Origin of the sequence: Paenibacillus sp. y28, assembly GCF_037137075.1 — a bacterium.
Lineage (GTDB): Bacteria > Bacillota > Bacilli > Paenibacillales > NBRC-103111 > JBBBNV01.
Genome location: NZ_JBBBNV010000018.1, coordinates 57672 through 100635, shown reverse-complemented (window position 1 = coordinate 100635; position 42964 = coordinate 57672). Strand labels below are relative to the sequence as shown.

Here is a 42964-nt window from a genome sequence, read left to right as displayed (position 1 = left end):
GCACGCCGCCAGCGTTCGTCCTGAGCCAGGATCAAACTCTCCAATAAAGTGCCCTTCACAGGGCTTATTGTTAAGCTAGATTAGCTCATTCATTTCAAAACTTGTTTGCGAGATAACTCTCGCTCAAGCACGCTCGTTGTTCAGTTTTCAAGGAACAAGTGTTTCTGTTTTGTGTCGTTCACCTCTCAGCGGCGACCTCTTTAATATAACACATTCGCCTACTCGATTGCAAGTACTTTTTTTAATTTCTTTTTTCGAACCGAAGCTCGAAGCAGCTCTTGCAGCTTTTGTCGATGTGTGCCGTTTTAGCGGCGAGAATTAATATACCATAGACTTCAATTATAATGCAACCCCTAAATGAAAAAAGATTTCTAGTCAGCTTCAAGAATGATAGATAAGCATGGAATACACGCCACTATCGCCGTCCAAACCATGCCCACCCCAAAGCTGAATTAGCCAGCTTCTTTCCGCACCGCCCGTAGTTCCCGGCGCAGTGTTTCGCTGCATGACGGCAGTCAGTCGACCACAATGCCAACGATGTTCTCTACCAGCATCATAGCTCCAATCTCAAAACAAAAAAGACCGCCAAGTCTGCGCGAGCCGCACAAATCTTGACGGTACATTGCTATATCTTCTTTGTAAGCACAAAACTTAGCAGTCTTGAAGGTCCATGCTCCGAAACCCGTTCTCTACAAGTCACCCTCGCCGCAGTATACGAGCAAAGCGCGCAGGTCTTTCGTTCATAATCCCGCAAAACCACAGGAACCCGCCGATTATGCAACAGCTAAGGCATCAGCAGACTGATAGTGCAGAATACATAATTCATGCCGGTTGTCGCTGACACCGCCGCTGTTCATTTTATGGAAGAAGCCCTGCGCCTGGCAATTACTCTCCTCCAATAAATAGGTATCTGGCCAAAACAAGAACAAACAAAATCCACATCAGCCAGTGAACCTTATATTTATTCCCGCCGCCTACGGTTGCCAAAATTACATACGCGATAATCCCCATAGAAATACCGTTCGCGATATTATAAGTAAAAGGCATAAACACAATGGTTAGAAAAGCCGGGATGCCCTGAACCAAATCCTGAAACTCGATTTCTTTGACAGACTGCATCATCAGGACGCCAACTACTATAAGAGCGGCAGAAGCGGCGGACCCTGGGATCAGTGCTGCAATCGGCGCCAGGAACAGCGCCAGCAGGAAGCACGCCCCTGTCGTCACGGAAGTCAAGCCGGTACGGCCCCCTTCAGCTACACCTGCCGAGCTTTCCACAAAAGCCGTAACTGTACTTGTCCCAACCAATGCCCCTGCGCTAACGCCGACTGCATCCACCATCATTGCTTTGCCGACACGCTTATTTCCTTCCTGACGGTTCTTCATAAAGCCTGCGCGATTGGCCGTCCCGACTAAGGTTCCGAACGTATCGAACAGTTCAACAAAGGTAAACGTCGCGATAATACTAATGATGCCCACATTAAATACGCCGGCAAAGTCAAACTGGGCAAACTCCAGCTTGCTGAAATCAGGGAGCCAGGTTGCTTTTCCAAGCGAAGCCAGGTCAACCAGTCCCATAAAGTAACCGATTATCGTCGTCCCGAGAATGCCGAACAAAATAGCGCCTTTAATGCGCAGCACCAACAAAATCCCAATCAGTAAAATACCGATAATCGCCAATTGAACATTCGGGTCATGGAAGCTGCCCATCGTAAGCACGGTTTCGGCCCCCAGCGCAGGCCGACCCGAATGTGCAGGAACATCCGTGAACGGTTCCAGCACAATAGTCATCAATCCGCTGTTTTTCAAGCCCACTACAGTAATAAATAGTCCGATCCCGACCGTAATCGCGTGCTTTAAAGTATCCGGAACGGCAACTAACAGCAATTGACGAACCTTGGTAACCGTCAAAATGATAAAAATAATCCCCGACATGAATACCGCAGTCAATGCCATCTGCCAGCTAATCGCCCCGTTGGAGGATACGACAACAGCGGCGAAATATGCATTGAGGCCCATTCCCGGCGCCAAGGCTACCGGAAAGTTCACAAACAATCCCATCGCGACGGTCATGACACCGGCGGCAATGGCTGTAGCCAAAAAGATCGACATCCAGTCCATTCCTGCAGCGCCAAGTATCAGCGGGTTAACTGCCAATATGTAGGCCATTGTCATGAAGGTTGTCAAGCCGGCCATCATCTCGACGCGTACAGACGTCCCATTTTCCTTCAGCTTAAAAAAACGATCCAAACGCCAACTCCCCTTTTTTTCTATAAGATTACCAACCTTTTGTTTTACTATTCATTTTTATGATAGCGCTTCCAAATCCGGTTGGCTAAAATTATTTCTTAATTCTAAGATCGCCCCTTAACCTTGTCAACATAAATCCAACCTGTCTAAAACATGGCTATAATAGATATCTGGACAGTCAAAAGTTCTTATTAAAAAATCGTAACATAGAAAAATAACCCAATCAGGCAATGGTCTGGTATCCTTAATTAGATATATAGATATAAAAATTTCCGCACATTCTATCCAAGTGCTTGTGACTGAATGTTGAACGTCTTTTTATTTTTTAGAATTATTATAAATTAGTATTGACTTTAATTATCAGACTTGGTATTCTAGTAACCAGAAGCAATCACCTAACCACTATTACCTATTCCAAGGAGGAATTTCACATGGCAGAGCGTTTCGTAGGCAAGCAAGCACCAGACTTCACAATGGACACCGTTTTGAGAGACGGTCAAAATTTCGGCAAGGTATCCCTTTCTGATTATCGCGGTAAATGGCTGGTCTTCTTCTTTTATCCACTCGACTTCACTTTTGTATGCCCGACTGAAATCGTTGCGCTTAGCGATGCGGTTGAGCAATTCGCCGATTTGGACACTGAAGTGCTTGGCGTAAGCGTGGACAGCGTGCACTCCCACCGCGCCTGGATTAACACAAGCAAGGATGCCGGCGGTCTGGGCAAGATCGAATTCCCGCTCGCTTCCGACATCACCAAGAAGGTCAGCAGCGACTATGGTGTTCTCCTTGAAGATGAAGGCGTCGCTCTCCGCGGGCTGTTCATTATCGATCCGGAAGGCGTTGTAAAATATCAGGTTGTAAACCATAACGATGTAGGCCGCAGCGTGGATGAAACTCTTCGCATCCTGCAAGCACTTCAAGCCGGCGGACTGTGCGCGGCGAACTGGAAACCGGGCGACAAGCTTTTGCAGGCCTAATATCATTACTTGAACAAGGGGGAGTAGCTATGTCGAGCAGCGTAATTGTGTACACGAGCAGCGGATGTCCGCACTGCCATAAAGTTAAGGAGCAGCTTCAGGAGTGGGGCCTCGCCTACGAAGAGCGCAACGTGTCGGAGGTGAAGGAATACTTCGAAGAACTCCAAGCTAAACGTATCTTCGGCACCCCGGCTACTTACATCGGCGGCAAGCCGGTGCTCGGGTTCCAGCCTGAGAAAATGAAGCAGCGCCTGGAGGCAGCCGGTATTGCGATTGGCGGCGGCTCGGCGGCCGAAGGCGGTGCTGCCGCTCAAGGCGCCGCTGATCACAGCGACGCGGCAGGACAACCCCTTACCGCATCAGGCGCTGAAGCTTCCCAAGGCAGCGGCTCGGATTCTGGCAATACACTGTTCGGCTCAGTTACCGCCGACGTGCTCGACCGGGTGTACGACCTCGTCGTCATTGGCGCCGGACCGGCCGGTGCTTCAGCGGCTGTGTATTCTGCGCGCGGCCGGCTCAGCACGCTTGTAATCGATAAAGCCCCTGCAGCAGGGACACTGGCGACGACTCACAAAATCGCTAACTATCCCGGCGTCCGCAAGGAAGTAACCGGCCTTGAGCTGGTTACCGAAATGCAGCAGCATGCACATGACTTCGGCGCTTCCTTTGTGCGCAGCCAAGTGCTCTCCGTAGATTTCTCGAATCCTGAACTGAAGCTGCTCCAGCTTCCGGAAGGCACCATCCGCGCGAAAAGTGTTTTCATTGCCGTAGGCGCCAAAGCCCCGGGCAGTAAAATCAAAGGGGAAGAAGAATTTACTGGCCGCGGCGTAAGCTACTGCTCCACTTGCGACGCCGCCTTCTACCAGGATCGTGTGGTCGTGGTGGTTGGCGATAATGAAGAAGCGATTCACGAAGCTACCGCGCTGGCCAAGTTCGGCCGCGAGGTGCGGCTGCTTGTACCCGGCAGCACCGTGAAGGTTCCGGAGGAAGATCTGGACGAATTCGCAAAGCTGCCGAACGTGCAGATTTATTACAAGCACCGCGTAAAAGAAATTGCGGGCGACGAGTCCGTTGACCGGGTCATCGTCAATACACCGGAAGCCGGTGAGCAGGCGTGGGACGTTGACGGCGTATTCTTGTATTTGGCCGGCATGAAGCCCGGCACCTCGTTCCTCGGCAATGCCGTAGAGCTGGAGGAAGACGGCTACGTTAAGGTTGATGAGCTGCTCCGCACGAGTGTAGACGGTGTTTTTGCCGGCGGGGACGCTCGGCGCACGCCGATTAAACAAGCGGTTGTTTCCGCAGCCGACGGGTGCATCGCAGCACTCGGGGCAGATCAGTTCATCAACGGCCGGACAAAGCTGCGGCCGCAATATGCTTAAATAAATGGCAAGCCAGCTATGCCGTCAGCACCATTCGCTTGGCTGAGGATAACACCAGATATCCAGGTAAAGGCAAGCTGCGCTGAATGGCCATGCAAAGTCACCGGACTCGAACGTCCTTACGCAGTAACGTTGTTCTCAGAAGCGATACGTAGCGATATGCGTACAGGCAAACGTATTCACGGTCTCCCGTTCTACTGCCAAAACAACATCCCGCAGCCGTGATGGCCCGGGATGTTGTTTTTTTACACTCCAGTTCAGAGCGGCAGCCTGGATAAACCGTCATCCGATTGCTTTCTAAGCCAAGCAGCAGGTTTTCACGGTTTTCACTTCCTGCCACAACCATTGTGCATGTAGCTCCATGAATCCGACTACCTATTCACTACATGATGCATGCTCCAAATATACCTCTCCTTTTCTCGCATGGCAATCTGTTTAAACACGCAGAAAAGCCAACGCTGCGGATAACGGCAAAAAGCCCCGCAGGCCGCGGGGCTTCGAGCATAGAGCACGGCTACCGCCGCTTGTGCAGGCGCCATACTCTTGACATCCGTACTATACAACGTATTAAAAAATCATCTCCCGCTCCCGCATCGTCAGCCGCCGGGCAGCGACATCCACTGCAATCCTCCCGCCGGAAAGCCCCCAGATCCGGGTAGCAAACCGCTCGGCCCATTCCAGGTTGTGGAGCGTGCAAATGACCGTCTTCTTCTCTTGGACGCAGATGGACCTCAGGTCCTGCAGCACTCGTTCTGCCGCCTCCGGCTGAAGTCCGGTAACCGGCTCATCGGCAAAAATCACCTCTGCCCCCTGCACCAGCGCCCTCGCCAGCGCCACACGCTGCTTCTCGCCGCCGCTCAGCTTCTCGGCCTTTTCCTCCGCCTTATCGAGCAGGCCGACCTTCTCCAAGTAGTCCATCGCCAGAACATGCTCATCCACCGCTACACTGCGGGTCAGCTTGCGCCATAGCGGTGTCTGGTAAAAACGCCCGCCCAGCACATTGCGGTGTGCCGATGCCTTGAGGTCCATATCCGGCTTTTCTTCCAGATAGGCCCAATCCCGGCGCAGTTGAAACTTCTGCATCAGCCCCGAGGTCGTTACATCACTGCCTTTATAAATGTATTGACCCGAGGTCCACGCTTCCTTCAGGAATAAACAGCGAAGCAGGGTGCTCTTCCCGCTGCCGCTCGCCCCGACCACGGCAATAAATTCGCCGGGGTCCGCCTGAAAGCTCACACCGGACAGCACCTGCTGGCCCGGCGGGAATGTTTTGACCAAATTGCGCACGATTATCATCGGTGGTTCTCCTTTGTGAACGGGCTGTCATCACTATTCCCTTCATTATAGCACACGTACAACGGCGGCTGCACAGCCGGCGTAGTGTCTGTCCGCCGCCACAGGACACCGAAACGCGCACGTGAAGTTCGCACGCGTCGGGAAAGCATACGCGCGCGAGGCCAGAGCCGCCTTGCCCTTATAGCTCAAACCGGTCCCGGAGCTGTACATACAAAGCCACCGCCAGTTCGGCCGGGCTTGCAAGATAAGGCTGCACCGCTTCCTCCATACCCAGCTTCGTAGTCAGCTGCTGAACAACCTCCGAGCCGAGCTGAAGCCGATTTTCAACCGTTAAATGCGGCAGCCGTTCAATATAAACCGCCAGCAGTCGCCAATCGTCAAATTCAAGCCGGTTGGCCTGCCAGTCCTCTACCGTTACGAGCGGCAGCTGCTGCCACTTCTGCAGCGTCTTGTTGACACGGCGGCGGACCGAATTGCGCTCGCTGCCTGTCTCGTACACCACGATCGTCCCGGCCACCAGGTCCCCCAGACGTTTGTCCTGCGGATGCAGAAAGCTGGTCACAGCCGCCGCCATATAGGCGTAAGGCAGCATATCAAAGATACGGAACAAATTACGGATTGCAGCTGATAAAAATGTAAGCGGCTGGCCGTTGTCCTGAAGCACGCGAAGATGCAGCATTTTTTTGCCTATCGTTCTTCCATGCCAAACGTATTCCAATACCATATAATAGCCGAAATTAATCAGAAACATAAACGCAATGGCCAGCGCAATCGCATAGCCTTCGAGCTCCCCAATCTGATTAAACGAGCCCCAGCCGATAGCGGTCAAGGCCGCTATCATGATGAGCAGGTTAACCAGACCAAGCACGAGCGAATCGATGATTTGAGCCGCCGCCCTGCTGCCTAGCCCGGCGCTTTCAAAGCGAAGCCTGACCTGCTCGGGCGTCACAATCATCATTTCCCGCTGTGCTCCTTGATTTATCATAAAATTCACTCCTCACTTTTGCAAAAATATGGTAGCATAGCAATAGCCCTTATCTTTAGCCGGAGGTCTATACACATGGAATTATCCCGTTTTATTCGACAGAACAAACCGGTATGGACAGAGCTGGAGCAGCTTCTGGAGCAGCTTCGTGGCCGCAAAGCCCCGATCCGGGCCGAGCACATCGATCGGCTCGCCGATCTGTACCGCCATGCCTCCACGCATTTGGCCTATATGCAGACCTATTTCCCGCAGGAGGATGCGACCAGACAGGTGAATCACCTCGTCTCCCGGGCACACCATACCGTTTATCAGGAGCAATTTAAAAGCAAGCATCAAATCGCCCGCTTCTTCGGAACGGTGTTCCCATCCTTGCTGGCGGCCCGCTTCCGGTTCGTTGTCTTTGCCGCGCTGCTGTTCCTAATCGGTGCAGTATCGGGCTATGCTTCCGTATGGAGCAACCCGCTCAATCTGCACATCCTTCTTCCTCCGTCCATCGCCAACAACGTGGACCCTTCCCGCCTGGGAGAAGGCCATGATACAATCAACAACGCCCTCATGTCCACCTCGATCATGACGAACAACATGAAGGTGGCGATGCTCGCTTTTATTAGCGGCATTACATTCGGGCTGTACACCGCTTATCTGCTGCTGTTTAACGGTCTGCTTGTCGGCGCGCTCGCCGCCTTGTTCGCACAGGCCGGAAAAACATATGATTTCTGGGCTTACATTTTGCCGCACGGCATTATCGAGCTCAGCATCATCTTCATAGCCGGGGGAGCCGGGCTGTTTATGGGCTACCGCATGTTCGTGCCCGGCCAGCAGCCATGGAAGCTCCAGCTGCTGCGCTCCGCCAAGGAATCCGTTCAGCTTCTGCTCGGCACACTGCCGCTGTTTGCAGTCGCCGGCATTATTGAAGGATACGTAACGCCTTCCGCGCTGTCACTGGAAGCCAAGTACATTTTCGCGTTAAGTACGCTAATCATTGTCATCTTATATTTACTATACAGTGTGAAGAAGCATCAGCAGCTGACAGCCAATCAAAGCATCCAAGGAGCCGGGAGCTAAGTATCCCGGCTTTTCCTTGCTCTTCGGGCGCTATAACGCCTCCCGCGCCTTCACATCCAAATAAAAATTAACCGCCGCCAGCGGCAGCTCGCCCGCCGCCACATCCAGCACATGAATCCCGAAGCCGGCCATGCGGCGCACGTAAGAACGGCGATCCAGCACCTGCTTTTGAGCTACACTTTTGGCGTAAAAATCATGCCGGTCCTCGGCTTCACACCTTGCCCAGCCGTGCAGAACCGGATCCTGAAGCGCCAGCAGCACGATCAAATGGTTCCTCCGCAGCCGCAATAAATACGGCACCAGCCGCTCCTCCAGCAAATAATTATCCATGTCCGACAGCAGCACAAGCAGGCTGCGCTTTTTCTGAAGCCGGGCCAAATATTCCAGCGCCCGGCTGTAATCCGACTCTACGAAGTCACTCTTCAAATCAAACACAGTATCCACAATCGTCTGCAGATGCCCCATGCCTTTGCCAGGCGGCACATAGCACTTGATTTCATTCGAAAAAGCCAGCACAGCGACCTGGTCGCCCTGCTTCAAAGCAACCGCGGCCAGCGTCAATCCGGCCTCGAGCGTCCGGTCCAGCTTCACGCGATTGTCCAGCTCAACCCCCATCATCCGTCCGCAGTCGATGAGGATCGTCACGAATTTGCCGCGCTCCGGCTGATAAATATTAGTCATCAGCGTCCCGGTCCGGGCGGAAGCGGCCCAATTCATATACCGGGGATCATCGCCCTGGACGTATTCGCGTATGTTCTGGAATTCCGTGCCCGAGGTGGAGCGGCGGATGACCTTTCTGCCGTCAAGCAGCAGCATCTGCGCGGTTGAAGCCAGCACCCCTCGCACGCCGGACAAGTCCGGGTAAATGCGCAGCTCCTGCTCTGCAGGAAGAAGCACCTGCTTTTGCCACAGCCCGATGAGCCCCGAATACCTCAAATAAACCTGCCGAAATGTATACCGGCCCCGTTCCAGCGCGGATGTCGTATAGTCCGCCTGCGTCCCCCTGCTGTCCATAACTGCGGTCAATCTTCCCGGCTGCTCGAACTGTACAGGCACATCGTCGGTCATCTCCAGCCGCAGCGCCTGATTGCTGTCGGCCTCAAGGTAAAGCTCGACCCGGATTGGCTGGCCGATATCAGCCCGCTCCGGCATCCGCCGTTCGACGCGAATTTGGCTGCGCTTTGGCAGCAGCAGCAAATCAACGGCGCTCGCAGCGATAAGCAGCGCGTTATAGCACCAAAATACATACAAATCCAAACCCAGCCATACGCCAAGGGCCGCAAACGGCGCGCCTGCCAGACAGAACCACAGCAGGCGTCGGGTCGGCACAATAAAATGCCGGGCAAACGTCTTAACGAGGAACCTCCACAGATGCCAGCGTTTCCTGGATGAACTGATCGCTGGTCCCTCCCTCCAAAGCAAGTTGCGGCGACACCGCAATACGGTGACGCAGCACCGGCCGGGCCACCAGTTTAATGTCATCCGGCGTCACGAAATCGCGTCCTTCCAGCAGGGCCCACGCTTTGCTGGCTGCCAGCAGAGCCAGACCTCCCCGGGGACTGGCGCCAATCAGCACCTTTTTGCTGTCCCGGGTGCGCCGGATAATCGCCGTAATATAGTGGATTAACGAATCCTCCACAACAATCGAGTCCAGCCTGGATCTTGCCTCCAGGAGATCCCCCAGCGCAAGCACAGGCTCAAGCTGCTGTTCCGCAATGCCCCTGGCCTGCACCGCCTGCGCTCTGTAAATCTCGGCCTCTTGATCCGCCTCCGGATAATCCAGAATCAGCTTAAACAAGAAGCGGTCCAGCTGGGCTTCCGGCAAAGGATACGTGCCCTCATACTCGACCGGATTTTGCGTAGCTACGACAAAAAACGGCTCCGGCAGCTTGTAGGTCGTGCCCTGAATTGTAACCTGGGCCTCCTCCATTGCTTCCAGCAGCGCCGCCTGTGTTTTGGGCGGTGTGCGGTTAATTTCATCCGCCAAGAGCAGATTCGTAAATACAGGCCCTTTTATCGTATAGAAATCATTTTCTTTCATATGGTAAACGACGTTGCCCGTAATGTCGCTCGGCATCATGTCCGGCGTAAACTGGATGCGGCGGTAATCGCCATCCAGCAGGCGGGCAAGTGTCCGCACCATCTTCGTCTTGCCTAGTCCGGGAACCCCTTCCAGGAGCACGTGTCCCCCGGCCAGCAGCGCCGTGACCAGCAGCCGGACATTCAGTTGCTGCCCGACAATAATTCCATTCATGGATTGAAGCAATTTCTCCATCCTGCGCCTTACCCCTCTTTCTCCAGCTTACGGTTCATCTGTTCCATTCGGGTGCTGTCTTCAATCGCTTGCTTCATCGAATAGGGCTGACGGGCTGACGGATTATCCTGCAGCTGCTCGACCCACATCAGACGGGCCAGCAAATCCCTCAGCTGCTCGACCTGGGCAGCACTCCAGCGTGCGGAGGCCGCTTCCAGCACATGCTCGGCCGGGGCGGCTAGCGGTACTCCCCAACGATCCTGTATCAGCTGACGCAGGTACCGCTTCTGGTACATCAGCGCTTCGCCCATAAGGCGCTTGCGCTGATACCAGCCCGAGACCGCGAGCAAACTCTCATCCCCCCGGCGCACAATCCACGCCCTGGGCGTGAGCACGGGGCCGAGACGCTTGCCCTTCAGCCACAGCCAGAGCCACAGGGCCAGGCCAGCCTGTACGCAAGCCAGAATCAGCCAGCGCGGATAGACAGCCATGAGTCCGGGATCCTCTTGAATGCCGTGATGCACTTCGTCCATCCAGACAGCATTCCAGCGCCGCTCGGCGAACTTCGGCCAAATAAAATCAAAGTGATCGTATTGTAATATTTGGGAATTAGTCAGCCAGTGCGGTGTCAAATACACCGTCAGCCTGCCGTCCCCAATCTCATACTCTGCTGCGAGCACACCCCGGTCGTCACTCAGCAGTACCCGATCGGCATCCTCCTCTGCCAGCCGGTATCGGGCTTCGACCAAGCCCTGCTTGCCTGTATCCTGAGCAGCCCCTTCCTCCCAAATGGAGGTCAGACCGCGCTTCTCGCTTTCAAGCGGCTTCGTCTCCACCAGATTCAGCCCGGTTGGACCGCTGTCGAACCACAGCACTTCATTGCCCTGCTCCATCCACTCCAGCAGCGCTTCTTCCTCTTTTTCATGAACAGACCAGGGCTGAATAACGACCAAAAGCTGGCCTGATCCCTTGGGGAGAAACCGCCAAGGCTGCTTCCATGTTCCCAGCGGCTGCTGCTCGGACGCAATCAGCTCCGTCAGTGCCTTCACCCCTTCTTTGCCCGGAGAAAAAGACACATACGGCGGATATTCCACCGGCTTGGGCCTAACCAGTATAGACCCGATTCCAAAAAAGAGGATGAGGCAAACCGCAAGGGATATAAGCCGTTTACGTTCCTGCAGCATTGTCCTTCCCCTTCCCGAGCAGCAAGCCGATCATGTCGATATATGCCATGAGCTCTTCCTTTTGTACCTCCGCCTTGCCATACCAGGCCCGTTCAAAGGCGACAGCAGCACCAGCAAAGGACGAGCCTAGCTCAGGAGCGCGAAAGCCCAGCTCCAGCCGGTACTCCCAATTCGTCTTCCACTTCTCTACTTTGATGAAGGACCGATGCTGCAAATAGAGCAATAACGCCAGAAACGCACTGCGCATCCCTTCACGATACGCGCCCCGGTGCGCCAGCTCCAGCGCACGTTCAAGGTAATACGGATACGGACGATCCAGCTCCTCAGCTTCAATCGCAACCCGCCGGCGGTACAGGCGCTGCTGCCACAGCTGACGAACCAGCCACACAATGAGACCGGCAATGATAAGCAGAGATATGGCGATGACGATGATCGCCGCCGTCGAAGAGGAGCCCTCCGGCATGGATACGTTAAAATGCTCCTCCAGCCATCTCATCAAGCGATCCAGCACCCACGTCAGCCAATTGGAGCTTTCGGGCTCCTGCCGGATTTGGTACTCCTCCTGGGCCAATATATCCTTCAGCCGCTCTTTTTCCTGTGTCCAATCATGATTCATGCGCCGCTACCTGTTCTTCGCGCTGCTGCAGCATACGACGGAGGTCATAGCCTTCATTGCGGATTTTCAGATCAAAGTAACTGACTACATACCATGTCATCAAAATAGGCAGCAGCACCATATTCAGCACCATGCCCAGCAGCGTTGTGATTACGGAGCCCCCTATTACCCACATCAGGCCCACTAAAAGAGACACCACATAATAAATCGTTCCAAGGACGAAGGAGCCGCCGAGAATCCGCCAAAAATGACCCCTGGTCAGGTGCCAGCTGGCCTTAAGCCCGAGCCCTCGATCCTCCAGCAAGGCATGGGGCAAATAAAAGCCGAAGCGGATAATGGAAAAGCCGAACCCGGCGATGACGACAGCCAAAAACAGAACAAAGAGCACCGCCATGCCGATAATGCCAAGCACCGTCATGGACGTATTGTTCTCCATCAGCGCCGTCATGCCGCCAAAGCCCAAGCCAAAAATAAAAATAAGCACAACAAAAACGACAACGGTAACGATATACAAGCCGTACATCGCCATCATAAACACAATCGTGCTTCCGAGCAGCCTGCCCCAGCGCCTCCAAGCCTGACGCAGCGCCGTGCGCAGAGTAACCTCTTCCCCCTGCATGCTCCCACGAACAATTACTGTAACGGCTCCTGTAGAAACCGGCAGCAGCAAGCAAATGTAAACCGGAAGCACAATAAGTATGTAAACAAAAAGAAGCGCGACATTGGACTCATCCCATTGGGGGTTGGCAATCGAGTTCTCAGCGAATTCTTCCCAAGACCATTCTTTCGGCACAGACGGCAGCACCGGCATCGAAAGGCCTCCCTGTTGAAAAAGCGCCTGCAGCAGTCCGAACGGGGCATAAAACATCAGCATCAGTAAAAAAAACTTGCTAAAATGATTGCGGTACAATTGAAAGCTGCGGTCCAGCAGCCGGCCGATACCAAGCGGCTTCAAGAAATCTGACGGCATGTTTTGTTAGTTCAACTCCTTTTTGCTAGATCAGAATGGATTTCGCCTTCACTCAAAACGACTCAAAACAAGCTTCTGCTCAAGTCCAATGAAACGGGTATGAACCTTCAATCTTGGACGGTAGGCCGTTTACCGAGGCGGCGAAAATTGATGCTGATCCACTATATTTCTACACAGCTTGTCTAAAAACCTTCCAATTACAGGAATTATTTTGACAAATTGTCCGGAATTTCTGGTTCAACGGACTGCCTGCTTGCTGTCTGTAACTAATACGTGCCGCCGCCGGCGTTCGTTGCGATGCGTCGTTGGACGATACAGTAAAAAACGCCTCCCCCTGGCCGATTCCGGCACAAGAGAAGGCGTATTGTTATTTTAGATAATCCAGCAGCAGAAACGATTATTCCCACTCAATCGTCGCCGGCGGCTTGGACGTAATATCGTACACGACGCGGTTGACGTTGTCGACTTCGTTGACGATACGAACGGAGATTTTCTCCAGCACGTCCCATGGAATGCGCGCCCAGTCGGCGGTCATGCCGTCGATGGAGGTGACGGCGCGGATGCCGACGGTGTAGGAGTAGGTACGGCCGTCACCCATGACGCCTACGCTCTTCATACCCGGCAGGGCGGTGAAGTACTGCCAAATTTCGCGGTCGAGGCCCGCCTTGGCAATTTCCTCCCGAAGAATTGCATCGGACTCGCGAACGATATGAAGCTTGTCCTCCGTTACTTCGCCAAGCACGCGGATGGCCAGACCCGGACCCGGGAACGGCTGACGCCACACGATTGCCGCCGGCAGGCCGCATTCTTCGCCGACCTTGCGGACCTCGTCCTTAAACAGCTCCTTCAACGGCTCGACAAGCTTGAACTTGATGTCCTTCGGCAGTCCGCCCACGTTGTGGTGAGACTTGATTGTTTGAGCTGTTGCGGTGCCGCTCTCGACGATGTCGGTGTACAAGGTGCCTTGGGCCAGGAACTCGAAGTCGTCAAACTTGGCCGACTCCTCCTGGAACACATAAATAAACTCGTTACCGATGATTTTACGCTTTTGCTCCGGATCCGACACGCCCGCCAGCTTGGACATAAAACGATCTCGGGCGTCGATTTTGACTACTTTCATGTCGAATTTCCCGACGAATGTCTCCATAACGCTCTCGGCTTCGCCCTTACGCAGCAGACCGTGATCGATGAACATGCAAGTAAGCTGATCGCCAATCGCTTTGTGCAGCAGAATCGCCACAACGGAGGAATCTACACCGCCGCTAAGTGCGCAAAGCACCTTGCTGCTGCCGACCTGAGTGCGGATTTCCTGGATGGTGTCTTCAATAAAGCTCTCCATCGTCCAGTTGCCTTCACAGCCGCACACATTGTATAAGAAATTGTGAATCATTTCGTTTCCATATACCGAATGACGCACTTCCGGATGGAATTGAACCGCGAACAGCTTGCGTTCCGGATGACTCATTGCCGCGATTGGCGCATGCTCGGTGCTGGCATCGACAACAAAGCCTTCCGGCAGCTTCGCAACCATATCGCCATGGCTCATCCAAACCGTTTGCTTCGCTTCCAGCCCTTGAATCAAGCCGCTGGTCGTATTAAATTCAACATCGGCTTTGCCGTACTCGCGTTTGCCGGCTTTTTGCACATTCCCGTTCAGTTGGTGGGCCATCATCTGCATTCCGTAGCAAATGCCGAAAATAGGCAAGCCCAGATCATACACACCCGGATCCACAAGCGGCGCATTCTCCCCGTAAACGCTCGACGGCCCCCCGGAGAATACGATCCCTTTTGGCTGCATCGCCTTAATTTTTTCGGCCGGCGTATTATAAGGAAGCAGCTCGCTGTATACCCCAAGATCCCTGATTCTGCGGGCGATCAGTTGGTTATACTGCCCCCCGAAATCCAATACGACAACGATTTCATTATGTTTGCTCATTATGACCCTCCTAAAAGCTTCATAACCTCCATTGTACCACAACTTGTCAAATCATATGAGCGGTTTTGAAAAAAGGTTAATAAATGCTCACATTAGCATTGGGAAAAACTGACACGCTTCAATTGTGATTGCACGTTTTTGTTTTTGGGCTATCATTAAAATTGTATTGCAGATACAACTATACGCTTTGCCGGGTTTGCTGCAGCCGTAGGTTCCCTGCAGAAGCCTCGGGCACGGCGACGTTAGGAGCGTACTCATGTATTTTACCGTGTTCTTGATTTGCTCTATTCTGGAGAGCATCGGAATGTTCAGCACCATGCTGGCAACCTTCCGTCTGCGGCTACGCGACTATTGGCAGCCGTTCATGGTCATCGCCGTCCTGGCCTCCTCGACTTCCTTTCTGCTTCGGGATGTGCTGATGATACAGGATATTGCACCGCTGGTGCTGCTGGTTCAATTCGTGATTCTGATTCGCGTGCTGCTGCGGACGAACTGGCTGTATGCCGGAATCATGGCGGTCACGGGGCTGGTGCAGCTGGTGCTGCTGCAAGGGATTATTTATCTTGTGCTGGATTTTGCCGGACTGTACCCGGCCGAGCACATCAAAAATCATATCCCGTGGGTCATGCACGGCTTTCAGGTCGGCTCCTTCATTGTAATGGTCGCTCTCGCTCGCTGGATGTATGCCCGGAAGCTCGGCTTTACGTTTATCAGCTTTGGCGAGAAAGCCCGGATTAATTTCAAGCATAACGTCAACATTACACTGTCCGTGCTTGTGTATGTGTCCATTATCGGAGCAGGCTGCCTCTATATTTATCTCAACTTGACAGCCATGCTTATTTTCTGTGCCATTGCCGCTGCCATCCTGATCTCCATCATCCGCCAGTGCATTGAAAAGGAGAAGATGCAGATTCAGCGGACCGATTGGGAGTGACAGCGGCAGGCCGGAGCTTCACCAGGTAAATCATTTGCCTGATCAATGATGAACCGCCTTCATGCTTACCGGAGAAAAATAAAAAAGGAAGCGAAGCGTTCCCCAGAAGCTCAGCAAAAACCATGCCGGTCTCGTCCGTGAACGAGCGGCATGGTTTTTTTGTTCAATTCATTAACCGTCCGGCCTGCGGGTAATGCATCTCCAGTATTCCCACAGCTGCTTGCGTTCGGGCGCAGTTAACGGCTGGCCGCTGTACCGCAAGGTCTCATACTGCTCCACGAGCGCGGCAAGCGCAGCCTGCTGCTCCGGGGCGAGCGCTTCCTGGGCCCGGGCGAACTCGCGCAGGGTCTGCCCCTTGGGCTTGCCGCCAAGCCGTGCGAACAGCCGCCGCCAGAAGCGGTCAAACCGTCTCAGCTCGCGTCTGGCGGCGGCGGAGCACCGCTGTTCCGGGCCGGATGCGAATGCAGGGCTCAGGAAGCGCCCTATGACCAGCCTGCGCTGTACAGTCCGCGCCAAAGCAGCGCTGCCCAGGAGCAGCATCAGCGCAAGGGTGGCGGCAAGCGCAGCGCGAATCGGCGAGTCCGCCGCAGGCCACAGCAAGGCTGCTGCCCGGGTGACGGCTGCTTGAGCGGCACTGTAGACTGCAGGCAGCGCTTCACCCAAGCCGCGTGAATAGAGAGCCGCTGCTTGGGGCGCGGGAGCAGCGCCCTGACCGGCCGACGAAGAAAGCGGCTGGGCTGGCGAGAAGGCCGCTGAAGCCGGAACGGCTTCGATATCGCTTCCGCTTGACGCCCCGTTTGCCGCAGTGTGCAGCGAGGTGCCTGTATAGCCCGGCGTCGGCTCAAAGCCAACCCAGCCCGCACCGGGGATAAACGCCTCAACCCAGGAATGGGCGTCCGAGTTGCGGATCGTCACGGTTTGCACCGCTTGGCCGCCGTCCTGCTCCCCGCCGAATACCGCCGCCTCCTGCCCATAGCCAAGCATCCAGGACGATTCCTGCTGTACCTCCCCCGGCGCAAAGCCCTTCACCCAGCGGGCGGGAATGCCCGCCGCCCGAAGCAGTACCGTCATAGCAGTAGAGAAATGATCACAATAGCCGACCTGCTGCTCAAACAAAAAGTAATCTGCAAAATCCCCATTCCCCGGCGGATAACCCGGCTCGTCCAGGCTGTAGCGGTAATGCGCCCGCAAGTATCGGCTAATGGCAAACGCCTGATCCAGCTCGCCGTCCGCTCCGCCGGTAATCTCCGAGGCCAGCTGTCTTACCCGCTCCGGCAGGCCTGCCGGAAGCTGCAGGTGCACTTCCCGTTCCTGAACGGACAACTGCTTCGGGCTGTAGCCCGTCATCGCCGCTGCCGTCGCCGTTCCCCGGCTTTCCTGTACATCCGGGCTGCCGAGCACCACAACGGGATTAACCAGCAGACGATAGTAGGAAGCCGGTTCCCCAAAACGGGAAAGATCATATTTGTGACCGTCCGGGAGCAGACGAACGGCTTCTACGCCCGCAACAGCCCCCTGTTCTCCAATCAGAGCCTGAATGTCACGAATGGTCCCGCCAGCGAACAACAGACCGCCGAGGGAACGGTTCTGAACCAGCACTTCCTGCTCAATCACAGCCGGCGCCGGTGCATTAGTGCTTCCGCGCAGCTGCTCGCCGTCCCCTCCCAATCCAAGGGACACCGGAACAGAGCCGGCACCGGACGGCGCCGTATATTCTGAATTCGGCATGACGTTCTCCGGCGTGAATGTCTGCGGGGGCTGCCGTTCAGCCTGCACCCAGCCTTTGCCGTCATACACGTTCCTTGATTCTCCCCGCCAATACGTTTGTACGGGTGTCCGGGCCAGGAAGGCGACGGTAGAATCCAGCTGCAGTGGGCCGCCAAGCCTTGAATCGCTGCCTCCGTATCCGGATCTGGCCTTCCCGAAGGAAGCATCCCCGGTAGTGGCAGAAGAACGTAGAGGAAAAGCAATTTGCTCCGCTTTGCGCGCCAGCTGCTCCCAGCCGCTCCAATTCCAGCCCAGCCGCTCCAGCACCGCCGTGCCCTGCGCTTGAAGCCGCGAAGCGCCCTGCTGATCCATCACTGCAGAAACGAACATTCCTGAACAAAACAAGGCCGACGTCGCACCTATGGTTGCGGCCAGCCACGGCCAAGGCCAGCCGCGGGCGGTATGCACAGAATCAAGACCTGCCTCCTGCCCGCCGCGCCCGCTGAACGTCAATACCGAAGAAAACCGGGAAAGTCCCAGCAGCAGCAAGCCAAGGGCCGCTGAACGCGCCAGCCCGCCGGACGTATCCATTCCCGGAACTAGCTGCAGCACGCCCAGGTAAACCAGGGTTGCCCCGACCAGCCACAGCACGGATTGCCGCTGGGACAGCATCGTCTGGATCACATACAGCAGCAGCATCCAGCCCAGCAGGAACAGCAGTGTCCGTCCGGCCCCGCTAACAAGCTCCACGTTCCCTGCCGCAGCCGAAGCTGCGTCCTGTCCTACAGCCTCGACCAGCTGGACAAGCCAATTGCCAGCAGGAAAAGAAGCTTTGAAAAAAAGGGAGCCGACGAGCCCGAGACAAACCGACAGCCGCAGCAGCCAGCACACAAGGCCAGGCAGAGGCAGCAGGCCGATAAGCAAGAAGCCGCCCATTCCAATCAGAAAAGGGGCTGTCATGTGCACATCCGTCTGCTCCGACATCGCCGCCAGGGGCAGAATCCACTCCCGGACAAGCAGAAAGAGAAGCACAGCATAAACCGCCTGCCGAGGGAAGGATTCTGCAGTTTCCGAAGCCGAGGACTGTGCAGTGTAATGGACTGCATCCGGCGAATGGCCTGGCTGGCGAATAGACGTCCGTTCGCGCGGGGCGTTATCTCCCTTAGCCCCTGCTTCCTTATTAGGCAGTGACATCGACCGCCACTCCTTTCCCTTGGTTCGCTGCGGGAATGCCCACAGGGCACACACGGATGAAGCAGCCCATACGCGCCAGCTGCTCCAGCAGTTGACGTGCCAATGCATCCGTTTCCTTCCTGTCGGTCACCCACACAAGGGCTGCCGGGCGTCCTGCCGCCCGCAGCCGGCCCAGCGTCTCTGCCAGCGCCGAATCCAGCGCCGGTGTGACGCATACGGCCAACACCTGAGCAGGCAGCGCCGCCATCACCTCCGACACTTCAGCGGCAAACGGCAGACGCCCATCCGGCCTCACATCCGCCAGCAGCTCATACCCCCTTCGCAAATCCACCTTGGAGGCCAGTCCCAGCTCTTGGCTTGCCGGACAACCGCAGCGGAGTCCCGCCGGAATGTCCTGGGCCTGGGCCTCGCGCAGCAGACCGGCGGCAGCGGCGACACAGGACTCAAACAACGCGTAGGCACGAGGGGTTGAATAGGAAGAACCGCTTGCGTCAAGAAATACCAGCCAGGGCGGATCGGGCGCACTATCGCCGGTTTTGGTCCGAAGCTCTCCGTCCCGGGCGGCAAGCTTCCAGTGAATGCGGCGAATTGCGTCCCCTCGCCTGTACTCGCGAATTCCGCTCACAACGGGAGACGGAGATGCGGCCTGCAGCTGCACAGCCCCTTCGCCGGAGATGCGGCCTCCCTCCGCGGCCGGAAGCCCGGCTTCAAGACGAAGCGTACGGCGGCCCAATTCCAGCGGCCGAGGGTATACCGTCAAATGAATCGCCGCTTCACAATGGCGCCGCTTCTCTGTCAGCCCGAACACATCACCGGTCAAGGCCTCCAGCCTGAGCGCGCAGTAGCGGCCCCGGGGTAAAGCGGTCACCGGATAAGCAATCGTAAAGCAGCGGCGAAACCACGGGAACAGCAGCCGTTCCCGGTACATCTCCGCGTACGGCGGTCCGGCTTCCTGCACGGTTCCCTCTCCAGCCCCGGAGCTGCCCGTCCTCACCCAATATTCCCGCACAACAAGCCAGCACAAAGGAAGAGGCGAGCGATGGCGGATCGTCAGCTTTACCTGTAGCGTATCACCGGCGAACAGCTTCGCCTGAGACAGCTGGGGCACGATCTCCAGGCTGCGCAGCGCCCCCCATGATCCTGCCAGCGTCATGACCAGCAGCAAGCCAAGCAGCGCCGCCAAAAACACAGCGGCTTCCTTGCCGCCGCCAAGCAGCAATGCCACTGCGCCTATCCACAAAATAAACATAAACAGCCATGCCCACCACCCGCGCATCGCAAGCACCTCCTTTCACTGATTTCTTCTCTCTGTTTTTTCTCTGTTTCTTCCTCTGTTTCTTTCTCTGAATCAAGCACTTTCCGTTCATTGTTCATCGTTCATTGTTCATTGTTCACCGTTTGCCGCCTTGCCGTTCCTCAAGCTGCGACCAGGCATGGCACCAGGCGCCCGACCAGGCCATATGCCTGGAAGGCTCCCTTTCCTGACCGCGAGGCTGGCCTGCACCGAAATCGGACTGCAGCTCCGTTTCTGACTCCTGCCATAATACAACCCTGGCTTCCGCTTCAATCTCCGGCCCAGGCAATAAAACGCCCGAATGCCGTTCCCGTGAAGCTGCCCCCGGATCGTCCTTGTACCGCCATTCACCGAAAGTCATTGGCCTGCCCCCGCACTAGCTATGCGCATAGCGCAGCGTCGGCACCGTCTGCTGCTCCAGCAGCTGCTCCACGACCATTTCGGCGGTACGCCCCGACCAGCGAGCCTCCGGCTGGAGCACAAGCCGGTGGGACAGCACCGGGACAGCCAAAGCTTTAATGTCATCCGGCAGGCAGAAGCTTCTGCCAAGCATGAACGCCTTCGCCTGAGCAGCCCGCATCAGCGCCATCGTAGCGCGCGGGCTTGCTCCCAGCCGCACTTCGGCATGACGCCGGGTTGCAGCCGTGAGGCTTACCACATACTCCTTCAACGAGGGGTCGACATGGATATCGGGCACCTTCTTTTGCAGAAGCTGCACTTCTTCCCGCAGCACAACCGGCTGCAGCCGTTCAATTGGATGACGGTAGGCCATCCGGTCCAGCAGCGCCAGCTCCTGCATTTCGGAGGGATAGCCCAGCGCAATTTTGAGCAGAAACCGATCCAGCTGCGCTTCAGGAAGCGCAAACGTTCCTTCCTGGTCGAGCGGATTTTGCGTAGCCAGCAGCAGGAACGGGTCCGGCAGCGCATACGTTTCCCCGTCCATGGTAACCCGCTTCTCCTCCATCGCCTCCAGCAGCGCCGCCTGGGTGCGCGGACTGGTCCGGTTCAGCTCATCGGCAAGCACGATATTGGCCATAATAGGCCCCGGCCGGAACGTGAACTGCTCTGTTCTGGGATGATAAACAGAAATGCCCGTGACATCGGACGGCATTAAGTCCGGTGTAAACTGAATGCGCTGAAAACTGCAGCCGATAGATGCGGCCAGCGCCCGGACCAGCATCGTTTTGCCGACACCGGGCACATCCTCCAGCAGCACATGCCCGCCGCAAAGCAGCGCCAGCACCGTATGCTCCACAGCCTCCCGCTTCCCGATGATGACCTTCTCTACATTCGCCACTATGCGTTCCAGCACCATAGCCCCTCCCCGGATTACAAATGAATTCTATAATCCTAGCTTTTCCGGGTTGCTATGTTTTTAGACATTATAGAATCGTATTTTCCAAGCCGGCTGCCGCCTCGTCCACTGCCGCCCATCTCAGATGATAGCCAAACCACTGCATAGCCGCTTCCAGCGGGACATAAAGCGAGCCATCCGCCAACATAAGCCGTGCCTCCTCCTGGAAGACGAAGCCCCGATCGGGCGAGACAACCGCCAGGCCGCCTTGATCCGGCGCCAGTTCCGCCAGCACGCCGTTTAACCGGACGCTGGCCACACGCTCCGCACTATCCCAGGCCACACTGCCGCCCAGCCCTTCCGCAAGCTGTCTGAGCGGAACAAGCGCCTCCCCGGCCCCTTCCAGCTTCCGCTGCTTCAGCTCAAGCTCTCTGGCTTCGCCATGCGCGGATACCTTCATCCGCAGCGGCTGCACTTCCATAGCTTCGTCCTGATGGGCATAGGCAGCCTCCGCTGTAAGCGCCGGGGCGGAGGCCGCTCCCTGCCCATCAGCCGTTTGCACCAGCTGTCTGGCCTGCTCCTGCATATGCGTGCTGTCTGCCATACGGCGGAACATGCTGACAAACGCCTCCTCCGTCACGCCCTGCTGATTCCATTTGGATGCCTTTAGCGTGAACTGAACCGGCTTGACGGAGGAATCCAGGACAGCAAACGTATAGCCCTTGTTTTTAAAATAACGGATAATGTCCGGAAGCGCCTGTACAGTCTGCTCATGTCCTGCTCCGTCATGCATCAGTACATTCAGCTCGTGGCGAAGCGGACTTTTCTCCACATTGGCGATGATTTCGGCTGCCGGAACGCCTGACCGCCGGGAATCGCCGCTATCGATATTCCAGTCATAGACAGTGTAGCCCGCACTCTGCAAATAGTAATGAGAGAAGGCGTCCAATTGCTGGAACGAGCCGCCAGGCGCACGGACAATATCCGGGCGGACACCGGCGATGTCGGCAAATACGTCCTCCGACTTTTGAATCTGGTCCCAAAAGTGATCAAAACGGGAATACAGCTGCTCATAGCGGTGATTATACGTATGATTGCCAATCCGGTGTCCCTCTTGAACGGTCTGCCGCACGATCTCCGGGAAGCGCTCCGCCTGCGCACCAAGCTGGAAAAAGGTCGCCTTCACCCCCTCCTCCCGCAATATATCCAGCACCTTCGGCGTGAGCGCACTCGGTCCGTCATCAAATGTCAAATATACGGTAGGCTGCTCCGGCGCCGTGTAGGTGCGGTCCGACGGCGGCTGCTTCCCGCTCCGGAGCAGCTCATAGATTTCACTTCCTGTATGATCCGCTTCCCAGCGCTGCAATTGGCGGTCAGCTGCGCGGTTCAGTTCTTCCTCGCTGCGCTGCGGGCGAGCGGCCGTGGCGGAAGCCGTAGCTGAATGTCCGGCTTCCGCCTGCAGCAAGCCGGAGGCGACCGCAGGCCGGGCCGCCTGCAGCATTGTGGAAACCACCGCCTCAGGCCAGCGAAGGCTTACAACGGCTTGCTGCGGGATATTGGACCAGGGCTGTGCCTGCTTCAGCCAGTCAGGCCACATTCCCGCTTCTTCCATACCGCGGGCCTGATGCTCAACCGCCGCCGCCCAAACGGCCTGACCGCCCCATTGGAATAAAAAAATAAACAGGATCCAGTGCGCCCATTTTCGCTTCATGCTTGTCCCACCTATTCTATGATTTTGGAATTGGTAGAGTATATGGGGAAAACCGGCGTTATATGCCTGACCGCCTGCACTGAGCATCCGGCGGACAGCCTATATTTTTCCTGCTTGTCAGTGCAACGTTTGAACGCCTTCTCTCGTCTTAGTTAAATGAAAGAATAGGAAGATATTACAAGCAGCTGTGAAAGGGGTATAGCTCGGTGAGCGATAGTGTATGTGCTGCAAATGAGGACAAGGGATGCGCGGGGGCGCTGGAGAAAAAGTATTCATGGGCCACACTGACATTTGCCATTGTGTTCGGATTCATGCTGCTGTACGGGGTATCCTATTTCGTCTCGGCTGTCAGCTACAATGCCCTTTCGGATGTGCCCGCCGACCGTTCGCGCGGCATCTCCATGTATTATTACACGTTCTGGTTTTCCTTCCTGCCGTACTTCGGGCTTGGCTTCATGCTGTATAATCTGCAGCGGGGGTATTTGCTTCGCCTGCTTGGCCATACTCTGGCGATCGCTTTTGTGATCGAAAAAGGGGGACTCGTGCTGCTGGCCACCCTGCTTGCAAGGGGCTTTCCCTCCAGCTGGTATGGCATCGGCTACCCTCATGCCGGCTACGCGCTGATGTGCGAGGAGCTGCCGTTTTACTGCGGGACTACGGCGGTCAATGTGTATCTTTTCGGCGGAACATTGCTCGGGGCGGTTATGTTTATTGCCGGCGCTCTGACGGCCCGCAGGCTGATAAACCGGTTCACTAGGAAAGACGCGGAAGCTTGAATTACCGTTTGTGCCGGGGGCGCTCCTGGGCGACAATAACAGGAAATGGCGGCTGCAGGCCAAGCGGATATGGAAGCAGGCGGGGAAACGACGACCAGCATCTTGTTCCATAATTAACGAAACTACGTTTCGGCGCCACTTGAAGCTTATTCCCTGTTCTTCTCGTGGTCCCGACATGGACATTACTTCAGGTTCGATCCACTAGCATGAAGGAAACCTAGTAAACCTATGTAACCAATGCGATGTTCGCCAAACAGAGGCAGCCTTGCAAGTCACATTCAGTGACTTGCAAGGCTGCCTCTTTTCTAAAGCCTCTAGCTTGGCAGTGGTCCCGAAATCCTCTGACCGGCTGGCCGATTAGAGCCTTGGTTACCGTCGTACAGTGAAACGCTGCCTGACCGGAAGCTGCGCGGACAGGCAGGTTCCGCGCTTGCTCAGCCGGTCCTAAGCGGCACATAAACATCAAATACGATTCGGCCCTCCTGCTGCCACTCGGCAAAGGAATAAGCCTCAAGCGGAAGCGCCCGCTTAAGCGCAGCCAGCCCCTGCTCGCGCTGGTATTCGCCGATCACTGCATACGGGTCCGGATTCATCGGCCGGGGACCGTCATAATGCAGCTTGGCGTAGGTATGCGCAGGAATCGTGAAGCCGATCATCCCCTCCGGAATCTCCAGCAAATCGGCGACCTCCATACAGAAAAAATACGTAAACACGCCCTCGGCGCTAAACCAGGGGGACCAGTACCGGTCAGGATGCAGTATGCCCTGGATTTCGTTTCGCCGGATGAAAAATTGCTGGCGTACCGCGTCAATGCGCCCCATATCTACATTTTCGAAGGCTACCGTTACGGAAAGACCTACCAGCTTCATCGGCTCCAGATGAATTTGTCCTATTTGTTCTACTTGTTCTACTTGTTCTACGAAAGATGCTTGCTGCTCCGGGTTGTGGGGCATCCGTCTTCACTCCTTTATCGTGAGTTGAGTTACTGTTTACCGGCGGGATGACATTTTCCTTCTCGCTGAAGTCATTTGAGACGGAACGCACGGACGGCATAATAGCCCGCGGTTCCGAGCAGGACAAGCAGAACGACCGGAAGCAGCCATATTCCCAGCCTATCCTGTCCTGTGAGGCCTGCCTGAATGATGCGCCACTCGATATAACCAAACAAGACAACCAGCTCCAGCTTCATCCAGCTTAGCATCCGTCTGGCGTTGGCATACTGGCGCGGGGCATTCTCCGGGGTAACCGGATTCGGGTAGTTAAACGTGTGGGGAAATTGGCTCAGCAGCGACAAGCCGGCTGCGAGCAGCACGGACAAGCCGGGTAAAAAGAACAGGCTCCCCCGACCGCCCCAGCCATCAGGCTCTCCCCGCGCATTGAAATGGATCGGCATTTGCTCCGGCAGTTGTCCCCACACCTTGATCACATAGATGAACATCACCAGTAACACAGCAATACTGAGCCCGTCATGAATCATTTCCAGCTTCGATCTTGGAATGCTTAATTTCGGACGTTTATCCATTATATACCTCCCCCGCTTTAAAAAAAAGCAGCTCCTCCCGCGGAGCCGCCCTCACCTTCACTTCAACAGGCTGGCTGATCTATACAGGGTTCTCGGCCGCCGCTGCGGAAAGTACGCTGTCCATATGCCCTTTCAGCCGCACCCCGCGCCATTCCTGGGCAAGCCGTCCTTCTTCATCAATCAGAAATGTAGAGCGGACAACCCCCCTATATTCCCGGCCGTACATTTTTTTTAGCTGCCACACACCGTACAATTCACAAACCCGGTGCTCCTCATCTGCGAGCAGCACAAACGGCAGGCCGTGCTTGGCAATAAATTTGTCGTGCTTGGCCGCAGAATCCGGGCTAATTCCAATAATGACCGCGTTCTGCTCGGCAAAATGCGGCGCGGCATCGCGAAACTCGCACGCTTCCTGAGTACAGGTCGGCGTATTGTCCTGCGGATAAAAGTACAGGATGACCTTCTTGCCCCGGTAATCGCTCAGTGTAATCTGCTGCCCGCCTGAGGCAGGCAGGGTAAAATCGGGGGCCGGCTGACCGACCCTCGCTTCCGTTTCCGTCATGCTGGATCTGCTCCTCCCTGCGCCTGGAGACCAGGCGTTGTTATCATGCTGCCGGCAACTGCAGGCTTGCACTCTGTGAGCCGCGCAGCCGGTTGTGCCTTGCAACGCCGGTTAATCTCCGAAATACCGATTATTGATGAAAGTAATAATGTCCGAAACCAAGCCGATATCAATTGACTTGCTGTCGACAGTTTTAGCACGCGAATTCACTTTTTTGATCGCATTGTCGGCATTGGTTACTGCTTCGGAATTGCTGAGATCCAGGCTTTTCATTATTTCTCTGGCGTCTGAGGCGAGTTGAGCCATCTCGCGATCAATAAAGCCCTGTTCAATGCGAAGGTCAAGCTGCCCCTTCACCCGACTCATCATTTTCCCGAGCTTGGCCTGGCCCTTCAGCTTTTGGGCATTTGCGATGATTTGCTTGTCTTCCTCGCTGAAGGTGAAGCTCTTGTCGATATCATCGAAATTAATGCTGGGGTACAGACTCTCAGACACGTAGTCAAAGGAATTGATGTTGAAATCCTTATCCAGTACATGGCCCGCTTCCTTGGCCGTCGTAATATCGACTACACCGCTGTACTTATCGTCGGTAATAACGAAGTCAGGTCTGGCATTTCCGTATGTAACCTGGGACGCATAGCCCTGCACTCCCTTAACCTTGCTGGTTACCATATCCTCGATAACGTAACCCGTCGACATCGGGCCGCAGTTCGTCAGCCAGTTGCTGTAGTGCCCCTCAGAAACGCCTTCATCCTTCACCTTTGACGGATCTCCAGCCTTGAGCGCAGAGATCACCTTCCCATGCGCCTCCATCGTCAGATCGTCCAGTTTGTTCGCCATACTTACCAGGGTGTCCAGCTCCGGCTTCGGATCGCCCTTCGGACGAAACTTGCGTAAGGCCCGCTGCGCCACCGGCTGGCCCGATTGCGCTGACGCTTGCAGCATGCCCGCCACAGCACGGTTGCCTGCCGCCTTCTGAAGCTGAAGAAGCTGCGCTGCACCGGCCGGGAATTGGCTTTGAGAAGATGTTCGCTGCCGTCCGCGTTCGGCGTTTGCGGCTGATTTTGCCCCGGTTGAAGATTTGCTTTGTACCTGATGCTTGTTCATCATAGCCTCCTGCACAAAATCTTTTACTATCCTCCAGTATACAGGATTTTCCTCCCCGCCGGGGATACAAATTTCAAGGAGAAGCCCCTTTTATGAGCCTGCGCCGCGGTACCGGTGGACTCCGTTATTCCAAAGCAGCAGGGCGATTCCCAGAAAGACGACGCCTACGACCGGAGTAAGCAGAGCATACAGCCCCCAGTTTGCCCGATCCAGGAAGTACGCTGCCGGGTAAAAGCCCACAAAGCCGAACGGCAGGATGAAGGTCAGCAAAATTTGAATCGCTTTGTTGTAGATTTTAATCGGATAGCGCCCATAGCTTTGAATATTGTACACCAGGGGCATAATTCCAGTCGGCGCATCGGAGTAAAACGAAATGGACGTCAAGGCAATGTATACTCCGGCATACACCATAATCGATCCGGCCACCAAAAGAAGGAAGATGAGCGGATCGCTCCACGACATGCCCAAATCCATATTCACCGCCGCATACATCATAATCAGGAACCCGGTCAGCGACCCGAACAGCGAGGCCGGATCGAGATTCTCCAGCATCAGCTGCAGCAGGTTGTGCGCCGGACGGGTCAGCACCCGGTCCATCTCCCCCTTGACCAAATACCGCTCCGCAAAGTTCCACAAATTAAAGAAGCAGTAGAAGATGCCGGAAGGCACCATAAAATACCCGTACATAAAAATGATTTGATCTCGCGTCCAGCCGCCCATCAGGTCGGTATGCAGGAAGACGACAAGAATGAAAAACAGGTTCATCCCTTGAAACAGCAGATCCGAAATCACCTCGATCCAAAAATCGGAACGGTACGTCAGCCGGGTTTTGAGGTAATTTTTGAAATAGTCCAGCAGCAATCCGGTATAAAACATCGCTTTATCCTCCTTGCACGAACAGCCGCTTACGAGCGCTGCGCCACAGTAAAACCATCGGAATCACTAGCAGCACGAACCACAGCAGCTGGACACCGACGACGTTCAGCACCGCGGACGCCCCGCTGACCTGTCCGGTGAACACGGCGCCGGGCAAATAAGTAATCGCCTGAAACGGCAGCAGCTTCAGTACGGCCTGCGACCATTCCGGGAAAAATGTGATGGGAATGATCAGCCCGGAGAACAAATCGACGGCTACCCGCTTCATCCGCATGATTCCCTCGTTATTTTCCACAAAAAAGGCAAGCAGTCCGGTTAAAATATTAATCTGCGAGTTAATGACGAAGCTGAGAAACAGCATGAGCAGGAACACAAGCCAGCGGCTCACATCCGTCGGCAGCTGTACGGGGAACAGCAGTGTGACCAGCACCATCCCCGGCGTACTGAACAGCAGAAACCGGAATAAGCCTTCCCCGAACCCCTGCATCATTTTGACCAGAATATAGCTGTATGGCCGTATAAACTGAATGGCGACGCTGCCGTCCCGGATTTCCCCGGCAATCTCGCGGTCCAGGTTATTAAAATAAAAAGCCCGGGCCATCCAGGCCACCGCAACGTAGGTCGTCATCTGCCCCGCGGTCATCCCCCCGAGCGACGCATTCTCTCCATAAATGACATTCCATATAAAATAATAAGCCCCGATATTGACCGCATAAATTAATATACCGCTGTAATAATTGACCCGGTAAGCCAGCATCGTCAGAAACCGGATGCGCACAAAATCAGCATAGGCGCTAAGCACGGGAACCCGCCTCCTGTTTGCCGGACTTGCCTTCCGCGCCGCCAGGACCGTTGGCGCCGGTTCCCCCGGATGCGCCTTCCTGCTCAGCTTGTCCGGACGAGATCCGTGCGTCGGCGGGCGACGCGGCCGATCCTGTTTTATAGATCTCACGTACAATTTCGTCCGTATTCGTCTCCAAAATTTGAATATCGCGGATGTCCATCACGCCCACGACCCGGCCAAGCACGTCCGATACGCCCGAGCCGTGCTGCGGAATGAACACCTTGGCCGCATGGCTGTTATCTCCCTGGCTCCACTGCACCTCCAAACCTTCCGTCAGCGCGGACAGGCGGGACAAAGCAATCGGGTCGGCGAAACGGAACACAATTTCCTTGCCCTTGCCCCATTTTTCCTTCAGCTCCTCCAGACCGCCGTCATAAATAATCCGGCCGTCATCAAGCATGATGACGCGGGAACAAAGCGCCTCAATATCCTGCAAATCATGTGTGGTCAGCAAAATCGTCGTTTCGTACCGCTGGTTCATTTCTTTGAGGAACTCCCTGATCTCGGTCTTCACCATAATGTCCAGGCCAATCGTCGGCTCATCCAAAAATACAATCGCCGGGTTATGCAGCAGCGATGCTGCCAGCTCACAGCGCATCCGCTGCCCCAGGCTCAGCTTGCGTACGGGGCGGTTGAGCAAATCCTGCAGCTGCAGCCGTTCCACCAGCTCATCCAGCCGTTTCCTGTAATCCGCTTCGCTGACCCGGTACACCTTGCGCAGCAGCTGGAACGATTCGACCACGCCGATATCCCACCACAGCTGGCTGCGCTGGCCGAATACGACACCGATGCCGCGCACGAACGCCTCCCGGTCCTTATGAGGGATATAGCCGTTCACCCGGATATCGCCGGAGGTGGGGACGAGTATGCCGGTCAGCATTTTGATGGTGGTCGATTTGCCCGCGCCGTTCTCACCGATATACCCGCATATTTCGCCGCGGGGAATGGAGAAGCTGATATCCTTTACCGCTGCGACATCCGTATACTCCCGTTTGAATAAATCACGAAGGGCCCCCTTCAGGCCCTCCCGGTTTTTTTGCACCCGGAACTGTTTGCGCAGATCGCGCACTTCAATCACATTCATGTTCTGAGTCCTCTTTTCTATTCTTGATGAACCATCCGGTTAAATTGACTTACGCCGGCCTTGCCGAAGCATTACGCTTATTCCCGCACAGACCGAAAACCGTAAGCAGGTCCCAGTGTAGTGAATCGCCGTGTAACTGCTTTGCTGCTGAATCAGAACCGCAGGCCAGCTTCGAATAAAAACAGGCGTCATTCGACAAACGTTGCGCCCGCCTTTTCACAAAAGTTATAATAAGAAGCAAGAACAGCGGCAGAGAAGTCTGAATCAGGTTGCAAAATTACGCCCAAATCAGGCCATACTGATGTAGAACATTGTTTGATTATGCAACCTGCAGCGTTGTTGTTCCGTCTTTGTGAGCATAATGCTCACTCACGCAAAGGACGTCCCTATACATGATACACGAACCGGCATGAAATCAAAAGACCGGTCGCCGGTAAGGACCGGCGTCTCTGCAGCGCGCATTTTGAAGGAAAGGAATACCTTCCTTGCCAGGTTCAACCGAAAAGCGGTGGAGAAACAGCGCCGTTCGGGACCTATTGTCCAACTAACGGACACAGCCATCGTACACGCACAAAATTTTATTTTGCTACAATTAATGCACCGTCCGGGAACTCTGAAAGGGGAGGATGAAGACCATGATGCGCAAATTAAAATGGTCCCTGATGTCGATCGGGATCATGCTGCTGGCCGTAGTCGGATATTACGGATATTCCGTTTATCAATTCAGCTCCAACATACAGGATAAACAGGATTCCTTGTTCAGCCAATTCAATACGGCCGAAGGCAAAGAAACCAATACGTATAACCCGCCCAAATGGGAGGGCAAGGAGCGTGTAAATATTTTGCTGATGGGGGGCGACTCCCGGGGTGTCAGCAAAAACGATGCGCCGCGATCCGATTCCATGCTGATCGCCTCCATTGATCCGGTGACCAAGAAATCCTATTTGTTCTCCATCCTGCGGGATACATACGTGAGCATCCCCGGCAAGGGGCAGGACCGCATTAATACGGCGCTTGCTTACGGGGGACCGAAGCTGGCGATGCAGACCATCAGCGATTTTATCGGCGAGCCGATACAATATTATGTGTATACCGATTTCAAGGGCTTCATTGCTTTGATCGACGCCATCGGCGGTGTAGACTTCGAGGTAGAGAAGGACATGAAATATTACGATAGCGAGGAGCCTGAATACGCGATCAATCTGAAAAAAGGGTACCAGCATCTGGACGGCAAGCAGGCACTGCAGTACGTCAGGTTCCGTCATGATGCGCTGTCTGACTTCAACCGTACCGGGCGGCAGCGCGATTTCCTGCAGGCCGTGGCAACCAAGCTTCAATCCTCGACCTCGCTGGTCAAGCTGCCTTCCATACTGAGCAGCATCGACCCTTATATTGAAACGAATTTGAGCATCTCCCAAATGCTGAAGCTTGGCACGCTCGCCTATGATGTCAAAACAGAGGGCATGGTTAGTGTACAGCTTCCGCCGATGGAGCTGGTGGAATCCAAAACCATTAGCGGCGCGTCCGTCCTCACAACGGACAAAACCAAGATGCATCAATATATCGACCGCAAGCTGGCGGGCGAAACGCTCCTGGCTGACGAGCCGGATACCAAAAAGAGCGGATCGGCAGGAACTGCCGGAACCACCGGCTCCAGCGGAAACAAAAGCACAACCGGCAGCACCGGCACAAGCACCTCGTCAGGCACGAAAAGCAGCACCACGACCGGGAACAGCTCGACAGGCTCTGCAGGCAGCTCCTCCGGCACGGGCAAGACCGGTACTACAGGCAGCTCCTCCGGGACAACTACAGGCACGGGAAGCAGCAGTACGAATAACAGCAGCAAAACAAATACCGGCTCCACAACAAATAGCGGAAAAACCGACACCGGCAATTCCCCGCAAAAAGAAACCGGCGGCACCGGCTCGGCAGGAACAGGAACCGGCTCAAAAAACAATTCCTCCGGAACAAGCGGCAACACCGGAGGTTCCGGCTCTACCGGCAGCACTGGCGCTGAATCCGGAAAAGAAAACAGTCCGACCGGGACTGTTAATCCAAAGGATGAAAGCATTGACGGCCTGAATGAGGTGCCCGGCATCAGTCTGCCGGAAGGGATCGGAGAACCGGTACAAACAAAACCGACAGCTACACCGTCTCCACAAAAAGAAACCGGCGGCAGCACAGGAAACGGCACAACCGTACCGGGCAGCGGAACCAGCGGCGGTACAAAGCCTGGTACAACCCCGGGTACGGCCATTCCGATTACGTAGCCGCTTCGGCGCAGTCAGGCAGCATAATAAGCAACACAGGCAGACCTTCCCTCTCACGGTATCGTGCGGGCGAAGGTCTGTTTATTGGTTAGCCGGTTGACTTAGGGTGACCTATGGTGGATGGTGCTCAGCGTGAAGGCTGTCTGATTCAGCCCTGACCCGGAAATGATATTGCGTTGATCGGAGCAGAGTGGTAACGTGATAAAGTAGGAAAATCAGGAAATCGTCAGCTCAGATGGAGGTTATTAACCTATGAATAGAGTGAAATCGGAAGCGCTGTATCAGCAGGCGCTGCAGGACATTGTCGGCGGGGTCAACAGCCCGTCCCGCTCCTTCAAGGCGGTCGGCGGCGGGGCGCCGGTATTCATGTCCCGGGGACAAGGCGCGTATTTCTGGGATGTCGACGGCAACAAATATATCGACTATTTGGCCGCTTACGGTCCGATTATTCTCGGACATGCCCATCCGCATGTGACAAGAGCCATCTGCCGGGCGGCGGAGAACGGCACGCTGTACGGAACCCCCACCGAGCTGGAGATCCAGTTCGCCCGCAAGCTGAAGGAAGCCGTTCCGTCTCTGGATAAGGTCCGGTTCGTCAATTCAGGCACCGAAGCGGTGATGACAACCATTCGGGTTGCCCGGGCTTACACCGGACGCAGTAAAATAATTAAATTTGCCGGCTGCTACCACGGCCATTCGGATTTGGTGCTGGTTGCCGCGGGGTCCGGCCCTTCCACCCTCGGAATCCCTGACAGCGCCGGGATCCCGACCAGCATTGCCCACGAGGTCATCACGGTTCCGTTTCATGATCTGGAGGCGCTCCAAACCGCCTTGGAGCACTGGGAAGGCCAAATTGCGGCCGTCATGGTGGAGCCGATTGTCGGCAACTTCGGCATGGTTGCGCCGAAGCCCGGCTACCTGGAAGGCTTATGCCGCCTGACCCGGGAGCACGGCGCGCTCGTCATTTACGATGAGGTCATCACGGCGTTTCGTTTCCATTACGGCTCGGCGCAAACCTTCACCCCTGTGCTGCCCGATGCCAAGGCGGTTGAGCCGGATTTGACCGCGATGGGCAAAATTATCGGCGGCGGGCTTCCTATCGGGGCCTACGGCGGACGGCGCGATATTATGGAGCAGGTTGCACCGCTCGGCCCGGCATATCAGGCCGGAACGATGGCCGGAAACCCTGCCTCCATTTCCGCAGGAATCGCCTGCCTGGAGGCGCTGGCTGAGCCTGGAGTTTATGAGCGTATGGATGCGCTGGGCGCCAAGCTGGAAGCCGGCCTTGCGTCCGCAGCCCGCGCCAGCGGCATTCCGTTGACGATAAACCGTATTCGCGGCGCCCTGTCGACCCACTTCTGCGATCATCCGGTCACGAATTACGAGGAAGCGCAGGATACTGACGGGGAGAGCTTCGCGCGCTTTTTCCGGCTGATGCTGGATCAGGGCATTTGTTTGGCCCCGTCCAAATATGAAGCGTGGTTTCTGACCACCGCGCATACGGAAGCTGACATTGATGAGACCGTTGCCGCTGCAGAGAAGGCATTTGCGGCAATGAAATCACGGAGGGATCTGCATGGATAACGGAGCAACCGGAACGAAGACGACCGCTGTTCAAACTCTGCGGATCGGAATGATCGGGGCCGGCGGCATCGCCAAGGCCCGGCATCTGCCGGGGCTGCAGCAGCTGGACGGGATCGAATTCACGGCTGTCGCGAACCGCAGCCTGGCAAACGCCCAAGCCGCGGCCGAGCAATATGGCTTCAAGCGCGTATATGCCAGATGGCAGGATGTGGTCGAGGATGAAGAAGTGAACACCGTGTTTATTTGCACGCCACCCTATTTGCATTCCGAAATTACCCGTTATGCCCTGGCCCGCGGCAAGCATGTATTTTGCCAGGCACGGATGGCGATGAATCTGGCTGATGCCCATACGATGCTGGAAGCAGATCAGGCCAGCCCGCTCACTACGATGCTGTGCCCTCCTCCTCATTACATGCTGGTGGAGCAAAAGGTTCTCTCGCTTCTGGCTGAGGGCGCCCTCGGACAAGTGCGCCACATTGTGCTGGATCATCCGGCGGCACAATTTCTGGACGCGGCACAGCCGCTGCACTGGCGTCAGCGTGAATCGCTGCAAGGCATGAATATGCTGGACGTCGGTATTATGGCCGAAACCCTGATGAAGTGGTTCGGTCCGGTTACCGAGCTGTCCGCACGCGCCAGGACGTGGACAACCGAGCGACCTTTACCGGAGGGCGGCGGAAGCGGGAAGGTCGACCTGCCCGACAGCGTAACCGTTTTGGCCGAGTTCGACAGCGGCGCTACCCTGACGGCCCTCTTCACCGGAGCAGTACGCGGCGGCAAGCCCCACCTGACGATCCACGGGAGCGCGGGCACGCTGACCTGCTTCTCCGGAGAAGCCTATCTGACACTGGATACGGGAAGCGGACCTCAGCCTATCGAGCTTCAGCCAAGCGAGTGTACTGCATGGACGGTGGAGCGCGATTTTGTTGAAGCAGTCCGCTCCGGCCGCAAGGGCTATCCGTCTTTTGTGGAGGGCGTTCGTTATATGAGCTTTACCCAGGCTGTTGCCGATTCCATCGCGGGCGGCGGGCAACCCGTTACTCTGCAGCGGAGCGGCAGCTAAAACAGGGAGCAGCAGGCGTCGCTTCCAGGTACCAAGGAACGGTTTTCATTTCCTGCGCCAAAAGAGGGTGTCCCTCCGCCAGTGTATGGCTTCGGGATACCCTCCTTCGTTATGCTGATCTGACCATCCTTGTTTTGAATGCAGCAACGCAGCAATGCAGACCGGATTTAAATCGTTATATCGCGCGCCTGGCAGGTTTGTAAATCACGGTTTGACCTGACTGCAGAGCACCCTGTGATACGTGTTCTGCCCGTTGCCCCTGCACGGGGTACAATGGCTCTGAATCCCGTCCGTATTATAGGAGGTAATCCGGTGTTCCGTCCATCCGAATACGTGTGTTTCATAATATACATGCTGGGTTCCATGTGCTTCGGAGCATCTCGGACAAGATTTCAAATCACGATCCTCGCTCCATTGAGCTTCGTTTAGCGGCCGGCTGCATGATGTACAGTAAGACATATTTTGTCCCCCTCCTTGAGTTCATTTCCGCACCGTGCGCAGCTCCCAGCGCGCGGTGTTTCGCTGCATGACGGCGGTCGGTCGACCACATTTATAAGGCACTCCAACACCCTCGTTCCAATTATACCGCATATTGTAAATGAAGTTAATTATGTAGGGGATTGATGAATTTTGCACAAGGACAACCCGCCGGCTTTGTACTTCCGGCGGGTTGTCGGGTATGATCATTTACTTTTTCAGCTTTGCATACGAGGCATCATATTCGCTCATTATTTTCTCGCCGCCGGCTTTCAGCCACTTATTGACTTCCTGCTCCCAGCCGGCATCATCGATTTTGCCCATGATGTACTTGGTCTGTGCGTCCCAAATCATTTGATCAAGCGCCTTGCCCTGCTCGGAATACGTGTGTGAGGTCAAGGTCAGCGCCAGGTTCGGCACCACATATTTTTGGTTGTCGATGACCATTTTGGCTGCTTTCTCACCAAGCGGCGTGTCCTTCAGCGGAGGCACATTGTAGCCTTCCAGGTTCAGAAGGTTATCCCGGTAAGGCTTAACCTCCCGTTGGAACAAGGTGAAATCTTTAAACTCTGTTTTGCCGTCCACTTTGACGAAGTGAGTGCCCTCAATCCCGCGCAGCTGCAGCGTCGCCATCGGCTCGTCCATCAGCTTGTCGAGGAAGGTCAAGATTTTCTTCAGCTCCTCCTCGGTTTTGACCGCGCTTTTGGATACGGCAAGGAAGCCGTTGTTGCCTGATTCACCGGCAAGGCGAATGCCCTGCGGGCCTTCAAATGCAGCATTGTCTACGACTGCCTTCGGATCCGTCTTGGATACACGGTCCTGCTGGCTCTTCGCCGCAGCCGCAACTGAGTTGGCAAGACCTGCGCGGCCGGAATCGAACACCTTGTCCCGTTCAGCCGGGTCTACTGCCGCAAAGTCGGAGTTCAGCAATTTTTCATCGTTGAATTTGCGGAACATTTTCAGCACGTCCACATATTCCTTGGTCATGAACTCCGGCGTCATTTTGCCATCAACCAGCCCCCACTTATTGACCCCGCCCATGCTGACCGCAAGCCGGGTGAGCACGGCAGAGTTGCCTTCGAGGTACTTTTTGTCCAGCAGCATGCCGTAGGTGTCGTTTTTGCCGTTTTTGTCCGGATCATTTTGCGCCAGGGCTTTCTGCACCTTGTACCAGTCATCCAGTGATTTCGGCAGCTGCAGGCCAAGCTCATCGAACCAATCCTTACGGTAATTGTACGCCGCGCGGGCAATATCCCGGTACAACGGAACCCCGTACACCTTGCCTTCTACCATGATGTTATCGTAATGCTGCGGATTTTGTGCGGACAAGTTTTTATAATCCTTCAAGTAAGGCCCGATTTCCCAGAAAAGCCCGCTGTTAATCGCGCCGATCGAGGTTGCCGTATAGTTCAGCTTCATTACCTTAGGAAGCTCATTGGAGGCAATCATGATGTTGACTTTTTCTTCATACGCAGAATTGGGGACCCACTGAATATCAAGCTTGGTGTTCGTGTACGTTTCAATGGCCTGCTCAACAGCATTGCCCTTGGCCGGAATATCGCCTACCTGCGGAATAACCAACGAAATGGCCAATGGGGCATTGTCGGAAGCTTTTGTCCCGGCGGCCTCCCCTTGCGGATTCGCTTCACCCGACGCGCAGGCTGCCAAGCTGCCGGCGAACATGACGGACGCGCAAGCTATAGCAACTCCTTTTACTGCTTTCATGTTGATACATCTCCTTTTCCGAAACACTATATTTATGTATAAAGGCAACCCGCGCCAAGCAACCATGGTTGGCCCGGGGAAAAACCTCTGTCAGCTCCCCGCTCCGGCAATGAACGGTACTTCAGGCTCGATCTACCAGACAACCGCATCGCTGCACTTATGCTCCGGCAGGACAGCGGCACACTGCAGGTTGAACTACAGCCAGGCGTTAAGCCCCTCCCAGCGTACGGTCCACGTGCCGTCGTCCGGAAAGCCGGGAGCATGAGCATCCGTCCCGCCCTGCCAGCCGCAGGCCATCAGCGCCGCAGCGGCAAGCAGCCCCCCGTTCCCCGGAAGATATGCGGTCAGCCCCTTGCGCTGATAGTTGTGTCCATTGGCTAAATACGTATTTTTGACGGCAGCCTTGAGCAGCGCATCCACTGCAAATTGGCGTTCCCCGAGCCGGGCGGCCGTCATGGCCGTCATCGGGAAATCCCAGCCCCAGGCCGTATCCCACTCCCACTCCTGCATCACCCGCTTCAAAGTCGCCCGCATAATCGCGGGATCGGCCAGCTTGCCGGGTAGAATACCCAGCGCGCCCAGCATCGACGGATGGTCCGTATTCGTAGCCTCGAACGTATCCGGGCTATTCTCATGGGCGGTATAAACTCCTTCATACACAGGAAGCGCAGACAAATGCTCCAGCACATGCTGCCAATCCGGATTTCGCTCCAGGCCAAGCCGCGTTCTCCACGTTTGCGCAATTTCTAATCCATGCCGCCAATATTCAAGCTCGAAGGTCGGATTCCATGTTGTCTTCGGATCGAACTGCTCTTGAGCCGGTATGAGCGATGGGCCGAGCACGTAGCGGCCGGCCTGGTCATCCCATGCCGCAAATGATGCCATAAATTCCGCGGTCTCCATCACGATCTCCCGATAGGTCTCCAGGGTAGCTACGGTTGGAGCAGCCAAATAACACAGCTCCGCATAAACAAGCGGATGCGGCTGCTGCCAAATCAGCAGCGGGCCGATAGGCGACGGGCTGTCTCTACCGTCCGGGCCCACCATCTTGGGCCATCTGGCCCCGCTATAGCCTTGAGAACGGGCAAGCTGCCGGGCAGCAGGCAAAATCTCTTTATACCAAGGCAGGCTTCGCTCCAAAAGCTGCGTCCTGCCCCAAAGCGCGAAATGAACCGCATGCCACCAATGCATCTCCAGATGAAACTTGCCAAACCAGCTGTTATATAGAAGCCCTGTCTCCTGAGGCGGCAATGTGCCCGAGCAGTGGACAGCCGTCAGGAATTGGGACAGGACGAGCCTGCGCTCCAGCTCCGGCGCGCGCGGGTCTGTACTGCCGGAAAGGTCGATCGCTCCGCCGGACATCCAAAATTTCTCCCAATAGGCTCTGCTTGCATCAAGCAGGCTGCTGCAATTCTGTGCAGGCCATACGATCTTGCCGGAATCAGACCTGTCATGAAAGCCGAACAAGCATTCCAGCACGGCGGTTTCTTGCTTGTCCTCGGCTGCTGTAATTTGAAAACGCCGTGGTCCGGTCTGGATCATCGTGCCGGATGACCACTGCGCGTACACAGTGTAGCTATCCTGATCCAGCGTGCGGGTAATCACCGCCTGCTGTCCTGACAGCAAAGCCAGCTCCGCTGTATAGACGGTATCGGTTTCCAGCAGCGGCCCCGTGCACTTCGCCCATTCTGTGGAGGCCGGATCCGAGGATGGGAAGCTGAGCGTCACCTGCAATCGGCCCTGCTCCAGCAGCGGCGACGCGATACGTATGCCCAGCATGTCGGCATCGGGGTGACAGCAAGTCAGCACCGTAACCGGCTGGCCATCCGCCACAAACCGGCTGGTCAGTATGCCCTGCCACAAATCCAGGGTCTGCTCAGTCTGCTGCAGAGCCCCGAATGGAATTTCGCCCCCGTCTGATCCGAGCAGCCGAAGCCCGATCCGGGCAAGCTGCAGCCGGTGCGGATTTTGACGAAGCCAGTGATATTTCGCTTCCTCGCCCTCGACAGGGTTCACATAATAACCCACGCTGCGGCCATTCGCCGGGTACTGCTGGGGCGTGATATCCTCCAGACGGTATCGCTCAAGGCCGCCTGTGCTGTGCCAGCCCCACTGGGCCTGTGTTCCAAGAGGAACCGTATACTGCTCAGGATAACTCTGCAGTCCGGTCAAATCTGCTGTAAAAGCGAATTGCCCGTTCCCTACCGAAAGCGGGGAAAGCGGGTCCGCCTGCCGCAAAACCGGATGGTGTCTGTGTACAAGCGCTTTTCTGTCAATGGGTGTCTGCTGCATAAGTCCTCCTGTGTAAATATTACATATCATGAAATTTGTTATATAATTAGTTCTTTAAAGCCATTCATATCAATTGCTTCCTATTCCCTCATTTTAGTTTCTTATATCGACAAAGTAATGAGTTGAAAGCGACATTATAGTCAGCATATAATGACACAAAGGAGTCATTTCGACAAAACTTAAGATGGCACAAAGAGGTGAAAGCGTTGTCAATCCGCAGAACTGTTCAGCCCTTGTATGGAAGCAAATATTTCGACGATGCATTTCCGCTGTTTGTCAACCGGGCGACCGAATCCTTTGAATATATTGAGCACTACCATGATTTTCTGGAGTTGGCTTACGTCAGTGAGGGAAGAGGGGTTCATTACATTGAGGGCGAAGCCATCACGGTTCAAAAGGGAGATATGTTTTTTATCCCGATCGGAACCTCCCACATTTTCCGTCCGGTTCACGAAGGAGCCCGTAACCCGTTGATTTTGTATAATTGCATCTTTTCGGCATCCTTGTTTGAACGCATCGTACAAAGCCGTTCCTTGTTCCCGCTGTCCGAGAACCAGCTGCAGCTGCTTATGCTTCTCCGCGATCAAAAAAGCTGGCTTCATATGAAGCTGTTATCGGCCGATGTCGATACGCTGCTGTCCCGCATGCACCTGGAATGTAATCTTCAGCGCGAGGGCAAGGAGTTTCTGCTCATTTCATACTGGATGCAGCTGATTGTCTCGGTTGGACGCGCCATGTCCGGGGACCATGCCGCTGCGGAGCAGCCCGTCCGCAAGAAGCAGCGGCTTGTGGCCGCGCTTCAGTATATTCAGGACCATCTGGAAGCGCCTCCTTCCCTTCAGGAAGCCGCAGCGCTGATCCATATCAGCACACGCCAGTTTCACCGCCTCATTAAACAAGCGACCAATCAGACCTATTCGGATTATTTGCGGACACAGCAAATCAAACGCAGCTGCGAGCTGCTGCGAAATACCGACAAGAAAATATACGAAATTTCAGCGCTTTCGGGATTCCCGGATTTAAAACGGTTTTACGCTATTTTTAAGCTCAAAACCGGATTATCGCCGACAGCTTACAGGAAAAGCGGCCTTCCCTTCCAAGGCGACGCCGGAGCCGAAGCAAGAGAGCTTGAACTTTCATCCGAAGCTAACCAATAAGACCCGACATTCTGCACAATATGCCACTTGGCCGCATTGACCGCATTGCCGCTGGCGACGCTTATATCGAAGCTCATTTTCGCCCGCGAATATTATGTACACCGCCTCACTGCCAATGCAGCAAGGCGGGCTTCGTCTGCCTGACTTTACCGGAGTGATCTCCTAATAAACCAAGTCCATTCCCGGAGCAATTTGCTCGATGTTATCCTTTTGCAGCTCCATCATGCCATTGCTGTTCATATTCGTCCCCATGGATGGCTGACCGGGCAAAGACGGGCCGATATGAGGGACCGGATTCGGGACCGGCGTGGCCGTAGGCACAAAGCCCGGAAACGGTGTCGGGGATGCCGACGGTAGCGTGTTCATTTGAGCTGGTCCCGGCGGGTTCTGATTATAATCGCTTGGATGCCCGTCATACGTATTGCCGTAGGGAACATACATATTTTGACGCAGCGTATTGCCCGGTGTTGTATTTGGGGCCGGCGTCATATTCGGAAGCGGCGTGGCCCCAGGCGCAAGCCTGTTGTTGATATCATTCATATCCTCATTCAAAATCCGGGTGCCGTCGTGCATACGGCTTTTCGTGCGATAGTCGGCGGTGTTGCAGGCGGTTAAGCCAAGCGCCAAACATCCGGCAAGGACACATGCGGCGGTTCTTTTCACCTGGAGATAGCCCCTTTCGCTCAATGGTTGCGGCCGTTCTCAAGGCACATCAGCTTTATGCCGGAACGAAACGCAATATTAGCTTCTCCCGCCAAAGTAAAGTCATGCCCGGTAAGTTTACGGCAGGATGGGCTGGTGCAGGAACCTATTCGACGAGGGTTATGGAGGGTTAATGGAGGCTGATTAGGTTAATTGAGGTTAATTGAATTAATGGAGTTAATGGAGTTAATGGAGGTTAATGGATATAGCAGCCCATGCCGGGCGTAAACAATAACAGGTAAACTACCCACGCTAAAGAAAAGGTTATCCAGTCAAACTGGATAACCTGATACTGCGAAAGAAGCCCTGACGAAGACGTCCTGGCTCTTCTTTCACTAATCTGTCTTATTTCGCTTTAGCGGCTTTGTAAGCCTCGATGTATTGCGCGGCTTTTTTGGCAACCAGGCTGTAATCTCCGGTCTTCACGGCATCGGTTGTCAAATCGGACCCGATTCCGACAGCGACAGCGCCGGCTTGAATCCACTCGCCCAGGTTGTCCAGCGACACGCCGCCGGTCGGCATAATGTTCGCCTGCGGCAGCGGACCTTTAATCGCTTTAATCATTGATGGGGAGAACAGGTTGCCTGGGAACAATTTAACGACATCAACACCAAGCTCAAGCGCAGCTTGAATGTCTGCAATCGTCATGCAGCCCGGCATAACCGGCACCCGGTAACGGTTGCACAGCGTCACCGTAGCCGGATTCAAGCTTGGCCCGACCACGAATTCCGAGCCACTCAGAATCGCCGCGCGGGCAGTCTCCGAATCAAGCACCGTGCCTACGCCGATGATGGCAAATTTGTCCGGATCGGTCGAAGTGCTGGAGTACTGGCTTGCAAGCTTCTCGATGGCCCGAAGCGCAAACGGAACGGTCATGGTCACTTCGATGACTTTAATGCCGCCGCTAATGGCCTGCTGTGCCATCTCAACGACTTCGTCCGCCGTTTCGCCGCGCAGTACAGCAACAACACCCTCATTAACGATCTGCTGAACCAATTTGATTTTTTTCATGAGATGTCACTTCCTTCTTATATGTTCACGTGTGCATTAACAAAAGCCAGGCTGTGCCGGACGGAAGATAGCAGCATACATTACCTCCAGCAACCCTTGAGGGCCCTCTTTAAAGGCAAGGAGTTCATTCCTTTAATTAAGCGCCCCAATCGCAGCCAAGAGCCGAAGAAAGAATGGGCCCGCCCGAATAAGCTTGCCGAGCTGGAATGCACGAAGCCGGATTGCATGAAGCCTGTTTCAGCACTATCGCTCCACGTGCTTGCGCTGATTCAATACAGCGTCGACCTGCTCCCATGTCGGAATGCCTTCCCAGTCGCCTTCCATTTGCACAACCATGGAGCCGATCAGATTGCCCAGGCGCACCGCATCCACATAGGCTTGTCCCTGCACGACACCGCTCAGGAAGCCCGCGCAGAAGCCGTCACCAGCGCCCACCGTATCCACGACCTTATCGACCTTGAAAAAAGGCACCGCTGTCAGCTGGCCATTCTCCAGCACATAGGTTTCCCCATCGCCTTTGATAATAGAAATGCCGCGCAGCTTGCTCAACCGCGATGTAATGTCTTCGAAATCCTCCGTCCCGTAGAGCAGCTTCAACTCATCCAGTCCAGGCAGGAAAATATCGGCTTCCTCCGCCAAAGGCAGGATGACACTCCGCGCTTCCTCCACGCTCCACAGCTTCAGCCGCAGGTTCGGGTCAAAGCTTACGGTCACACCGTGCTTGCGCGCCAAACGTACCGCCTCGCGAATCGTTTCCCGGCAAGTTTCACTAAGTGCAGGCGTAATCCCTGTCACATGCAGGATGCGCGCTGAAGCGATATAGGCTTCATCCAGATGCTCGGGTCTCATCGTACTGGCCGCGG

At 55.3% G+C, this 42964-nt stretch carries 34 protein-coding genes and 1 pseudogene (1 of these 35 running past the window's edge); 9 read left to right on the top strand and 26 right to left on the bottom strand.

What is annotated here, in order from left to right:
• Positions 1 to 885: 885 nt before the first annotated feature.
• Positions 886 to 2250, bottom strand: coding sequence for an NCS2 family permease (locus WBG83_RS15095; protein ID WP_336745980.1), 1365 nt, complete (start codon positions 2248 to 2250; stop codon positions 886 to 888).
• A 431-nt stretch (positions 2251 to 2681) separates the two neighbouring features.
• On the opposite strand from WBG83_RS15095, the gene WBG83_RS15090 reads away from it, so the two are divergent.
• Both WBG83_RS15090 and WBG83_RS15085 read left to right on the top strand, forming a co-directional pair.
• Entirely contained in the window at positions 2682 to 3227 is a 546-nt protein-coding gene (locus WBG83_RS15090; protein WP_336745979.1) for a peroxiredoxin, read from the top strand.
• Between the two features lie 29 nt (positions 3228 to 3256).
• Positions 3257 to 4609 (top strand): FAD-dependent oxidoreductase, encoded by a 1353-nt coding sequence (locus tag WBG83_RS15085; RefSeq protein WP_336745978.1) that lies wholly within the window; start codon positions 3257 to 3259, stop codon positions 4607 to 4609.
• Between the two features lie 567 nt (positions 4610 to 5176).
• On the opposite strand, the gene WBG83_RS15080 is transcribed toward WBG83_RS15085, so the two are convergent.
• Both WBG83_RS15080 and WBG83_RS15075 read right to left on the bottom strand, forming a co-directional pair.
• Positions 5177 to 5905: a phosphonate ABC transporter ATP-binding protein gene (locus tag WBG83_RS15080; RefSeq protein ID WP_336745976.1), complete on the bottom strand. Its 729-nt coding sequence runs from the start codon at positions 5903 to 5905 to the stop codon at positions 5177 to 5179.
• Between the two features lie 178 nt (positions 5906 to 6083).
• On the bottom strand, positions 6084 to 6890 hold the full coding sequence (locus tag WBG83_RS15075; protein ID WP_336745974.1) for an RDD family protein: 807 nt from the start codon (positions 6888 to 6890) through the stop codon (positions 6084 to 6086).
• 75 nt (positions 6891 to 6965) lie between these two features.
• On the opposite strand from WBG83_RS15075, the gene WBG83_RS15070 reads away from it, so the two are divergent.
• Positions 6966 to 7955, top strand: a complete 990-nt coding sequence (locus WBG83_RS15070) for a stage II sporulation protein M (protein WP_336745973.1) — start codon at positions 6966 to 6968, stop codon at positions 7953 to 7955.
• A 30-nt stretch (positions 7956 to 7985) separates the two neighbouring features.
• On the opposite strand, the gene WBG83_RS15065 is transcribed toward WBG83_RS15070, so the two are convergent.
• From WBG83_RS15065 to guaA, 6 genes are all read right to left on the bottom strand, one after another.
• Entirely contained in the window at positions 7986 to 9284 is a 1299-nt protein-coding gene (locus tag WBG83_RS15065; RefSeq protein WP_336745972.1) for a DUF58 domain-containing protein, read from the bottom strand.
• Between the two features lie 22 nt (positions 9285 to 9306).
• A complete protein-coding gene (locus WBG83_RS15060; RefSeq protein ID WP_336745971.1) occupies positions 9307 to 10230 on the bottom strand; it encodes an AAA family ATPase in 924 nt (307 codons plus the stop codon).
• Positions 10231 to 10238: 8 nt separating this feature from the next.
• Positions 10239 to 11393 (bottom strand): DUF4350 domain-containing protein, encoded by a 1155-nt coding sequence (locus WBG83_RS15055; RefSeq protein WP_336745969.1) that lies wholly within the window; start codon positions 11391 to 11393, stop codon positions 10239 to 10241.
• Positions 11377 to 12009, bottom strand: coding sequence for a DUF4129 domain-containing protein (locus WBG83_RS15050; protein WP_336745968.1), 633 nt, complete (start codon positions 12007 to 12009; stop codon positions 11377 to 11379). Before WBG83_RS15050 ends, WBG83_RS15055 begins: the two co-directional genes overlap by 17 nt.
• A complete protein-coding gene (locus tag WBG83_RS15045) occupies positions 11999 to 12979 on the bottom strand; it encodes a DUF7544 domain-containing protein (RefSeq protein ID WP_336745967.1) in 981 nt (326 codons plus the stop codon). Before WBG83_RS15045 ends, WBG83_RS15050 begins: the two co-directional genes overlap by 11 nt.
• Before the next feature lie 397 nt (positions 12980 to 13376).
• The gene (guaA, locus tag WBG83_RS15040; RefSeq protein ID WP_336745966.1) at positions 13377 to 14915 is read right to left on the bottom strand and encodes a glutamine-hydrolyzing GMP synthase; all 1539 of its coding nucleotides are present in this window, start codon (positions 14913 to 14915) and stop codon (positions 13377 to 13379) included.
• Positions 14916 to 15171: 256 nt separating this feature from the next.
• Here guaA and WBG83_RS15035 point away from each other — a divergent pair, with 256 nt between their 5' ends.
• On the top strand, positions 15172 to 15849 hold the full coding sequence (locus WBG83_RS15035) for a hypothetical protein (protein ID WP_336745964.1): 678 nt from the start codon (positions 15172 to 15174) through the stop codon (positions 15847 to 15849).
• 171 nt (positions 15850 to 16020) lie between these two features.
• On the opposite strand, the gene WBG83_RS15030 is transcribed toward WBG83_RS15035, so the two are convergent.
• The 5 genes from WBG83_RS15030 to WBG83_RS15010 all read right to left on the bottom strand — a co-directional run bounded on the left by WBG83_RS15030 (position 16021) and on the right by WBG83_RS15010 (position 23049).
• Positions 16021 to 18750: a DUF4129 domain-containing transglutaminase family protein gene (locus WBG83_RS15030; RefSeq protein WP_336745963.1), complete on the bottom strand. Its 2730-nt coding sequence runs from the start codon at positions 18748 to 18750 to the stop codon at positions 16021 to 16023.
• Positions 18737 to 20026 (bottom strand): DUF58 domain-containing protein, encoded by a 1290-nt coding sequence (locus WBG83_RS15025; protein WP_336745962.1) that lies wholly within the window; start codon positions 20024 to 20026, stop codon positions 18737 to 18739. The genes WBG83_RS15030 and WBG83_RS15025 overlap by 14 nt, the downstream gene beginning before the upstream one ends.
• Positions 20027 to 20141: 115 nt before the next feature.
• Positions 20142 to 20405: a hypothetical protein gene (locus WBG83_RS15020; protein WP_336745961.1), complete on the bottom strand. Its 264-nt coding sequence runs from the start codon at positions 20403 to 20405 to the stop codon at positions 20142 to 20144.
• A gap of 15 nt (positions 20406 to 20420) precedes the next feature.
• Positions 20421 to 21359, bottom strand: a complete 939-nt coding sequence (locus tag WBG83_RS15015) for an AAA family ATPase (RefSeq protein WP_336745959.1) — start codon at positions 21357 to 21359, stop codon at positions 20421 to 20423.
• Positions 21360 to 21426: 67 nt separating this feature from the next.
• Complete coding sequence (locus WBG83_RS15010) at positions 21427 to 23049, bottom strand: polysaccharide deacetylase (RefSeq protein WP_336745958.1); 1623 nt, start codon at positions 23047 to 23049, stop codon at positions 21427 to 21429.
• A 206-nt stretch (positions 23050 to 23255) separates the two neighbouring features.
• On the opposite strand from WBG83_RS15010, the gene WBG83_RS15005 reads away from it, so the two are divergent.
• A complete protein-coding gene (locus WBG83_RS15005; RefSeq protein ID WP_336745957.1) occupies positions 23256 to 23825 on the top strand; it encodes a hypothetical protein in 570 nt (189 codons plus the stop codon).
• 434 nt (positions 23826 to 24259) lie between these two features.
• Here WBG83_RS15005 and WBG83_RS15000 read toward each other — a convergent pair whose 3' ends face one another.
• From WBG83_RS15000 to WBG83_RS14970, 7 genes are all read right to left on the bottom strand, one after another.
• A complete protein-coding gene (locus WBG83_RS15000; RefSeq protein WP_336745956.1) occupies positions 24260 to 24778 on the bottom strand; it encodes a GyrI-like domain-containing protein in 519 nt (172 codons plus the stop codon).
• Positions 24779 to 24849: 71 nt separating this feature from the next.
• Positions 24850 to 25347, bottom strand: coding sequence for a DUF1648 domain-containing protein (locus tag WBG83_RS14995; RefSeq protein ID WP_336745955.1), 498 nt, complete (start codon positions 25345 to 25347; stop codon positions 24850 to 24852).
• Positions 25348 to 25426: 79 nt separating this feature from the next.
• Entirely contained in the window at positions 25427 to 25909 is a 483-nt protein-coding gene (gene bcp / locus WBG83_RS14990; protein ID WP_336745954.1) for a thioredoxin-dependent thiol peroxidase, read from the bottom strand.
• A gap of 111 nt (positions 25910 to 26020) precedes the next feature.
• Positions 26021 to 27016 carry a hypothetical protein gene (locus WBG83_RS14985; protein WP_336745952.1) on the bottom strand — a complete coding sequence of 332 codons (996 nt, stop codon included), beginning with the start codon at positions 27014 to 27016 and terminating at the stop codon, positions 26021 to 26023.
• A gap of 90 nt (positions 27017 to 27106) precedes the next feature.
• Positions 27107 to 27892, bottom strand: coding sequence for an ABC transporter permease (locus tag WBG83_RS14980; RefSeq protein WP_336745951.1), 786 nt, complete (start codon positions 27890 to 27892; stop codon positions 27107 to 27109).
• Between the two features lie 4 nt (positions 27893 to 27896).
• Positions 27897 to 28694, bottom strand: coding sequence for an ABC transporter permease (locus WBG83_RS14975; RefSeq protein WP_336745950.1), 798 nt, complete (start codon positions 28692 to 28694; stop codon positions 27897 to 27899).
• A complete protein-coding gene (locus WBG83_RS14970; protein WP_336745949.1) occupies positions 28687 to 29820 on the bottom strand; it encodes an ABC transporter ATP-binding protein in 1134 nt (377 codons plus the stop codon). The genes WBG83_RS14975 and WBG83_RS14970 overlap by 8 nt, the downstream gene beginning before the upstream one ends.
• A 635-nt stretch (positions 29821 to 30455) precedes the next feature.
• Here WBG83_RS14970 and WBG83_RS22635 point away from each other — a divergent pair.
• The 3 genes and pseudogenes from WBG83_RS22635 to WBG83_RS14955 form a co-directional block, all read left to right on the top strand.
• Positions 30456 to 31472, top strand: a pseudogene (locus tag WBG83_RS22635) (LCP family protein); the annotation flags it as partial.
• Between the two features lie 870 nt (positions 31473 to 32342).
• Complete coding sequence (locus WBG83_RS14960) at positions 32343 to 33674, top strand: glutamate-1-semialdehyde 2,1-aminomutase (protein WP_336745947.1); 1332 nt, start codon at positions 32343 to 32345, stop codon at positions 33672 to 33674.
• Positions 33667 to 34737: a Gfo/Idh/MocA family protein gene (locus tag WBG83_RS14955; RefSeq protein ID WP_336745946.1), complete on the top strand. Its 1071-nt coding sequence runs from the start codon at positions 33667 to 33669 to the stop codon at positions 34735 to 34737. Before WBG83_RS14960 ends, WBG83_RS14955 begins: the two co-directional genes overlap by 8 nt.
• A gap of 687 nt (positions 34738 to 35424) precedes the next feature.
• Here the strand turns inward: WBG83_RS14955 and WBG83_RS14950 are convergent.
• Both WBG83_RS14950 and WBG83_RS14945 read right to left on the bottom strand, forming a co-directional pair.
• A complete protein-coding gene (locus tag WBG83_RS14950; protein ID WP_336745945.1) occupies positions 35425 to 36939 on the bottom strand; it encodes an extracellular solute-binding protein in 1515 nt (504 codons plus the stop codon).
• Between the two features lie 195 nt (positions 36940 to 37134).
• Positions 37135 to 39231 (bottom strand): glycoside hydrolase family 65, encoded by a 2097-nt coding sequence (locus WBG83_RS14945; protein ID WP_336745944.1) that lies wholly within the window; start codon positions 39229 to 39231, stop codon positions 37135 to 37137.
• Between the two features lie 206 nt (positions 39232 to 39437).
• Between WBG83_RS14945 and WBG83_RS14940 the strand changes: the two genes are divergently transcribed.
• Positions 39438 to 40388: an AraC family transcriptional regulator gene (locus WBG83_RS14940; RefSeq protein ID WP_336745942.1), complete on the top strand. Its 951-nt coding sequence runs from the start codon at positions 39438 to 39440 to the stop codon at positions 40386 to 40388.
• A gap of 162 nt (positions 40389 to 40550) precedes the next feature.
• Here WBG83_RS14940 and WBG83_RS14935 read toward each other — a convergent pair whose 3' ends face one another.
• The 3 genes from WBG83_RS14935 to WBG83_RS14925 form a co-directional block, all read right to left on the bottom strand.
• On the bottom strand, positions 40551 to 41051 hold the full coding sequence (locus WBG83_RS14935) for a hypothetical protein (protein ID WP_336745940.1): 501 nt from the start codon (positions 41049 to 41051) through the stop codon (positions 40551 to 40553).
• Positions 41052 to 41435: 384 nt separating this feature from the next.
• Positions 41436 to 42101 carry a bifunctional 2-keto-4-hydroxyglutarate aldolase/2-keto-3-deoxy-6-phosphogluconate aldolase gene (locus WBG83_RS14930; RefSeq protein WP_336745939.1) on the bottom strand — a complete coding sequence of 222 codons (666 nt, stop codon included), beginning with the start codon at positions 42099 to 42101 and terminating at the stop codon, positions 41436 to 41438.
• Between the two features lie 243 nt (positions 42102 to 42344).
• Positions 42345 to 42964: the 3' portion of a sugar kinase gene (locus WBG83_RS14925; RefSeq protein ID WP_336745938.1), read on the bottom strand. Its footprint extends 355 nt past the window's final position; the window shows 620 of its 975 coding nt (coding positions 356-975); the start codon falls outside the window, past its right edge; it ends in the stop codon at positions 42345 to 42347.

Excerpts from the sequence above, each read along its gene's own strand:
- WBG83_RS15090 (WP_336745979.1), top strand. The coding sequence starts at position 2,682 with ATGGCAGAGCGTTTCGTAGGCAAGCAAGCACCAGACTTCACAATGGAC.
- WBG83_RS15085 (WP_336745978.1), top strand. The coding sequence starts at position 3,257 with ATGTCGAGCAGCGTAATTGTGTACACGAGCAGCGGATGTCCGCACTGC.
- WBG83_RS15080 (WP_336745976.1), bottom strand. The coding sequence starts at position 5,905 with ATGATAATCGTGCGCAATTTGGTCAAAACATTCCCGCCGGGCCAGCAG.
- WBG83_RS15075 (WP_336745974.1), bottom strand. The coding sequence starts at position 6,890 with ATGATAAATCAAGGAGCACAGCGGGAAATGATGATTGTGACGCCCGAG.
- WBG83_RS15070 (WP_336745973.1), top strand. The coding sequence starts at position 6,966 with ATGGAATTATCCCGTTTTATTCGACAGAACAAACCGGTATGGACAGAG.
- WBG83_RS15060 (WP_336745971.1), bottom strand. The coding sequence starts at position 10,230 with ATGGAGAAATTGCTTCAATCCATGAATGGAATTATTGTCGGGCAGCAA.
- WBG83_RS15055 (WP_336745969.1), bottom strand. The coding sequence starts at position 11,393 with ATGCTGCAGGAACGTAAACGGCTTATATCCCTTGCGGTTTGCCTCATC.
- WBG83_RS15050 (WP_336745968.1), bottom strand. The coding sequence starts at position 12,009 with ATGAATCATGATTGGACACAGGAAAAAGAGCGGCTGAAGGATATATTG.
- WBG83_RS15045 (WP_336745967.1), bottom strand. The coding sequence starts at position 12,979 with ATGCCGTCAGATTTCTTGAAGCCGCTTGGTATCGGCCGGCTGCTGGAC.
- guaA (WP_336745966.1), bottom strand. The coding sequence starts at position 14,915 with ATGAGCAAACATAATGAAATCGTTGTCGTATTGGATTTCGGGGGGCAG.
- WBG83_RS15035 (WP_336745964.1), top strand. The coding sequence starts at position 15,172 with ATGTATTTTACCGTGTTCTTGATTTGCTCTATTCTGGAGAGCATCGGA.
- WBG83_RS15030 (WP_336745963.1), bottom strand. The coding sequence starts at position 18,750 with ATGTCACTGCCTAATAAGGAAGCAGGGGCTAAGGGAGATAACGCCCCG.
- WBG83_RS15025 (WP_336745962.1), bottom strand. The coding sequence starts at position 20,026 with ATGCGCGGGTGGTGGGCATGGCTGTTTATGTTTATTTTGTGGATAGGC.
- WBG83_RS15020 (WP_336745961.1), bottom strand. The coding sequence starts at position 20,405 with ATGACTTTCGGTGAATGGCGGTACAAGGACGATCCGGGGGCAGCTTCA.
- WBG83_RS15015 (WP_336745959.1), bottom strand. The coding sequence starts at position 21,359 with ATGGTGCTGGAACGCATAGTGGCGAATGTAGAGAAGGTCATCATCGGG.
- WBG83_RS15010 (WP_336745958.1), bottom strand. The coding sequence starts at position 23,049 with ATGAAGCGAAAATGGGCGCACTGGATCCTGTTTATTTTTTTATTCCAA.
- WBG83_RS15000 (WP_336745956.1), bottom strand. The coding sequence starts at position 24,778 with ATGCCCCACAACCCGGAGCAGCAAGCATCTTTCGTAGAACAAGTAGAA.
- WBG83_RS14995 (WP_336745955.1), bottom strand. The coding sequence starts at position 25,347 with ATGGATAAACGTCCGAAATTAAGCATTCCAAGATCGAAGCTGGAAATG.
- bcp (WP_336745954.1), bottom strand. The coding sequence starts at position 25,909 with ATGACGGAAACGGAAGCGAGGGTCGGTCAGCCGGCCCCCGATTTTACC.
- WBG83_RS14985 (WP_336745952.1), bottom strand. The coding sequence starts at position 27,016 with ATGAACAAGCATCAGGTACAAAGCAAATCTTCAACCGGGGCAAAATCA.
- WBG83_RS14980 (WP_336745951.1), bottom strand. The coding sequence starts at position 27,892 with ATGTTTTATACCGGATTGCTGCTGGACTATTTCAAAAATTACCTCAAA.
- WBG83_RS14970 (WP_336745949.1), bottom strand. The coding sequence starts at position 29,820 with ATGAATGTGATTGAAGTGCGCGATCTGCGCAAACAGTTCCGGGTGCAA.
- WBG83_RS14960 (WP_336745947.1), top strand. The coding sequence starts at position 32,343 with ATGAATAGAGTGAAATCGGAAGCGCTGTATCAGCAGGCGCTGCAGGAC.
- WBG83_RS14955 (WP_336745946.1), top strand. The coding sequence starts at position 33,667 with ATGGATAACGGAGCAACCGGAACGAAGACGACCGCTGTTCAAACTCTG.
- WBG83_RS14950 (WP_336745945.1), bottom strand. The coding sequence starts at position 36,939 with ATGAAAGCAGTAAAAGGAGTTGCTATAGCTTGCGCGTCCGTCATGTTC.
- WBG83_RS14945 (WP_336745944.1), bottom strand. The coding sequence starts at position 39,231 with ATGCAGCAGACACCCATTGACAGAAAAGCGCTTGTACACAGACACCAT.
- WBG83_RS14930 (WP_336745939.1), bottom strand. The coding sequence starts at position 42,101 with ATGAAAAAAATCAAATTGGTTCAGCAGATCGTTAATGAGGGTGTTGTT.